31 protein-coding genes are annotated in these 44,206 nt (G+C 71.9%); 16 read left to right on the top strand and 15 right to left on the bottom strand.

The annotated features are described in order from the left end of the window. Positions 1-207: 207 nt before the first annotated feature. Positions 208-663 (bottom strand): ATP-binding protein, encoded by a 456-nt coding sequence (locus ACFVXG_RS37865; protein WP_387934461.1) that lies wholly within the window; start codon positions 661-663, stop codon positions 208-210. A 119-nt stretch (positions 664-782) separates the two neighbouring features. Here ACFVXG_RS37865 and ACFVXG_RS37860 point away from each other — a divergent pair, with 119 nt between their 5' ends. Both ACFVXG_RS37860 and ACFVXG_RS37855 read left to right on the top strand, forming a co-directional pair. Further along, on the top strand, positions 783-1,664 hold the full coding sequence (locus tag ACFVXG_RS37860; protein ID WP_387934459.1) for a Scr1 family TA system antitoxin-like transcriptional regulator: 882 nt from the start codon (positions 783-785) through the stop codon (positions 1,662-1,664). After that, positions 1,661-1,849, top strand: a complete 189-nt coding sequence (locus ACFVXG_RS37855) for a DUF397 domain-containing protein (protein WP_387934457.1) — start codon at positions 1,661-1,663, stop codon at positions 1,847-1,849. The genes ACFVXG_RS37860 and ACFVXG_RS37855 overlap by 4 nt, the downstream gene beginning before the upstream one ends. A gap of 72 nt (positions 1,850-1,921) precedes the next feature. On the opposite strand, the gene ACFVXG_RS37850 is transcribed toward ACFVXG_RS37855, so the two are convergent. After that, the gene (locus ACFVXG_RS37850; RefSeq protein WP_387934455.1) at positions 1,922-3,130 is read right to left on the bottom strand and encodes a serine hydrolase domain-containing protein; all 1,209 of its coding nucleotides are present in this window, start codon (positions 3,128-3,130) and stop codon (positions 1,922-1,924) included. A gap of 217 nt (positions 3,131-3,347) precedes the next feature. Between ACFVXG_RS37850 and ACFVXG_RS37845 the strand changes: the two genes are divergently transcribed. Further along, a complete protein-coding gene (locus tag ACFVXG_RS37845) occupies positions 3,348-4,061 on the top strand; it encodes a MarR family transcriptional regulator (protein WP_387934453.1) in 714 nt (237 codons plus the stop codon). Between the two features lie 74 nt (positions 4,062-4,135). After that, complete coding sequence (locus ACFVXG_RS37840; protein ID WP_387934451.1) at positions 4,136-4,597, top strand: MarR family winged helix-turn-helix transcriptional regulator; 462 nt, start codon at positions 4,136-4,138, stop codon at positions 4,595-4,597. Between the two features lie 162 nt (positions 4,598-4,759). Here the strand turns inward: ACFVXG_RS37840 and ACFVXG_RS37835 are convergent, their stop codons facing one another. Next, on the bottom strand, positions 4,760-5,101 hold the full coding sequence (locus ACFVXG_RS37835; RefSeq protein WP_387934450.1) for a DUF5713 family protein: 342 nt from the start codon (positions 5,099-5,101) through the stop codon (positions 4,760-4,762). 382 nt (positions 5,102-5,483) lie between these two features. Between ACFVXG_RS37835 and ACFVXG_RS37830 the strand changes: the two genes are divergently transcribed. From ACFVXG_RS37830 to ACFVXG_RS37815, 4 genes are all read left to right on the top strand, one after another. After that, entirely contained in the window at positions 5,484-6,659 is a 1,176-nt protein-coding gene (locus tag ACFVXG_RS37830) for a molybdopterin-dependent oxidoreductase (RefSeq protein WP_387934448.1), read from the top strand. Beyond that, the gene (locus tag ACFVXG_RS37825) at positions 6,659-7,108 is read left to right on the top strand and encodes a hypothetical protein (RefSeq protein ID WP_387934446.1); all 450 of its coding nucleotides are present in this window, start codon (positions 6,659-6,661) and stop codon (positions 7,106-7,108) included. The genes ACFVXG_RS37830 and ACFVXG_RS37825 overlap by 1 nt, the downstream gene beginning before the upstream one ends. A gap of 145 nt (positions 7,109-7,253) precedes the next feature. Continuing rightward, positions 7,254-8,054 (top strand): aldolase, encoded by an 801-nt coding sequence (locus ACFVXG_RS37820; RefSeq protein ID WP_387934445.1) that lies wholly within the window; start codon positions 7,254-7,256, stop codon positions 8,052-8,054. 1 nt (position 8,055) lies between these two features. After that, on the top strand, positions 8,056-8,943 hold the full coding sequence (locus ACFVXG_RS37815) for a dihydrodipicolinate synthase family protein (protein ID WP_387934443.1): 888 nt from the start codon (positions 8,056-8,058) through the stop codon (positions 8,941-8,943). A 25-nt stretch (positions 8,944-8,968) separates the two neighbouring features. Here the strand turns inward: ACFVXG_RS37815 and ACFVXG_RS37810 are convergent, their stop codons facing one another. Further along, positions 8,969-9,544 carry a helix-turn-helix domain-containing protein gene (locus ACFVXG_RS37810; protein ID WP_387934441.1) on the bottom strand — a complete coding sequence of 192 codons (576 nt, stop codon included), beginning with the start codon at positions 9,542-9,544 and terminating at the stop codon, positions 8,969-8,971. A gap of 113 nt (positions 9,545-9,657) precedes the next feature. Between ACFVXG_RS37810 and pip the strand changes: the two genes are divergently transcribed. Beyond that, entirely contained in the window at positions 9,658-10,617 is a 960-nt protein-coding gene (gene pip / locus ACFVXG_RS37805) for a prolyl aminopeptidase (RefSeq protein ID WP_387934439.1), read from the top strand. A 95-nt stretch (positions 10,618-10,712) separates the two neighbouring features. On the opposite strand, the gene ACFVXG_RS37800 is transcribed toward pip, so the two are convergent. Beyond that, on the bottom strand, positions 10,713-13,394 hold the full coding sequence (locus tag ACFVXG_RS37800) for a glycosyl hydrolase (protein WP_387934522.1): 2,682 nt from the start codon (positions 13,392-13,394) through the stop codon (positions 10,713-10,715). Positions 13,395-13,738: 344 nt separating this feature from the next. Here ACFVXG_RS37800 and ACFVXG_RS37795 point away from each other — a divergent pair, with 344 nt between their 5' ends. Both ACFVXG_RS37795 and ACFVXG_RS37790 read left to right on the top strand, forming a co-directional pair. Beyond that, entirely contained in the window at positions 13,739-16,258 is a 2,520-nt protein-coding gene (locus ACFVXG_RS37795) for a hypothetical protein (protein WP_387934437.1), read from the top strand. A 130-nt stretch (positions 16,259-16,388) separates the two neighbouring features. Continuing rightward, a complete protein-coding gene (locus tag ACFVXG_RS37790) occupies positions 16,389-16,754 on the top strand; it encodes a hypothetical protein (protein WP_387934435.1) in 366 nt (121 codons plus the stop codon). A gap of 95 nt (positions 16,755-16,849) precedes the next feature. Here ACFVXG_RS37790 and ACFVXG_RS37785 read toward each other — a convergent pair whose 3' ends face one another. The 4 genes from ACFVXG_RS37785 to ACFVXG_RS37770 all read right to left on the bottom strand — a co-directional run bounded on the left by ACFVXG_RS37785 (position 16,850) and on the right by ACFVXG_RS37770 (position 22,256). Further along, positions 16,850-19,621 carry an Ig-like domain repeat protein gene (locus tag ACFVXG_RS37785; protein ID WP_387934433.1) on the bottom strand — a complete coding sequence of 924 codons (2,772 nt, stop codon included), beginning with the start codon at positions 19,619-19,621 and terminating at the stop codon, positions 16,850-16,852. A 151-nt stretch (positions 19,622-19,772) separates the two neighbouring features. Beyond that, the gene (locus tag ACFVXG_RS37780) at positions 19,773-19,994 is read right to left on the bottom strand and encodes a hypothetical protein (protein WP_387934431.1); all 222 of its coding nucleotides are present in this window, start codon (positions 19,992-19,994) and stop codon (positions 19,773-19,775) included. A gap of 166 nt (positions 19,995-20,160) precedes the next feature. Beyond that, a complete protein-coding gene (locus ACFVXG_RS37775; protein WP_387934430.1) occupies positions 20,161-21,531 on the bottom strand; it encodes an alkaline phosphatase family protein in 1,371 nt (456 codons plus the stop codon). Continuing rightward, positions 21,531-22,256, bottom strand: a complete 726-nt coding sequence (locus ACFVXG_RS37770) for a hypothetical protein (RefSeq protein ID WP_387934428.1) — start codon at positions 22,254-22,256, stop codon at positions 21,531-21,533. Before ACFVXG_RS37770 ends, ACFVXG_RS37775 begins: the two co-directional genes overlap by 1 nt. Before the next feature lie 131 nt (positions 22,257-22,387). On the opposite strand from ACFVXG_RS37770, the gene ACFVXG_RS37765 reads away from it, so the two are divergent. Both ACFVXG_RS37765 and ACFVXG_RS37760 read left to right on the top strand, forming a co-directional pair. After that, positions 22,388-23,146 carry a TetR/AcrR family transcriptional regulator gene (locus tag ACFVXG_RS37765; RefSeq protein ID WP_387934426.1) on the top strand — a complete coding sequence of 253 codons (759 nt, stop codon included), beginning with the start codon at positions 22,388-22,390 and terminating at the stop codon, positions 23,144-23,146. Between the two features lie 104 nt (positions 23,147-23,250). Beyond that, positions 23,251-25,065, top strand: a complete 1,815-nt coding sequence (locus tag ACFVXG_RS37760) for an amidohydrolase (protein WP_387934424.1) — start codon at positions 23,251-23,253, stop codon at positions 25,063-25,065. 60 nt (positions 25,066-25,125) lie between these two features. Here ACFVXG_RS37760 and ACFVXG_RS37755 read toward each other — a convergent pair whose 3' ends face one another. Then, positions 25,126-26,127 (bottom strand): TauD/TfdA family dioxygenase, encoded by a 1,002-nt coding sequence (locus ACFVXG_RS37755; protein WP_387934422.1) that lies wholly within the window; start codon positions 26,125-26,127, stop codon positions 25,126-25,128. 41 nt (positions 26,128-26,168) lie between these two features. After that, positions 26,169-27,212: a hypothetical protein gene (locus ACFVXG_RS37750; RefSeq protein ID WP_387934420.1), complete on the bottom strand. Its 1,044-nt coding sequence runs from the start codon at positions 27,210-27,212 to the stop codon at positions 26,169-26,171. Positions 27,213-27,590: 378 nt separating this feature from the next. Between ACFVXG_RS37750 and ACFVXG_RS37745 the strand changes: the two genes are divergently transcribed. Beyond that, complete coding sequence (locus ACFVXG_RS37745; protein WP_387934419.1) at positions 27,591-28,064, top strand: NmrA family NAD(P)-binding protein; 474 nt, start codon at positions 27,591-27,593, stop codon at positions 28,062-28,064. 133 nt (positions 28,065-28,197) lie between these two features. On the opposite strand, the gene ACFVXG_RS37740 is transcribed toward ACFVXG_RS37745, so the two are convergent. Next, a complete protein-coding gene (locus ACFVXG_RS37740) occupies positions 28,198-35,754 on the bottom strand; it encodes a LamG-like jellyroll fold domain-containing protein (RefSeq protein WP_387934520.1) in 7,557 nt (2,518 codons plus the stop codon). A 651-nt stretch (positions 35,755-36,405) separates the two neighbouring features. After that, the gene (locus ACFVXG_RS37735; RefSeq protein WP_387934417.1) at positions 36,406-37,257 is read right to left on the bottom strand and encodes a LysR family transcriptional regulator; all 852 of its coding nucleotides are present in this window, start codon (positions 37,255-37,257) and stop codon (positions 36,406-36,408) included. A 95-nt stretch (positions 37,258-37,352) separates the two neighbouring features. Between ACFVXG_RS37735 and ACFVXG_RS37730 the strand changes: the two genes are divergently transcribed. Together ACFVXG_RS37730 and ACFVXG_RS37725 are read left to right on the top strand one after the other, a co-directional pair. Next, the gene (locus ACFVXG_RS37730; RefSeq protein ID WP_387934415.1) at positions 37,353-38,084 is read left to right on the top strand and encodes an SDR family oxidoreductase; all 732 of its coding nucleotides are present in this window, start codon (positions 37,353-37,355) and stop codon (positions 38,082-38,084) included. A 261-nt stretch (positions 38,085-38,345) separates the two neighbouring features. Further along, on the top strand, positions 38,346-38,762 hold the full coding sequence (locus ACFVXG_RS37725; protein WP_387934413.1) for a molybdopterin-binding protein: 417 nt from the start codon (positions 38,346-38,348) through the stop codon (positions 38,760-38,762). 153 nt (positions 38,763-38,915) lie between these two features. Here the strand turns inward: ACFVXG_RS37725 and ACFVXG_RS37720 are convergent, their stop codons facing one another. Together ACFVXG_RS37720 and ACFVXG_RS37715 are read right to left on the bottom strand one after the other, a co-directional pair. Next, complete coding sequence (locus ACFVXG_RS37720; RefSeq protein ID WP_387934411.1) at positions 38,916-43,085, bottom strand: molybdopterin-dependent oxidoreductase; 4,170 nt, start codon at positions 43,083-43,085, stop codon at positions 38,916-38,918. A gap of 194 nt (positions 43,086-43,279) precedes the next feature. Next, the coding region (locus ACFVXG_RS37715; protein ID WP_387934409.1) for a GTP-binding protein at positions 43,280-44,206 on the bottom strand (927 nt) is incomplete at its 5' end.

Raw genomic sequence — 44,206 nt, 5'->3', positions numbered from 1 at the left:
GGGGGGGGGGGGTTGTTGGGGTATGGGGGGGGGGCCCACTCCCCACTCCTGGGGTTTTCGGGGGTGGGTGTGGAAGTGGGGTGCGGGGTGGGGTGGTTGTGGTCGGGCCTGGGTGCGGTGAGGGGGTAGGCCCAGGCGAGGAGGGCGAGGAGGAGCGCGAAGGGGAGGAGCGTGCAGAGCGCGGCCTGCCCGTCGCTATGGCGGGGTTCAGGCGGCATCGGTGAGGTCGAGCTCGGCCCAGACGGTCTTGGCGTTGGGGTGGCGGGGGATGGTGCCCCAGCGGTCGCTGAAGGCGTCGACGAGGATCAGGCCCCGGCCCGACTGGGAGTGCGGCGTGGGGGCGCCGGTGGGGAGGGCGGGGAGCTTGTCGCCCCTGGGGTCGCTGATCTCGATGCGCAGGGTGGTGCCCCGGCGCGCGGTGGTGGTGAGGGAGAGGTGCAGCTCGAACCCGCGCCCCGGAACGCGTCCGTGCAGAACGGCGTTGGTGGCGAGCTCCGCGATGATCAGCAGCGCGGAGTGGAAGGGGTCGGTGTGCGTGGAGTTCAGCCCCCAGCACGTGAGTTGACGCCTCGCGATGCGCCGGCACCGCCCGACACCCTTGGGGGTGGCGGGGAGGAGGGTGGTGTGGGGGCGGGGTCTGTCGAGGGGGATTTCGGTCGTCATGGGAGAAAGCGTGGCGGGGCGGACGTACGCTGACCATGGGTCTGGCGGGCACAGAGAGTACTTGTGCAGGTGCGGACAGCTTATGTTGGTGCGGCTCAATCACAGGCGGGGTGGTCGCAATGAGTGCGGCGCGGAACAGCGAGACGGGCGACGAGATTCGAACGGAACTCCCGGAAGACCTGTCGGAGGTCTCGGACTTCTTCCGAGCGATCGGGAAGCAGATCAAACTTCTCCGGGAACGAGCCGGGTTGACCCAGAAGGAGCTGGCACAGCGCGTCGGCTACGGAGAAGAGCTGATCCGCTCGGTGGAGCGGGGAGTGCGAACGCCTCAACCGGAGCTCCTCGTCGCCTTGGACAGGGAACTGAATGCTGGCGGCCTGTTGGCCATCCAGCGGGACGACGTGATGAAGGCTCGAGCTAAAGCCCGCGTGCGACACCCTGCCTGGTTCCGGGGCTATGCGGGCTTGGAGCCCGTGGCTGTAGAGATTCACGAGTTCAGCACGTTGCTGATCCCCGGCCTACTGCAGACCGAGGCGCACGCGCGAGCACTTTTCGGAATGCGTCAGCCGCTTCTCACCGAGGAGGTGATCGAGGAGCGTGTGGCCGTGCGACTCGAACGTCAGGAGATCTTGACTCGCTGGCCGCGGGCGATCTTCAGCTGGGTCATCGAGGAGAGCGTCCTCCAACGCCCGTTGGGCGGCTGGGAAGTTCACGAAGAACAACTGCGGCGCCTGCTGGAAGTCGGACGCATGCGCGGTATGGCGATCCACATCATGCCCACTGCCAGGGTCGATCACCCGGCCTTGGGCGGGCCCTTCACGCTCATCACTCCCAAGGGACGTCCGCAGAACGGCTACATCGAAGCCCAGCAGAGTAGTCGATTGATCACGGGCCAAGAGGAAGTCCGTATCATGAACGCACGATACGGCGCTCTCAGGGGGCAGTCGCTCGACGTGAGGGAGTCCTTGGCCTTGATCGAGAAAATGCTGGGAGAACGATGAACGCGAAGCTCGCCTGGATCAAGAGCAGCTACAGCAGCAACGAAGGCGGCCAGTGCATCGAGGTCGCCGAGGCCCCCGACGCCGTCCGTGTCCGCGACTCCAAGGACAAGAGCGGCCCCCAACTCGCCTTCGAGCCGGCCGCATGGGAGGCGTTCCTCGCCTTCGCCGCCACCAGCGAGGTCTGACACACCCCGGCCCCGGCGCCCCTGCGGCGCCCCGGGCCGGTGCCGTACATCACCACTCTGTACGGGTCTCCCCTACTTCCCCTTCGCCTCGCCGCAGAACTCGGCCTCCAGCTCCTTCGTGAAGACCGAGATCGGCCCCCACTCCTCACCGTTCGCCCAGTCGCCGTTGACCTGGGTCGACATCATGTGCCGGCCATCGCGACTCCCGAACGTGTAGGACCACGAGCCGTTGATCGCCCCGCCCATCCCCCACACCTCGCCGCACGACAAACCGACGGACGCAACTCCCAACCCGTAGTGGGAGTTCGGGATCCACCCCGCGCCCGTGCTCGGGTCCTTCATGGTGAACATCTCCGCCATCTGCGCGGGCGGCAGCAGGCGCCCGCCCAGCAGCGCCTGGAAGAAGGTGCTCAGGTCCCCCACCGTGGAGATCATGTCCCCCGAGCCGTACCCCCAGCTCGGGCTGAGCTCGGTGACGTCGTAGATGGGCAGCTTCGGGTCGTTGAACGTGCCGAGCTTCGAGTAGAACCGCCCGTGCGGGCCCCGGATGCCGGTGTCGTCGGAGGCCGGCTCGTAGGTGCTCTTGAGGTGCAGCGGCTTGGCGAAGCGGTCGGCGATCTCCTGCGCGAGGCTGTGGCCGGTGACCTGTTCGATGATCATGCCGGCCAGCACGTAGTTGGTGTCGGAGTACTCCCAGCTGGTGCCGGGCGCGAACCGGGGCTTCACGCTGATCCCGAGCTCGACCAACTCCTGCGGGGTGAAGTGGTCGAACCGGTGCTGGAGGAAGGCCTCGCCCTGGAAGTCGTGCTGGGCCACGTCGGACATGGCGATGTTGGCGACCCCGCTGGTGTGGTTGAGCAGTTGGCGGATGGTGATGGCCGACCCGTCGTAGCCGTTGCTGTCGACGACCCCGGGCAGCCACCGCTCGACGCTGTCGTCGATGCTCAGCCGCCCTTCGGCCTCCAGCTGGAGCAGCGCGGTGGCCACGAAGGTCTTGGTGGTGCTGCCGATCCGGAACCGGTCCTGCGGGCGCAACTTCTGACCCGTGCTCAGATCGGCGGTGCCGGACTGCCCCCACCAAGTGGAGCCGTTGTCGCGCACCTCGGCCGTCACCCCCGGCAGGCCGGCGCCGGTGACCGCTTGGTCGAGCGCGGCCTGCAAGCCCTGGTGGCTGCCGTGGCCACCGTGCTCGCGGTCGGCGGCGAGGGCGGCCGGGGCGGTGGCGGAGAGCAGGGCAGCGGCCACAACAGCGGCGAGGGCGGTGCGAGTAGTGGTGTTCATGGTCTGTGTCCCCCTGGTCGGTCGGGCTTTCGTCGTCGGTGAGAAACGTACGGCCGAGTTCGGGGATCCCTCAATATCTGATTGCCTGAACCGCGCCATCACCGCAGGTCAGTGACGGTCAATCATTGCAATGACGATGCCGACGAATGCAAACACGGTTGCAACCGTCGCCCGCACCCGGATACTCGTCCCGAGTGCCCGAGGAGAGGAACCACCCGTGCCAGGAGCCAGGCTGAGCCCGCAGGACCGTCTCGCGATCGCCACCGGTCTCGCCGAGGGGCTCGACTACGCCGCGATCGCCCGGCTGATCGCCCGCCCCACCTCCACGGTGACCCGGGAGATCGCCCGCAACGGCGGGCCCGGCCGCTACCGCGCGGAGACCGCCCAGCGCGCCACCGCCCGCCGGGCCCGACGACGGCCGGGCCTCGCCCGCCCGGCCGGCGGCGCCGTAACCGTCCCGGACGGGCGCGACCCGGCGGCCATCGCCGACTTCGCGAACCGGCTGGCCGACCTGCTGGTGCACCTCGGCCTGCCCCGCATGGCGGCCCGGGTGCTCAGCTGCCTCTACGTCACCGACAGCGGGAGTCTCAGCTCGGCCGAACTGGTGCAGCGGCTCACCGTCAGCCCGGCCTCGGTCTCCAAGGCCGTCGGCTACCTGGAGGAGCAGAGCCTGATCCAGCGCGAGCGGGACGGACGGAACGGCCGCCGCGAGCAGTACACCATCAACGGTGACGTCTGGTACCGCTCGCTGCTGGCCAGCGCCCAACGCAACGCCCTGCTGGCCGAGTTCGCCCGCAGCGGCGCCGACCTGCTCGGCGCCGCCAGCCCGGCCGGGCAACGCCTCGACACGGCTGCGGACTTCCTCGCGGAGATCGGCGCCGACCTGATCCGCGCGGTGGAGCTGCGCCGCTCCACCGCCGGGATGTCCTGAGCCGCCGACCTCTCTCGCGGCGGCAGCGCCACAGCCTTGACCTCAACCGCGCTTGAGCTTCTAGCCTGGCGATCATGACGACCGCAAACACCCCGCTGACCAACACCGCCACGCCCGCCCAGCGACCCATCGCCCTGGTCGCCTGGGGCGCCACCGAGGCGATTCTGCGGCACTCGCAAGCCGCCCTGGCCCGCATCGACGTGACCCAGCCCCAGTGGTGGGCGCTCAACAACATCGTCCGCGCCGAACACGGCCTCACCAGGGAGGAGATCCGCGCCGTGGCCGTGCCCTACGGCATGGGCTCCCAGGTGATAGTCGACGCCGCCGACGCCCTCGTACACCGGGGCTGGCTCAGCATCGGCGCGAACGGCCGACTGACCCTCACCGAGCCGGGCCGCGAGCGCCTGGCAACGGCGAAGGACCACATGGCCCGGGTGCGCACGGAGTTCCTCGGCGACATCACGGAGGAGGAGTACGCGACTGCGGTCTCCGTACTGCAGCGCGTCACCGACAACCTCGCCCCGAGGCCGTTGTGAAGGCTGGTCACAGACTGCACTGGTGTGGCCCCGCACATGTTCATGAAGGGGTGTTGATCAGGGCGTCGAGACTCAAGACCGCCTGACCTGCAGCACAGTTCACCGGCGGCGCGGGTCATTCTCCAGAGTGACCGGGGCCACCCCGTGGCCAGGTCGGTGCGTTCACCAGTCCCTCGCGGCCACCAACTCCTCGACATCGGCGTCCTCAAACCCGTACGCCGACGCCACGAACCCGAAGTCCTCGCAGATCTCCTCCCGCGCGACGGTCTCGATCTCGCTTCCAGCTGCCTCGAACTCCGCCTCCAGCGCGTTGAACTCCTCCGTGGCCACTTCGGTCAGCGCGTAGAGCGCCGCCAGGTCCGACGGCTGTTCGGCCTCGATCCGCGCGCACAGCCTCAGCAGGATCTCCTTCCCCCTGGTGACGACCTGATCGGGGAAGTAATCGTCCTCGAACAGCCCCTTCAGAAATGGATACCCTGCCACCTGCTGGTTTGTGACCGACATGGCGATCACACCTCCCTTCCGAGGATCCGACGTCCCCAGCCTGGACCACAGCACTGACAATGGACGGGCCCGGGATCGGGGTCGGCGTGATGTGTGAGCGGGACAGGAAGAGAGAGCGAGGCGGAGGAGAGCCCCGCCACGAACCCGCCTGACACCCAACGCCCCATTTCCGCGGAGCAGCACCAGGAATGGGAAGTCGGTGTGGCCGACTTCCCACTCCTCCATCACCAATTCCCTCCGGAACAGCTCGGCGACCGTAGGCCCTCGCCGATCCGGCGAGGGCCCACGGGCCTCGGCAGCGAGCCCGTCACCCACCCGCCGTTCGCAATCCGTAAGGACGCCGCAGCGCCTCATGACGGGCCCGGCGCGCTTCGATGGACGGGTGGATTCCAAGCCTCCCGGTGCCCTGCGCCGTCTCGACCGCCCGCTCCCTCCCCCGCCCGCGTTCCTGCGGCGCGGCCCGTTCCGCGAGGGCGCGTTCACCTCGCCGCTGCACGAGCCGCGCACCGCCGTCGTGCTCGGCCGGTGGCTGGGGGCGGCCCTGCTGATCTGCTTCCTGACCGGCCTGACCAGCCATTTCCTCCAGGAGCCGCCGCACTGGCTGGCGGCCCGGCTGCCCTCCCGCCCGGTGAACGGCTACCGGTTCACCCAGGGGCTGCACGTGATCAGCGGCATCGCCGCCATCCCGCTGACCGGCGCGAAGCTGTGGACGGTCTACCCCCGGCTGTTCGCCTGGCCGCCGGCCCGCACCGTGCTCCACGCCCTGGAGCGGCTGAGCATCGCGATCCTGGTGGCGGCCCTGCTGCTGGAGCTGTTCACCGGGCTGCTGAACACCCTCCAGTGGTACCCCTGGCCGTTCCCGTTCCGCCAGACCCACTTCTGGCTGGGCTGGCTGGCGACCGGCGGTCTGCTGCTCCACCTGGCCGTCAAGGCGCCGCTGATCGCCCGGCACTGGCGCCGTCCGCAGGCTCCGGTGGCCGGGCGCCGGGGCTTCCTCCTCACGGTGGGGGCGGCCGTCGGCGCGGTGACGCTCACCACCGCCGGGCAGACGGTGCCCTGGCTGCGGTCGCTGGACCTGCTGGCCCCGCGCCGCCCGGGCTTCGGCCCGAGCGGTCTGCCGGTCAACCGTACGGCCTCCCAGGCCGGGACGGTCACCGTGCCCGCCGACTGGCGGCTGGTGGTCGACGGCCCCCGGCCGTTCCGGCTCGACCTGGCCGAGCTGCGTGAACTGCCGCAGTACGAGGCCGTGTTGCCGATCGCCTGCGTGGAGGGCTGGAGCGTGAGCGCCCGGTGGGGCGGGGTCCGGGTCGCCGACCTGCTGGCCCGGGCCGGGGCGCCGGCGGGCTCGGCCGTACGGATCACCTCGCTGGAGGCCGAGGGGCCGTACCGGGTGACGGAGCTGCCCGCCTCGTACGCCGCCGACCCGCTCACCCTGCTGGCGCTGCGGGTGGACGGCGAGGAGCTCAGCCCGGACCACGGCTTCCCGGCGCGGATCATCGCGCCGAACCGGCCCGGCGTGCTCCAGACCAAGTGGGTCGCGCGGATCGAGGTGCTGTGATGGTGACGTGGCTGCGCGGCACCACGCTGGTGGCAGGGCTGGCGCTGACCGGCGTCGGCCTGTACGGGCTGCTCGACGACTCCTTCATCACCGAGCCGGCGGGAGTGCTGTGGTGGGCCGTCGGCGCCCTGACCGTCCATGACAGCCTGTGGCTGCCGCTGGCCTGCCTGGCGGGCGCCGCCCTGGCCGCAGTCGGCCGGGCGCGGCAGGCAGCACGGCGGCCGGTGCTGCGCGGCTGGCTGATCGTCGCCGCGGCGCTGACCACCGTCGGGCTGCCCGCCGTCCTCCGGGCGGGCCGGGACTCCGGCAACCCGACGCTGCTGCCGCTGCCGTACCTGCGCAACTGGCTGCTCCTGCTGGCCGTTACCGCGATGTGTGCGGCCCTGATCGCGTTCGCCCGACGGTGGCGCCGGGCCCGCCCCGGACGACGGGCCCGGTCCGGCGGCTGAGCCCGCCCACGGCCTCCTCATGGACGAAGGACACGTCGTGTCCTAGAGTGAACGATGTGTCAACCCGGGCGCGGTGCAGCCGAATCCAAGCCACCGCGCCCGGGCACCACCGCGTCACCTCACGTCACCGAGGAGAACCACGGCCATGACCGACACCTTCGAGGCCGGCAAGTCCGAGCTGGTGGAACTCGCCCACCACCGGATGCGCACCGCGATACCCGACAACGACTGGACGGTGCGGCAGAAACTCGCCCTCACCTGCCGCATCCTGTTCGACGCCGGCCACGACTCCGGCCTCGCCGGGCAGATCACCGCCCGCGCCGAACGCCCCGGCACCTACTACACCCAGCGGCTGGGCCTCGGCTTCGACGAGATCACCGAGGACAACCTCCTCCTCGTCGACGAGGACCTCACCGTCCTGGAGGGCGACGGGATGGCCAACCCGGCCAACCGCTTCCACAGTTGGGTGTACCGGGCCCGACCCGACGTCAACTGCATCATCCACACCCACCCGCTGCACATCTCCGCGCTGTCCATGCTGGAGACCCCGCTCGTCGTCTCCCACATGGACATGTGCCCGCTGTACGACGACTGCGCGTTCCTGGAGACTTGGCCCGGCATCCCGGTCGGCAACGAGGAGGGCGAGATCATCTCCGCCGCCCTCGGCGACAAGCGCGCCCTGCTGCTCGCCCACCACGGCCAACTCGTCGCCACCGGCACGGTCGAGGAGGCCTGCACCCTCGCCCTGCTCTTCGAGCGGGCCGCCAAGCTCCAGCTGCTGGCGAGCGCGGCCGGGAAGATCCAGGAGATCCCCGGCCTGCTCGCCCAGGAGGCCCACGACTGGATCTCCACCCCCAAGCGCGGCCAGGCGAACTTCGCCTACTACGCCCGCCGCGCCCTGCGCGCCGGCCACGGCGACGCGCTCAGCCCCCGGAAGGAGTCCTGACATGGCGACCACCCTCGAAGGGATCATCGGCTACCCGGTGACCCCGTTCTCCCGCGCCGACGGCAGCCCCGACCTCGACCGACTCACCGCGCTCGTCGACCGCCTGGTCACCAGCGGCTGCCACGCCGTCGCCCCGCTCGGCTCCACCGGCGAGAGCGCCTACCTCGACGACCAGGAGTGGTACGCCGTCGCCGAGGCCTCCGTGGCCGCCGTCGCCGGCCGCGTCCCGACCGTCGTCGGCATCGCCGACCTCACCACCCGCAGCGCCGTCCGCCGCGCCCGGTTCGCCGAACAGGCCGGCGCCGACGTGGTGATGCTCCTGCCGCTGTCCTACTGGAAGTTGGACGAGCAGGAGATCACCCGGCACTACACCGCCGTCGCCGACGCGATCGGCATCCCGATCATGATCTACAACAACCCCGGGACGGCCGGGGTCGACCTCCCGCCGGAGCTCATCCACCGGCTGGTCCGGGAGGTCGACAACATCACCATGGTCAAGGAGAGCAGCGGCGACCTCCAGCGGATGCACCGCCTCACCCAACTCTCCGACGGCGCCCTGCCGTTCTACAACGGCTCCAACCCTCTCGCGCTGGCGGCCTTCGCGGCCGGCGCCAGCGGCTGGTGCACGGCCGCGCCCTGCCTGATCCCCGAACTCCCCCTGGAGCTGTACCGGGCGGTGCGCACCGGGGACCTGGACGCGGCCCGCGAGGTGTTCTACCGCCAGCTGCCCGTCCTGCAGTTCCTGATGCGCGGCGGACTGCCGCCGACGGTCAAGGCGGGTCTGTCCCTGCTCGGCCTGGACGTCGGCGAGCCCCGCCCGCCCCTGCGGCCCCTGGACGACGAGCAGCGCGCCGAGCTGGCGCAGTTGCTGGCGGACGCCACCGGCTGACCCGGCCTCCGCGCGAGGCCCGGACTCAGGGCAGGCTCGGGACCCGGTCCGCGGTGCCGGCCTCATCGTCGTGGATCACCACGAGGATGTGGGCCGGCTCCGGGCCGGTGCTCCGACACCGGTGCGGCACCGAGGAGTTGAAGTACACGCTGTCGCCGGGGCCGAGCTCGACCGTCCGCTCGGGGAACTCCAGCTCCACCGTGCCCGCGTGCACGAAGAAGAACTCCTCCCCCGCGTGCGACTTGAACGGCGACCCGGCGGCATCCGTCGGCGGGTACATCACGAACGGCACCATCCGCTTGCCGCTGAGCCCGGTCGCGATGCCCTCGTAATGCGGCGCACCGGGCCCCGCCCCACCCGCGATCGGCGTGCGCTCCCCCGCGCGGACCACCGTCACCAACTCCGGCTCGACCTCGTCCGAGAACAGCCGCCCCACATCGACCTTGAGCGCGTGCGCCAACTTGAGCGCGGTCGAGATCGACGGGTCGCTCAGGCCCCGCTCGACCTTCGACAGATAGCTCTTCGTCACCCCGACCTGCTCCGCCAACGCATCCAGGCTCAGCCGGTTCTGCTGCCTCAGCACCCGCAACCTGCTGCCCATGCGCCACCCCTCACCTGCGGATCCGTCCACCCCATCATCCCACCAGCGGCTCCGGCCGCGATCGGCAGCAGCACCTTCCGCCCGTCGCGGCCGCCCGCGTACGATCGACGGTCATGGTTGACCTCTATCCTCCGACCCACCCGTACGACACCGGATTCCTCGACACCGGAGACGGCAACCGCATCTACTACGAGCAGCTCGGCAACCCCGGCGGCAAGCCCGCGCTGAGCGTCCACGGCGGCCCGGGGGCAGGCACGCCGCAACGGCCGACCCGGGCCTGGGACCCCGAGCGCTACCGCGTCATCCGCTTCGACCAGCGCAACTGCGGCCGCAGCACCCCGCACGCCGCCGACCCGGCGGCGGACATGAGCCTGAACACCACGCAGCACCTGATCGACGACATCGAGCGGCTGCGCGAACACCTTGGCGTCGAACGGTGGTTGCTGAACGGCGCGTCCTGGGGCTCGACCCTCGTCCTGGCCTACGCGCAGCAGCATCCCGAGCGGGTCAGTGAGATCCTCATCCAGGCCGTGACGACGGCCCGACGAGCCGAGATCGACTGGCTCTACCGCGGTGCCGGGCAGTTCCACCCGGAGGCCTGGGACCGGTTCCGCGACGGCGTCCCCGAGGACGAGCGGGACGGCGACCTGCTCGCGGCGTACGCGCGGCTGATGGAGCACCCCGACCGCGCCGTCCGGGCGAGGGCCGCCGCCGACTGGCTCGCCTGGGAGGACGCGGTCATCTCGGGCGAGCCCAACGGGTCGCCCGGCATGTACAGCGACCGCGAGGTGGACGCGCAGATCGCCTTCGTCCGGATCTGCGCCCACTTCTTCAGCAACGGCGCCTGGCTGGAGGAGGGCCGACTGCTGCGCGACGCCCACCTACTGGCGGGGATCCCGGGAACGCTCGTCCACGGCCGGCACGACATGGGCTGCCCGGTCCAGACGGCCTGGGAGCTCGCGAAGGCGTGGCCGGGCGCGCGACTCCACATCATCGAGGACTCCGGGCACGCGGGCAGCGAGGCGATGGGCCGGGTGAGCCGAACCGCCATCGAGGGGTTCAAGAACCGCTGAGTTCGAGAACCGCTGATCCCCGCCCCGCCCCCACCGTCGTCCGCGCACCGGCGGTGTCGTTCGGTGGGAGTGGGGCGAGGGGACAGCCGGAGGGGTCAGTCCTCCGTCTCGTCGTAGCGGCCGTGGCCGAGGCGGTGCAGGTCGAAGGACCAGATACCGCGGCCGAAGGTGGCGGCGTAGAGCTTGCCGTCGGGGCCGATCTTGAGCTGCTGCACCGAGGTGGTGGGCAGGTTGCGGCCGAGGACCCTGAAGTCGGTGGTGCCGGGCGCGCGGTAGAAGGCGGCCAGGTCGGTGCCGAGGGCGAGGCCGCCGTTGGGCAGCAGCTTGATCGAGGTGGCGGGGACGTCGGGGAGGTTGGCCGAGACGTCGGTCCAGGTGGTGCCGCCGTCGCGGGTCTCGAAGAGGTGGCCGATCCCGGCGCCCGGGCCCTCGGTCCAGCTGCGGGAGAAGCCGCTGAACGCGACGAAGACGTGCTGGGCGTCCTTCTCGTCGACGGCGAAGGAGGAGACGTACCGGTTGGGCAGGGCGCCGTCGACGGGCAGGTTCAGCTGGTGCCAGCCGGTGCCGTCAGTGTTGCCGACGGCGATGCCGCGGCTGAAGCCCTGGTTGTTGCAGGGGCCGCACCAGCCCGCGTAGACCGTGCCGTTGACGGTGGCGACCGCGGTGGCGACATGGCCGGCGCCCAGGTCGTAGGCGCTGGTCCACTCGCTGCCGCTGCGGATCGCGTAGCCCTTGTGCTGCACCCAGACGTGCTGGCCGCCGGCGATCCAGGTGTTGGCGTCCTTCGGGTCCGCGGTCATCGGGGCAATGAAGCGGGCGGCGTTGGCGGCCTTGTCGGGCGGGGCGACCTCGTAGGAGGTGGCCTTGCTCGGGTCCTTCGTCCAACTGCCGTCGTTGACCGCGCAGTTCTGGGTGACCCACATGTCCAGGTAGACGTACTCCTGGGCGATGTTGCAGCCGTTGGCCGGGTCGACCAGGGTGTCGCCGCCGTCGCCGCCGAAGTTGGAGCCCATCACCTTGTCGTGGGCCCGAAGGATCGACTCGCCGTTGTCCTGGAGGCCGCCGCTGACGATGACACCGCGCCCGGACTTGTCGGCGAGGTCCTTGCCGACGCCGACCGAGTAGTACTGCAGGGTGTCGATCGTGCCGTCGTTGAGGGACTTCCAGTCCTTGGCGTGGCCGCCCGCGTCCAGCTGGCCGTTGACCGGACGGGTGTAGATGCCCCCGTCGTTGCCGACGTAGACGCTGGCCTTGCCCTGGTAGCTGCCGATGGCCACGGCGTGCTGGTCGGAGTGGGTGGTCGGCGAGCAGTCGCCGGTCTGCTTGGTGGGGTCGATGCTCCAGCACGGGAACGGGTTGTTCCAGTACGGCGCGATGGTGGCCCACTTGGCGCCGCCGTCGGTGGTCTCGAAGACCTCCTCCAGGCCCGCCCAGACGTGGTCCGGGTTGGCCGGGTCGACCTGGAGGAACTGGTTGTACCAGGACTGGATGCCGGGCTGGTAGCCCGCGTCCTGGAGGGCGGAGCCGGAGCCCTTGAGCTTGTCCTTGTCCGCGACCAGGGTCCACGGGCCGGACGGCGAGCCGGACTTGGAGACGTAGATGCCCTTGAGCCCGGTGTCCGGGTTGTGCGCGGCGACGTCCGGCGACTGGTCGATCGCGTAGTAGCGCGAGCCGTCCGCCGAGCGCGCGAAGGTCACGTTGCCGACGTTCGCGGCGTCCGTCGGCAGGTCGCCCAGCGAGGCGACGCGCTGCCAACTCCCGTCCGCGGCCTTGCTGTAGAAGCCGTTGTAGGTGTCCCCGCCGCGCCAGCCGACCGCCAGGACCACCTTGGACGGGTCCTTGGGGTCGATCGCGATGTCGTTGGCGATGTTCTTGTACGGCGCGCTCGGGTCGGCCGCCTTCGAACCGCCGGGCAGGTAGTCCGGGTTGGGCGCGAACTCCAGCGTCCACGGCCCGGAGAGCGTGGTCGTGGAATGGCTCCAGACACCCCGGTTGGTGGCCGCCCACACCTTGTCCCCGGCGAAGCGCAGCTGGTGGATCGTGGTGGACTCCAGCTCGGCGCCGCCGACCCGGTTGCCGGGCTGGAACTTGCCGTGCTTCGGGTCGGACAGCACGTACACGCCGGTGCCGACGTACGAGGTCGCGCCGGTGTTGGACTCGCCGGTGGCGTACCAGAGCCGCCCGCCCCCGTCGAGGTTCAGGGTGCCCGTGGACAGCGTGGGCAGCTTGTCGGCGATGGCCTCCCAGTGGCCGCCGCCGGTGCGCGAGCGGTAGACGCCGCCGTTGGCGCCGCCCGCGTACACGTAGCCGTCGCCGTCGGCCGCGATGCCGGTGATCCGGCCGGTGACGAAGCCGGCGCCGCCGCTGGAGTTGGAGTTGACGTCGCGGTAGCGCGGGTCGTCGCCGTTGTACGGCTTGTTCGTCACGTGGTCCCAGGACCCGCCGGTGTGCGGCAGCGACTGCAGCTGCGCCCAGGCGGCGCCGTAGGCCCCGGGGGCGACCACGCCGGGGGCGGTGCGGGCCTCGGTGTACTGGGCGGTGCCCTCGGCGGAGTTCTCCGCCTCGTCGCTGCCGCCGTCGCCGCCGTCCCGGCCGGCCTCGGCCTTGGCGGAGAAGGTGTGTCCGGCCGCCGCCTTGCCGCTGACCTGCTGGGCGTGCTGCCGGCCGGCCTCGGCCAGGCGCTGCACCGGGTTCGGCTGGGCTCCGGGCTGTGCGACGGGTGCGGCCATGGCCTGAGTGGTGGTCAGGCCGAGCGCGGTGAGCGTGACGGCGCTCATGAGCAGCCGTCGTCGTTGCCTGTTCGGCACGGTGCGTCCTCCCCTGGGCGGCCGGGGCGCACGGTCGCACGCCCGGCGGATCAGTGCGAAGCCTGGTCGGTGCCGTGGCACCGCGTGAAGGGGGTCTGTGTAACGAATGATTAAAACCAATTCTGTGAAATCAGTTAAAAACAACGGAACACTTCGCGGTCAGAACTGGGCCTCCAGCGACCGGGGTTGACGCTCAGACATCGTTCGCATCCGATGCCTAACGCATCTGCAAATACTCTTCCACAACCCTTCCTCAAAATGATCAAAGACGGCAGGTTGGGGCCGCACTTCCGCGTCATCCGTGAGGAGCCCCGATGAGTTCAGCCCGGCGCCGCGCAACCCGCGTAGCCCTGAGCACGGCCCTGCCCGCCCTGCTGCTGTTCACCGCGATACCCGGCCACGCCGCACCGGCCGACCCCACCCCCGGCACCGCCGTCACCGACGGATCCGCCCTGCCGCCCTTCGGCCCCGAGGCAACCGGCGACGGGGACGGCGGCGACGGCGGCGGCGGTGAGACCGCCGACATCCTGGCCGCCGACGCCGCGTACAACGCCGTCCGCACCGCCCCCGGCACGACGGTCAGTTCGGACGCCTTCGCCGCCGGCCGCAAGAGCGCCAACGGCATGCCCACCAGCGGCGGCCGCTGGAGCGAGCTGTCCGGCGCGCCGTACAACACCGCGGACCACTCGTACCAGATCGGCCCGCACATGGCCGGCCACGGCGTCGCCTCGGGCCGGATCACCTCGCTGGCCGTGGACGGCCCGTACCTGTACGCCGGAGCCGCCGGCGGCGGCGTCTGGCGCTCGACCGACCAGGGCGCCCACTGGAGCCCGGTCTTCGACCAGCAGGACACCCTCTCCATCGGCGCGGTCGCGGTCAATCCGGCCGACCACTCGCTGTGGGTCGGCACCGGCGAGGCGAACAGCAACGCCGACGGCATCGCGGGCGGCGGCGTCTACCGCTCCACCGACCACGGCCAGACCTTCCAGCCGGTCGGCAACCGGGTCGCCAACAGCATGGTGTTCCGGATCTCCTTCGCCGAGAACAACCAGGTCTACGTCGCCACCAACCAGGGCCTGCTGAAGCACCCGTCGAAGCAGATCCGCAGCCCCTGGCAGACGGTGCTCAAGCCGGACCCCAACCCGACCGGCTCGCCCTACCGCACCTCCTTCGTCACCGACGTCCACGTGCGGCCCGGCAGCCACGGCCAGACGGTCGTCGCCGCTCTCGGCTGGCGCGGCGGCACCACGCCCGCCGACCTCCAGTACAACGGCTTCTACGTCTCCAACGACGCGGGCTCGACCTGGACCAAGGCCACCCCCGGCGGCGACCTGGACCCCGGCCGCTTCGGCCGCACCACCTTCGACTGGACCCCGGACGGCGGCAAGCTGTACGCCGTCGTCGAGGACCCGACCAACGTCAGCCTGGGCGGCGTCTACTCCGCCGACTCCGGTGACGTCGACGGGAAGTGGACCAAGCTCGCCGACGCCGCCAAGCTCAAGGCCTCCGGCGGCCGGGCCGGCACCCCGGGCGCGCAGGCCTGGTACGACCAGTACGTCACCGTCGACCCGGCCGACCCGAACCACGTCTACCTCGGCCTGGAGGACATCTACGAGACCTCCGACGCCGGGAAGACCTGGGACACCATCGGGCCGTACTGGAACTACGACCTGCCCTGCTACGACGACGACCCGGCCAAGAACACCTGCCCGAACACCACCCACCCCGACCAGCACGCCGCCGTCGTCGCCCCCGACGGCACCGCGTACTTCGGCAACGACGGTGGGGTGTGGTCCCGCCCGGCCGCGCTGCGCAAGGTCGTCCAGTGGACCGACCGCAACGCCACCCTGCGCACCCTGCAGTACTTCTACGGCGGCCTCGGCGCCTCCCCCGACGGCAAGGGCGACATCGCCTGGGGCGGCCTCCAGGACAACGGCTACTCCGTCCTCACCCCGGGCAGCGACCACATGGCCGAGCCCAAGGGCGGTGACGGCTTCGACGTCGTCGTCGACCCGAAGAACGGCAACCGGGTGGTCGCCGAGTACACCAACCTGGCGATGGCCAAGTCCGATGACGGCGGCCACAGCTGGTACTACGCGACGCCCAACTGCGCGCAGAACAAGACCAGCCCGTGCGAGACCGACGGCCGCTTCAACGCGCCGTTCTCCGCCGACCCCGGCAACGCCGACCACTGGGTCGCCGGCGGCCGCTACGTCTGGGACAACCAGGGCAAGGGCTGGGACACCACCTGCTGGCAGCAGGTCTGCGACTGGAAGCCCGTCCGCGACCTCGGCGCGGGCAACGCCTCCACCGCGGTCGCCGTCTCCGGCGCCACCACCTACGTCGGCTGGTGCGGCACCGGCAACGGCTGCAACCCGGGCGCGGCCACGCCGTTCACCTCCGGCATCGACACCAACTACGGCGGCAGCTGGCACCGGATCAGCGCGCCCGAGCTGCCGAACCGTTTCGTCACCGGTCTGACCGTCGACCCGGCCGACGCGGGCCACGTCTACGCGGTCTACGGCTCCTACAGCCGCCACTGGATCGACGGCGCCGGCGTCGGCCACGTCTTCGAGTCCCGCGACGGCGGGGCGCACTGGACGGACATCAGCGGCGACCTGCCGGACGCCCCGTTCAGCGTGGTGAAGCTCTGGAAGGGCCAGGTCGTCGTCGGCGGCGACGTCGGCGTGTTCACGGCCGACGGCTCCGGCTGCTGGCGCCGCCTCGGCGCCGGCCTGCCGAACGCCTCCGTCTCCGACCTGACCGTCTCCCCCGACGGCAGCTACCTGATGGCCGCCACCCACGGCCGAGGCCTCTGGAAGATCACCGGCTGACGGTCCCTCCCCCGTGCGGCCCCACCGGCCACCCCGGCCGGTGGGGCCGCACGCGCACCTGCGGAACCGGGCGGGCGCCGTCGACGTCCCATGGCCGCACCGTCCACCAGAACCGGGAGACCTCACGCCCATGCACCGACCCAGAGCCGTGGCTGTCGCCGTCCTCGTCCTCGCCGCGCTCGGCACCGTCTCGGCCTGCACCGCGGACAAGGGCGGCACCGACCGGCCCTCCAGCCCGCCCCCAGCCACCACCGCCGTCACGACACCGCCTTCGCCGACGACCCCGACGACCCCGGGCAGCACCACGCCGTCCGCCGCACCGACGGCCCCGGTCACCCCCGCACCGCCTCGCACCACCCCGGCCGCCACCCGCCCCGCGACTCCCCCGCCCGCGGCCACCACCCCGTCGCCCGCCCCGACCCGGTCCGTCGACGTGGAGAACCCCACCGACCTCGACCACGGCGCTCCCGGCGCGCCCACCCGCCCGGCGCACTGACCCGGCGACCGGCCCGCTCGGGATTCCGCAGCTGAGCCTGATACGACTTGAGGGGCCCGGCCGCGGCGCCGGGCCCCTCAAGTCGGCCTACCGGATCAGAGGTTGGCGCACTGGCCGGTGCGTGAGCCGCTGACGGTGTTGGCGTTGCCGCCGTTGGTCGGGGGCGGGGTGTTGCCGGTGCAGTGGAGGGAGCCGCCGATGGTGTTGCCCTCGATCTCGGCCTGGGTGTCCTCGGGGAACGGGCCGGTGCCGGTGGTGCCGTCGACCTGGACCGAGCCGCCGATCCGGTTGGCGATCAGCTCGGCGCCCGCATGGTTGTCGCCGAGGTGGACGGAACCGTTGACCCGGTTGCCGGTGCAGCCGTCGTCCCCGGGGTCGCCGACGACGACGAACCCGCTCGCGCCGTCGACCTCCAGCGTGCCCGTGGTGGTGGTGCCGCACATGCCGAAGAGCGTGCCGTTCTCGGAGTGCACGCTGCCGAAGACCGTGGAGTTGCCGATGAACAGGGCCCCGCCGGCCGCGCCGTGGACCGTCCCGTGCACGGTGGCCCCGATGACGCAGGTGCTGGGCGCGGTCGCCTCCACGCCGCCGTGGACGTCACCGGTGATCACATTGGCGCAGGTCACCAGCTCGGTGACGGTCTCCGGCCCGGGTGCCAAGAAGTTTCCGTCGCCGCTGTACTGGGCGGTGATGGTGTGGCTGCCGGGCAGCAGGTTCGCGAAGGCGAGCTGGGCCTGGGCGCAGTGGGCGCCGCCGCCGGGGGCGAGGGTGCCGGTGCCCAGCAGGGTGGTGCCGTCCTTGAAGGTCACCGTGCCGGAGGGCGGCAGGGCCGGGTCGGTGCTCGGCGGCGCCGCACAGACGGTGTCGGTGAAGGTGACGGGGTTGCCGAAGGCCGCCTGGCCGCCGTCCGAGGAGGTGAGCGTGGTGGCGACGGAGGCCTGATTGACGGTCTGGGTCAGGCTCATCGCGGTGTCGCCCTGGAAGGTGATGTCACCGCTGTACACGGCCTTGACGGTGTGGTCGCCGACTCCGAGCGAGGCGATGGCGTCCGAGGTGGCCTTCCCGGTCGTGGTGTCGACGGGCACCGGGTTGCCGAGCTGGGTGCCGTCGACCGTGAAGGTGACCGTTCCGCCGTCGGGGGTCGGCACGACGGTGGCGGTGAACGTCACCGGCTGCCCGTACACGGACGGGTCGGCGGAGGAGGTGAGCGTCGAGCTGGTCGCCGTCTTCGGGATGCTGAAGAAGATCGTGTCCGTCGGCTGGTTCGTGGTCGAGGCGGGGCCGTTGAGGTTGCCGATGAACGAGCCGTAGAAGGTGGTGCCGACCGCCTTGAGCTGCTGGTAGTCGCCGAACAGCCGCTCGTTGGGGTTCCCCGTGTTACCCACCTGGGTGTTGTAGGACTGCAGCGGGGAGTCGGTGAAGGTGGCGCCGTGGTCGAAGCTCCGCGCGAGGTGCGCGGTGAACGTCGGGAAGCCCTTGGCGTTGTTGCCGTCGGAGGTCAGGTAGAGGACGCCGATGGTGCCGTCGCTGAGTACCGCGACCGACGGCAGCGCCGCGTTCGTCGAGGCGGAGACGTTCACCTCGGGACCGACGGTGAGGTTGTTCGCCCCGTTGTCGGTGAGCCGCCGCAGCCGGATCTGATTGGTGAGGGAGACGTCGACGCCGTAGGCGACGTACACGTCGCCGCTGGTCGGGTCGACGGCCGCGTGGTGGACACCGCCGATCAGCGCGTTGACCCCGCCGAACTTGAAGCCCTGGTTGCCCTGGTCGCTGCTGACCGAGGCGACGGTGATGCCGTCCGAGGGGGTGCCCGGGGCGTTGCCCAGGTCCCAGGTCCGGCCGCCGTCGGTGGACCGGTTGATCCTGATGGTGACGGGCTGGGGCTGGCTGACCGTGTTGCTGCCGCCCTGCTGGTACAGGGCGTAGACGGCGCCGTTGCGCGGGTCGCCGGCCAGCCGGAGCCCGCCGTTGATGCCGTCGTTCAGGGCCCCCGAGCCGACCCCCTGGTCATTGGCCGTCGGGAAGTTCACCGGGCTGGCGTTGTTGCGGGAGACGTTCACCCGGTCGTGCGGGCTGATCGTGCTGCCGGCGGCGTTGAAGTCCTGGTAGCCGACGTAGACGTTGTCCTGGCTCGGGGTGCCGGTGTCGGGGTTGACGATCAGCCAGGGCTGGTCGTTGTTGGTGTGGGTGTCCGTGGTGAGCTGGGTGGTGGTGGGCGTGGGGTTGTTCCACGTCCACGACGACGCCTTGGCGGGGTCGGTGGTCGAGCCGGTGACGATCACGGCGGCCTGGTTGGTGCAGGTGAGGAAGGTGCCGTAGAGCGTGCCGTTGCGGCCGTAGTCGATGGTCTGGTCGCACGGGCCGCCAGAGGTGCCGGAGACACCCGGGGGGACCGGGATGGTCGTCTCGTCGGTCCAGGTGTTGCCGCCGTCGGTGGAGTAGAGCAGGTCGGCGTTGTTGTTCCACCGGTTGCCCGGGCGGGGCCCGAAGCGGGTGATGGCGATCTGCTGGGTGTTGGCCGGGTTGATCGCGATCGACGGCTCGCCGAAGGTCGTGCCGCTGTTGGCCTTGGCGTCCGCGTCGATGATGAACAGGCCCGGCACGCGGTGCTGCGGCCGGACCAGCCGGGGCGTCTCCGGTCCCGGGCGCTCCGTCCGGTCGGGCGGCTGGTCGGTGGCGCCGCCGGGGCTCCCGGAGGCGGTCGTGCCGGCCGGCGGCGCGGCGCGCTCGTCGGCCCGGGCCTGAACGGACAGCAGCAGCGGTCCGGTGGCCAGCGAGAGCGCGAGGGCGGCGCCGAGCGGGCGCCTGAGGGAACGTCTGAGGAGGCCGCCGGGTGGGATCGGTCTCCGGCGGTGTGCGGGTGCCACAGGTCAACCCTTTCGATCACGTGACAGGATGGTCACATAGTGTGATCAAAGGGTGGAGTCCATCACCTGGCGCTCCCGACATGAACACGATCGCACGCCGAACTACCACCAACGGCCGAGCACCCCCCGGCCCGGCGCCGCCCCGCTGCGATCAGCCCGCCGAGGCCCCGGCGAGGTCCAGCAGGCCTTCCTTCGCCTGGCGCACCAGGTCGCGGAACTGGTCCTCGCTCATCCGGATCTGCTGACCGAAGTCGTCCGTGATCCTCACCCGCTGGTCCGCGGGCGCCTCCTGGTCCAGGAACACCTGGGGGCACCCGCAGTTGCAGTTCCCGCAGAACGTCGCGAAGGGCTGCTGCGATTCCTCGCCGGCCATCCGTCCCACCTCATTTCCGCCCGTGGCGCACGGTATCTCCGGGCTGGCGATGCCCGCGCCGGGCGATCGCCAAACAGGCTGGCAGGACGGACAGTTGTGCGCGGCGCGGCAAGCGCCCCCCGGGGTACGGGGGGCGCCTCGTCGTCGGGCCGGTTCGGCGGGAAGATCACGCCCCGGAGGGCGGGCCGGAGGACGCAGCGGCGGTCGCGCCGGGCGGGATGAGCCGCCGGGCGACGAGGTCCGCGAAGACCTCCTGGAGGTGGGAGACGTCATCGGCCGCCGGGTTGACGGCTGCCGCGGCCGGTGCGGTGACGCCCGCGAGGACGTCGTCGGTGCGCGGGGCGGTGAGGGTGAGCGCGGGCCCGAGGTCGCCGGCCGCGGCGTCGCGGGCGGTGAGGGCAGGCAGCGACCAGCGCCGCTCGAGGGTGCGCAGGATGCTGGTGTGGTCCAGCGGCGCCGCGGCATCGGGAGAGCGGAAGACGGTGCCGGGGGCGATCAGCGGGGAGACGAGCACGGTCGGCACCCGTACGCCGAAGCGCTTGAAGTCGAAGCCGTGTTCGCCGATGGTGCCGTCGCCGGGCGCAGTGCTGGTGGCGGGGGGCGGGACGTGGTCGTAGCAGCCGCCGTGTTCGTCGTAGGTGATGACGAACAGGGTCTGGCCCCAGGCCGGTCCGTCGCGCAGGGCCCGGTAGACGTCCTGGATCAGCTGCTCGCCCAACGCGACGTCGCAGATGGGGTGTTCGCTGTTCCCGGTGGGTCCCCAACTGGGTTCGAGGAAGGTGAAGGAGGGCAGGGTCCCGGCCGCAGCCGCCGCCTGGAAGTCGGTGAAGACGCCGAAGTGGTCGGCGGAGGCACCGTGGATGTCGGGGAAGTTCCCGGAGACCAACGGTGCGTCCTGGTAGCCGAAGGCCCGCCAGGACACGTTGGCCGTGGTGAGCCGCCCGAAGATGCTGGGGCAGGTGAAGCTGTGGGTGTGGTCGTCCAGGTGCCCCTGACTGGTCGCCGCGCAGGAGAACGCCCGGTTCGGCAGGGTCTCGGTGGGCACGGAGGCGTACCAGTGGTCGCACACCGCGTAGCCGCGGGCGAGGGCGGAGAGCACCGGCAGCGTGTCCGGGGTGAAGCAGCTCATGATGTCGCCCGGGACGGTGCCGGGGAGGACGGTGTGGTTCGGCCGGGGAGGCTGGTCCAGGATGCCGGCGAAGTTCGTCACGAACCCCTGCATCCCGGCCGCCGGCGGCGTCGGCGGGTCGAGCGTGCCGAAGAGCTGCTCATTGGTCGGGCCGTACCCCTCCCCCGGGTTCGCGCCCGGCATGAAGTAGGGGTGGGGGTCCGTCGCCTGGATGCGGCGGACCGTGACCAGTTTGCCGTTCTGGTCCGGGTTGCTCTCCTGCCCGGTCAGGCCTTCGTACGCCTGGCCGGCGGGTGAGACGTTGCCCTGATCCGTGTACAGGAACCCCAGCATGTGGTCGAAGGAACGGTTCTCCAGCATCAGCATCACCAGGTGCTCGACCCTCTGGAGTCCGTCGCCGCCGGGCATCAGCTTCTCCGTTTACTGGGCAGCCACTGGTCGCGCGGGATGCGGCGCCGTTCACGACGGCTGCCGACGTGCGCCCGGCTGTGGTAGGCGGCGGTGAGCGCGGCGGTCTTCTGGGTCCAGCCGGTGCCCGCCGAGACGTCGAAGACGCCGATGTAGCCGCCGGTGAGGAGTTCGAGCGGCTGCTTGATGGCGTTGCCGTAGTCGAACTGGGTGCCGTTCGCCGTGCGGCTCGGCTGGAACCACGCCGGGTAGACGAAGTCGCTGACCTTGGTGCCGGCGATGTCGTACGCGAAGCTGTCGTCCTCGCACGCGTCGCACACCTCCATGGCGTACAACACCCCTTTGTTGGCGGTCGGTTGGTTGAAGATCACCTGGTTGATCTCCGGGTCGCCGATCATCTCCAGCAGCTCGTGGCTGGCCGTCACGGTCCAGTTCTCGCCGTACTGCTTGTCGGTGCCGGCGAAGACCTTGCCGATCGGCAGGAAGTTCGCCGTCAGGTCGTGGTACCCGAGAGCGCCGGCCTGGTCGGAGTTGTCCAGGACGACCAGCCACCAGGCCTTGTCGGAGAGTGCGCTCGACGCGACGAACGACAGGTCCGCGTCGATCCCCCACGCCGGGGCGAAGTCCCGGTGGACCTGGGTCTGCAGGGCGGGGACCACAGCGCTCACCTCGTTGTCGGTGAGCACGGTGCTCTCGTTGGTCACTTCGATCTTGATGGTGGACATTGCTCCTCCCGATGCCGACACGCGCTGTATGCGTAGGTGATACGTATGTGTCGTAAATGTCGCTTGTATACTTACAGCCTCTGCCGCGCACCGGCGGACGTCAAGACCCCAGGGCAGCCCGGGAGGCACACGTGGAAACCGACTCGACCCCCGACCCCGAGGACGGCCCCGACCCGGGCCCTGCCCTCGGCCGGACCGCACCGAAGCCGCCCGCCCGGGGTCGACTCAGCAGGCCGCGGGTGGTGCGTGCAGCGGTCGCGCTGGTCGACCGCGAGGGCCTGGCCGCGCTCACCATGCGCAGCCTCGCCGTCGACCTGGAGGTGGAGCCGATGGCGCTCTACCGCTACGCCGACGGCAAGCAGGCGCTGCTCGACGGCATGGTGGAGGCCTTCTACGCGGAGGTGAACGAGCGGATCCAGGCGGTCTTCACCGGGCTGCCCCAGCCCGTCGACGGGGCGACCGGCGACTGGCGGGCCCGACTGCACCACGTCGCCCGCGCCTTCCACCAGGTCGCCGACGCCCACCCCGCGGTGTTCCCGCTGGTGGCCACCCGCCCGCTCAGCGTCCCGCTGGCCCGCCGCCCGGCCTCCATGCTCCAGCTCAACGAGCTCGTCCTGACCCTGCTGCACCAGGCGGGCCTCGACGACCGCGCCACCCTGCGGCTCTACCGCACCGTGGTCGGCTGGGCGATCGGCTACCTCCTGGTGGACAAGCGACAGGTGATCGACAACCCCGACGACCCCGAGCCCCTGCTCCGCCTCGGCCTGCACCGCCTCCCCGCCGCCCAGTACCCCCTGCTGCGTACCCTCGCCCCGCTGCTGATCGATCACGACACGGAAACCGAGTTCGCCACCGGTCTGGACGCCCTCCTGGACCGACTCGGCCACTGAGCCCGGCTCAAGGTGCACGGTTCGCGGCGCACGTTCATGTTCATGCCCCGATAGCCATGGGTAGGCAACGGTGCACGGAGCGTAGGCAGCAGAAGGGAACCGGAATGAGCGGTCAGCCGGGCGTGACGACGGACACCGACGGTGTCCAGGCCGGGGCGCGGTACGACGAGGCCGATGTGATCTTCCACGGCGGTGAGATCGTGACGGTCGCGGCCGACGCCCGGGAGTCCGATCCCGGCCCCGAGGCGGTGGCCGTGAAGGACGGTGTCATCGTCCACGTCGGCGGCCACCAGGAGGCCGTCGACCGCTGGCAGGGGCCCCGGACGCAGTTGCGCGACCTCGGCGGTCGCGCGCTGCTGCCCGGGTTCATCGACGCCCACGGGCACCTCGGCGGCATCGGCTTGCAGGCCACCCTCGCCAACCTGCTGGCCGCCCCCGACGGGGACGTCACCGACATCGACTCGCTCCTGGCGAAGCTGCGCGAATGGGCGAGGACCCCGGTGGGCGCGTTCTCCAAGTGGATCATCGGGTTCGGCTACGACGACGCCATGCTCACCGAAGGCCGCCACCCCACCCGCGACGACCTCGACAAGGTGTCCACCACCCGGCCGGTGCTGGCCATCCACCAGTCCTTCCACCTCGGGGCGGTGAACAGCCGCGGACTGCGGGAGTTGGGCTACACCAGGGACACGCCGGACCCGGAGGGCGGCGTGATCCGCCGCCGGACGGACGTCGACGTCCCGCCGCCCGGCGAGCCCGACGGCGTGCTGGAGGAGACGGCCTTCAGTCCGGCCTCCGAAAAGGCGACCAAGGGCCTGCCGTTGACCGCACTGGCCGCTCTCTTCAGCAAGGGCGTGGCGTCGGCCGCGAGCTTCGGCTTCACCACCGTCCAGGAGGGCGGGGCCACGCTGGAGAACCTCCAGGCCCTGCGGGACGCCGCGGCCCTCGTGCCGTTCAAGATCGACGTGGTCGCCTACGCCCGGGCCGACGAGGCGACGGCGTCACCGGAGGAGGACCCGGTCCGGGCGAGCCGGGAGTACCACCGGGGCGTGCGGGCGGCCGGGGTGAAGATGTACCTGGACGGATCCCCGCAGGGCCGGACGGCCTGGCTCACCAAGGCCTACAAGGAACGGCCGGACAACACCCCCGAGGGCTACCGCGGTTACCCCGCCATCGAGGACCCCAAGATCGTCCTCGACCAGGTGCGCACCGCCTACGCCAGGGGCTGGCAGGTGCTGGCGCACGTCAACGGGGACGCCGCGATCGACCAGTTCATCGAAGCGGTCCGGACCGCCGCCGCCGAGGTCGAGGTCGAGCCCGCCGAGGCAGACCGGCGGACGGTGGCGATCCACGCCCAGACCGCCCGCGAGGACCAGATCGAGGCCTTCGACCGCCTGGGCGTCATCCCGTCCTTCTTCTCCATGCACACCTACTACTGGGGCGACTGGTACCGCAAGACCGTGCTGGGGCCGGAGCGGGCCGCGACCATCTCGCCGGCCCGCTGGGCCGTGGACCGGCAGATGATCTACACCTCGCACCACGACGCCCCGGTGGCCCTGCCCAACTCGATCGCCATCCTCTCCAGCCAGGTCACCCGCCGCACCCGCACCGACGAGGTCGTGATCGGGCCCGAGCAGTGCGTGTCGGCCCTGGACGCGGTCAAGTCCATCACCATCAACGCCGCCCACCAGTACTTCGAGCAGGACCACAAGGGCAGCATCGAGGTCGGCAAGCTCGCCGACCTGGTCATCCTCTCCGCGAACCCGCTGACGGTTCCGCCGGAGGAGATCAAGGACATCACGGTCGCCGAGACCATCAAGCGGGGAACCGTCATCCACCCCGTCGGGGCCACCGGCAGCGACGACCTCGAGGCCGGGCTCGCGGTCCCGACCGACTACCAGTGGCACGGCTGTTGCTGACGTCGCGTTCCGGGCTACGGCCGCCCCGGGCCTCCGGGCCCGGGGCGGTCGTTCGGCCGGTCAGCGCGCGAGGACGTGGCCGTCCTCGGGGCGGTGGTCACGGGAGCGGCGCAAGTCGGCGGTGACGTAGGTGCGTTGCAGCCAGCGGTCCGCTCCGTCGTAGCGGGGCCGGAAGGCGGTGCGGCCGTGGACGGTGACGCGGTTGTCGATGACGACCAGGTCGCCGGGTGCCAGGCGCAGGGTGCGGGCGGTCGCCTCGCAGGCGCGGCCGAACTCGGCCAGCGCGGCGGTGGCCCGCGGGGTGAGCGGGGTGGTGACGAGTTGGGCCATCCGGATGTCGGGGTCCTCGACCGCGCCGGACAGCACCGGTCGGGGTTCGGCATCGGCCGGGCCGGCGGCGTCGGGGCCGAAGGAGGGCGGCGGTGTGGTGAGGAACTCCGGTGCGAACAGGGCCTGACGGCTTCCCTCGGTGAGCAGCGGCAGTGCCTGACGGAGGCCGGCGACGCGCATACCGGCGGTCCGGTCGTGGTCGGCGCGCAGGCACAGGAAGACCACGTAGTCGGGCGGGTGGGGGTGGAAGCCGTTCTCGGTGTGGAAGGACAGCGGCACCGATCCGGCGTTCCCGTGGAAGGTCTCCTGACCGGGCACGGGCACGACGTCCTGGACGAGCGCGCCGGACTTCTCGGCCAGGTAGGCGAGCGGTTCGCCGAGTCCGCAGGCCACCATGGTGAGCAGCGCGGCGGGGACGGCGGCCCGGCGTTGGACCGACCCGAGTACGGCCGGTGTCGGGGGCAGGGCCGCCCGGTCGATGGGCAGGCCGCCGATCACCAAGGTGCCGTGCGGGCCGGAGTCGCGTCGGAACCGGCGCACCACCCGGCGCAGCGGCAGCGGGAGTTCGTCCCAGGCCTCCCGGGCCCGGGCCACCCACTTGGGGCTGTCGACCTGGTCGTGCCCGTCGGCGCACAGCGTGCGGGCCAGGCGCTCGCACTCGCCGGCATCGGCCGGGTCCAGGGTCCAGTCGGCAGCGGCGACGGCGGTGCTGTTGTGCGGGGTGCCGGGCATTCGGGGCTCCTGCCGGGAGTACGAACGGAGGGCGGCCGAGCTCAGCTGTGGCGCAGATCGGCCACGGCGTCGGCGATGTAGTGGTCCCCGAAGCGGATCAGGGAGGCGTACTGGGCCGCGCGGCGGTGGCGCATGAGCCGTAGTTCGGCGACGGCGTTGTCGGGGCCTTCGGGTCGCTGGGCGATGGAACGACGCAGGTGCACCATCGAGTACGCGAGGGTGATGTGCCGTTCGGCGTCCACGATGTCGGCTTCCAGGAGGGCGCCCCGCGCCTCGGCCAACTCGGGGGCGCGGGCCGCCAGTTGCTCGAAGGAGTCGGGCAGCGCCGAGAGCAGGTCCTTCATCGCCGCCCGGAACAGCTTGTACCCGCGGTGCTGGCGCCCGCTGAGCGGGATGTCCGTCGACGGGGGCGCCATGGTCTGGCGGATCGCCGCCATGTAGTAGTCGGCCGGGATCGTACTGGCGTGGTTCATGGCCGCCGGGAAGCCGCGCACGTACACCGTCGCATCCGCCAGCCGCCCCAGCGCGGCATCGACGTCGCCGTGCCGAAGTCGGCGGGTGGCGTCGGCCACGGCGACCGCGGCGCAGACGTTGAACAGGACGTGGACCTGGTGCCCGATGAGCCACCGGGCACTCCACGCGCTCTCCAAGGACGCCCCTGTACCGGACTCGGGGACGGCAACCGGCGGGACGGCGTCGGGGTCGGCGCCCGGCGCCGCGCCGGTGAGGTCGAGCACCGACTGCCGCATGCCCGCCAGCTCCAGCGCCAGGTCGGCACCCGACAGCGGAGCCTCACACAGATCCTCCAGGCCTCGGTGGATCACCAAGGCGCCGTGCAGGGCGGCCTGCTGATCCGACAACTCCACCTCGCGGACCCGGAAGTACGACTGACTGGTCGACTCCGCCGGAACGTCCTCACCGGCGAGGGCCGGAGCGATGGCCGCCAGCGCGGCCACCAACTCGCCTGCCGCCGCGGCGGCTTGCCGCAGCCAGGCGGTCCGCTCAACGGGTCGGGCGTGGGTCGCCACCCCGGCCAGCACCTGCGCGGCCCGCCGCGCTTCGTCAGCGACCCTCGGGCCCAGCACCGGGACGGGCCGCCCACCTCGGGGTTCACGGAAGACAGCGACAGCAGGATGACCGGCAACCGGTGATAAGCCCATGGTTGAAGACCTTTGCCAGGAACACGCCACCCGAAACCCCGATCCGACGGCGACTGTCCGGATGAAGCGGGAGTTCAAGGTCGAGGCCACCGTCGGCAAGCCGCAGGTCGTCCACCGCGAAGGCATCCGCCGGAAGGTCGAGGGGATCGAGTACACCCACAAGTAGCACACCGGCGGTACCGACCGGTTCGCGCGCGTCCAGATCTCGATCGAGCCGATCGGGCCGCTCGGGTCCGGCGCCCGTGCCTGCCACAAGGACTCTCAGTCCGTGCCGGACTCCTGGAACTCCACCACGGCCGCGCCGTGTTCGTGAGCCCACCGGGTGAGCACGGCGATCGGCTCCACAAGTGTCCGGCCCAAGTCCGTCAGCACGTACTCGACCTTCCCGCCCTCGGCGCGCCGCTCGACCAGGCCGGCTCCGCCCGCTACCCGCTGGTCGCCCTGGACGACATCGCCTGGTTCGCCCGCCACATGTTCGACCACTGGCAGTCCTGGGGCGCCCGCGACCTCGCAGTGATCGGCGACAGCCTCACCGGCGAGGAGATCGCCGCCGCCTTCGCCCGGGTCACCGGCACCCCCAGCCGCTACGCGCCGATGCCGTACGACGAACTGCGCGCCGCCGTCCCCGGGTTCAGCCACGACTACGCGGCGATGTTCCGGTTCTTCGCCGACCGCGACCTCTACGCCCGGGACCGGGACATCGCCCTCCTGCGCCGCCTGCACCCCGGATTGCTGACCTTCGAGGACTGGCTGCACCGCACCGGCTGGACGGGGTGACCACCCGTCACGTCACGTCCGAGCACGGGCACGCGTGACCGGGGCCGACGCGCCGGGCCCTGGTGCGGGGTACTCCCGCACCAGGGCCCGGGGCTCAGGCGATTCCCAGGGCCCGATTCCCAGGGCCCGGGGCTCAGGCCTCCACGCCGTAGTACTGGGCGAGGAAGCCGATCACGTCGTCGGCATGCGGGAGCAGCTCCGGCAGTTCCCGGGCCAGCGTGGTGCGGATGGCCTCGGCCAGTTCGGGCAGGCCGGTGGCGGCGGACTTCACGTACGGTTCGAGGCGGCGGACGAGTTCGTAGTTGCTCTCCACGTCCAGCTGCCGCATCGCCTTCTCCAGCGGGGGCGCGTCGGCCGGCGGGATGTCGGGCAGCACCCGGCTGACGAAGGTGACCCGGTGCAGGACCCGCCAGCACGGCGGCTTGCGGTCCGACTGGCGGGCCTGGCGCAGCGCCGCCGCGTTGGGGTCGTGCCCGTTCTCCAGCCACAGGGGGTCGACGACCTTGTGGAAGAAGCTGTCGAAGTGCTCGCTGTCCTCCCCGAGGTAGAAGCTGAGGAAGCGGTAGGCGTCGACCTTGCCGGGCACCTTGACGGGCTGTCCGTCGCGGTCGAAGACCGGCTTGCGGTCGCCGTCGTAGCTCTGCAGGTTGCTGCTGGGCGCGACCTCGACCTCCAGTCCGAAGGAGCGGGTGGCCTCCTTGCCGCGGGCCCGGGTGGTGGTCATCCCGCCGCCCACGGAGGCGTCGAGCTGGGCGCCGATGCCGATGCCGGCGATCTGGAAGGAGGTGCCGATCGAGGTGCCGACCGAGCCGGAGAGCGAGTACGAGCCGGCCGTGGTCTCGCTGACCACGTCGGTGGTCTCGGTGGTCTCGGCGAAGAAGCCCCCGGCGGCCGTCCACACGTAGGTGTTGACCAGGTCGCGGCGGGAGAAGCCCTGCCCGGTCGCACTGTCGGTGGCGTCCCGGCCGCGGGCCGGCGAGGCGTCCGCGCCGATCGCGCCGCCGAGCACCCGGCCGGCCCGCTGGGCGAGCGGGTCGGGGGCGTGGGTCTCGGTGGAGACGCTGTCGTAGTAGCTGTGCAGGCGCTGCTGGTCGCGCTGGATGCGGCGCTTGAGCGCGTACGCCTCGCGGGGCTTGAAGTAGCTGTACTCGCCCCGGTCGCGGGCCCCCTGGTAGTCGGGGTCGGCGACCTTGCCGCGGGCGTCGAAGCCGACGGTGCCGTCCAAGGTGCCCTGCTTGGTGTAGCGCGGGTTGATCGGGAAGGGGATGACGTTCCAGTCCTTGGGGATGTCCGGGTTGGGCTGGATGCGGTAGGCCACCAGCGCGCCGCTGTGCGCCAGGCGCAGCGCGAAGACGTCCGCGGTCTGCGACTGGACGACGGCGAAGCCGGTGTTGGCCGGGACGTACCGCCGCCCGGCGGTGGGGTTGAGCACCCGGCCCGGGTCCTCCCAGTGGCCGGTGAGCGAGACCTTGGTGGTCCGGGCGGTGTTCTCGCCCTGGGAGACGGAGGTGTCCTCGGCCCAGCTGTTGGAGAACTCCAGGTTGCCCCGCACGCTCGCGGAGACCCCGCCCTTGGCGATGGACTTGGCGATGCCGAAGCCCAGCGGGGCGGTGATCATCCAGACGTCGACGTCCACCTCGTTGGAGAGCGCGAAGCCGAAGGCGGCGTCCACGCTGCGCTCCTTGGCGGAGGACAGCGAGCGGACGACCTGTTCGGCCTCGGTGAGCTTGACCGTGGCGGCGCCCTCGAAGGTGTCGCTGCCCGGGTCGGTCAGGCCCGCGGTGAGGTTCTCCGAGGGGATCGGTGGGGCGCCCTCGACGTAGCCGATCAGCTGCGGGTCGAACTGGACCTGGCTGACCCACTCGCTGACCAGCTCGCCGACCTTGTAGCCGGTGATGAGGTGCCAGCGGCCGTCCTGGAGGTAGCTGTAGGCGCGCTTGAGGACGCCGAACGCCTCGCCGCGCGAGCCGTACTGCATGTCGGCGTACTCGGCGACCGCCGGGGCGGCCGAGACGCTCTGGTGGAACGGGTTGCGCAGGCCGGCCAGGGCGGAGCGGACCTGGGCGGCGTCGTTGGAGACCGGGGCGGTGGAGAGCACGGTGCGCGGCCGGGTGGCCTCCGGGCCGAGCTCCAGGTGGTTGCCGCGCAGGCCCTCGTCGCGGACCTGGGCGCTGCCGGCCTCGGTGGAGTCCCGGTCGAACGGCCAGTAGGCGACCAGGTCCTCCTTCTCGCCCTTGAGCCGGGTGAACAGGTTGTCCAGCAGCTGCTCGTGGGTACGGGCGGTGCGCCAGATCCGCACCTCCTCCAGCACGCCGTCGAAGGCCTCGACGGGCTTGCCGCCCTTGAGCGCCGCGCCCAGGGTCAGCTGCGGGTCGCCGGCGGCGGCGAAGGCGGCGGTGTCGGGCAGGCCCGGGGTGCCGACCGGGTCGCAGGCCACGGCGACGCCGTTGCGGTACAGCCGGAAGACACTGCCGCGCGGGTCGGGGTTGCGGACCCAGCGGGCGCCGCGCAGCCGAGCGGGGTGGGAGCCGGTGGTGTCGGCCGCCGTGCTGCCCGCGTTCTCCTCGAAGCGCCAGTGCGCGACCAGGCCGCGGTCGCGGGCGGTGACGGCGGTGCCGAGCCGGGCGGCGTCCCGGGCAGCGCCCCAGATCCGGACCTCGGCGAGCACCCCGGCCAGCTGCTGGACGGTGACGCCCTCGCGGGCCCGGCCGAGCTCCAGCGGCGCGTCGTTGCCGCGCGGACCAGGCCCCTCGTAGCGGCCGGCGCCGATCTCCCGGCCGTCCAGGTGGAAGCGGATGTCCTGCCACTCGCGCACGGCGAGCGACTCCACCAGCTCGACGCTCTGGGTGACCGGCTTGCCGTCGGCGCCGGTGGCGGTGATCTGCTTGGTGCCCTTCTGCTCCTGCATCGAGCGGCCGCCCTTGCGGACCACGGCGATGCGGTGGAACTGCCCGGCCCGCACGCCCTCGGTGGAGGTGAAGCGCACGGCCCGGCCGTCGGGCTCCTCGAAGGCGAACTCCAGCCGCCCGTCCGGGAGGACGGCCAGCCGGTACGGCACGCTGCCGCCGACGCCGTCGGCGGTGCGGCCCTTGGAGAGCAGGCCCTGGGTCTCGCCGAGGCGGTCGACGCGGGCGAACACCTCCAGGGTCAGGTCGTCGGCGATGTCCAGCGCGTCGTCGTCCGGGACCTCGAGGTAGGCGTCGCCGGTCAACTCGACCGCCCAGGACTGCTGGTAGGCCAGGGCGAGGTGGCTCCACTCCCGCAGCGGAAAGGTCTCCCGGCTGACCACCCGGCGGTCGCCGACGTGCGCGACGGCCCGGTAGCCGCCGTCGGCGATCGGAGCGCGCGCCGGGACGGGGGTGGGCATGCCGCGCAGTTCGGCGTGCCGGTTGTTCCCGGAGCGGTCGCTCAGCACGGCCGTGGTGCCGGGAGCGGGCGCCGAGTACGTCCAGTAGCCGAGCAGCCCCGTCTCGTTGCCGCTCAGCCGCCGCCCCTGGTCGGCCCGCAGCTCGTCGCCGCCACGCGCCTTGGACCAGAGCCGGACCTCGTCCAGCCGGACGGAGGCGAACTCTCGGGGCCAGCAGGCCACCGTGCCCAAGGAGAACCGGCCCTGCCCGCGGTACGGCGCGTCGGCGGTGCGCCGGGCGATCTCCTGGCCGTCCAGGTAGACCACCTGCTGGCGGGTCTCGCGCTGGAAGACGCAGGCCCAGTGGTGCCACTTGGTGTCGCCGAACACCTGGGTGGTGTCCAGGTCGTCGCCGTAGAAGGCGAAGGTGAAGCGGCCGTTGGAGCGGAAGCCGATGTGCAGGCTCTCGCCGGCCCGCCCCTGGTCGCCGCTGTGGCCGAGCACGTAGTGCGACCGGCTGTCGATCATGGTGCGCTGGGCCCAGAACTCCACCGTGAAGTCGCCGTCGCCGAAGCCGAACGCGCCGGGCACCACGGCGGCGTCGTCCACGCCATCGAAGACCAGCCCGGAGGTCGCCTGGGTGCCGAGCAGGCCCAGGCCGTACGGGGTGTCGCCGGCGTTGGCGTGCAGCAGGCGCACCGGGCCCTCGACCCGCTCCGGGTTGACCCAGGCTTCCAGGGTGAGGTCCCCCGACGTCGCCGCCCGGGGCAGCTGCCCGGCAGGCAGGGCCAGGAAGCGGCCCTTGCCGTCGAAGGCGTAGGCCCGGCCCGGCATGTCGGCCCGCCAGCGCCCGCCGTGGCCACGCACCAGGCCGCCCGCACTGCCCAGCGGCAGTTCGGCCAGGCCCCCGGGGTCGACGGTGATCAGCCGGGAGCCCTCCGCGAGGTTGCTGCCGGGCTGCGAGGACTCGGACCAGCGGTGGTCGTAGCGCACCCGCTGCACGCTCATCCCGGGCTTCAGCAGGGTCTGGTCCGCGCCGGCGCCCAGGCGTAGCGACTTCGAACCGGCGGGGTGGCTGCCCTCGAAGCGGAAGCCATGGCCGCCGACGGTCACGAAGCCGGGGCCGGCCAGCGGGGCGAGGGTGCCCTCGGTGAACTGCACCACGTCGCCGTCGATCCGCAGCACCGTGCCGATCGTGACGGGCTGCTCGGCCGCGCCGTTGACCACGGCGGCGAAGTCCTCGGCCCGGCGGGGCAGGTGCGACCACTTCTCGGTCTGCCCGCCGTGCCGGACGGTGAGGGTGACCTGCGTCGGGCCGTCCCCGGCCTCGACGCTGATCCCGGTCCCGGTGAGGTCGGTACCCGCGTCCCGGGCCGTGAAGGAGACCGTCCGTCCGCCGGCGGTCAGCTGCCGGGAGGAGCGCAGCACCTGGGTGTCGTAGTAGGCGGCGAAGAACTGGCCGTTGGAGCCCCGGAAGTAGAGCACGACGTTGCCGGTGGCGCTGTCCAGCAGGAACGGGCGGTCGGCGGCGCGAGCGAAGCCCAGCAGCGCGCCGGAGCCGCTCAGCCCGGTGCGGTCCACGGCGAGCTGCGGCACCGGCAGGGCGATGTCGTCGGAGCCGCGCACACCGCCGGTGAGCCGGCCCAGCTCCTCCTGCTTGGCGGCGAGGCCGGCCTGCTGGGCGGCCAGGTCGCGGCGCAGCTGGGCGAGCCGGTCCTGCTTGATGCCGAGCAGCTCCAGGCGCTGGGTGAGCTCGGAGATCTGCCGGTTCAGCCGGTCGGTGTTGGGGCTGGACTTCAGCGAGTTGTCGATCCGCTCCAGGATCAGGATGCTCTCGCCGGAGGCGTTCGCCGCCGAGTACTCGTACTGGACGACGCGGTCGCCCTGGCTGTCCCGGGCGGCGATCGGCTTGCGGCTGCCCCGGACGACCAGGCTGTAGCCGTTCCAGCTGTCGAGCGCGAACTGGGTGAAGTCGTTGTCGGCCTCGCGGCGGTACTGGATGAGACGGGCGTCGTTCCCGGTCTCGCGGCCCGCCACGTTCAGGTCGAGGCCGGAGTTGGCGTTCCTGACGAAGTAGCAGGTGAGGCCGTTGAGCGTGGTGCCGGCCGGCTCGAAGGTCCAGATCGTCGACGCGGCCTGCCGGTTGGCGGTGCGCACCACCGGGGCTTCGCCGTCCTTGCTGTCGCCGTTCACCGCGAGGTACTGGTCCTTGCCGTCCTTCTGCAGCTTGAACCGCAGCCGGTAGCGCCAGTAGGTGGGATCGTTCTCCAGCGCGGTGCGCGCCTCGGCGCGTTGGCGCTCGACGTCGGGGATCTCGGCGGTCTCCAGCTGGAGTCGGGTGATCTCGGCCTCGGTGCCGGCGACGTCCCGGGCCAGCTTCGCCACCTGGGCGTCCACCTCCCCGGCCGCGTCCACCGTCCCGCTGGACTCCGGCGCGGCCAGCACCGGCAGCGCCAGCTCCTCCGGGACCTGGGCCAGCCGGCCGTCCCGGCCCACGCCGAGGTCCACGGTGGCGACGAACGCCTCCTCGGTGGCCCGGCCGGTCACCGGGTCGGGCCCGCCGGTGGTGCAGGCGAGCAGCACCCTGGCCTGGCGCTTGACCGGCTTGGACGCCTGGTCGTAGCCGGCCGGCGCGGCCTCCTGCTGGTGGTGCAGCAGCGCGGACAGGCCGGAGACCACCCGGCGCCCGGCGAACGCGAAGGAGCTGCGGCTCACCCCGGAGTCCTCCCCGACCGGGGCCTCCGAAGTGACCCAGGCGGGGCCGCCGCTCAGCGCGGCGTTCCGGGCGTGGTCGGTCTGGTCGTGCAGGGTGCTGCCGGTGCCCTCGTCGAAGCGGTAGTAGACGGCCAGCCCGGGTTCGTTGCCGATCAGCCGGCGGCCGCGGTCGGCGGCGATCTCGGCGCCGCCGCGCGGGCGGAGCCAGATCCGGACCTCGTCGAGCTCGCCGCGCCCGTACGAGCGGATGCCGCGCCCCAGGGTGAGTCCGCCGAGACCGGCGTAGGGCATGTCCGTGGTGCGCCGGCCGAGTTCGACACCGTCGCGGTAGACGATCTGCTCGCGGGTGTCCCGGACGAAGACGCAGGCCCAGTGGTGCCAGTCGGTGTCCGCGGTGCGCTGCGCGATGTTCAGGTCGTCGCCGTAGAAGGCGAAGGTGAAGGTGTCGTCGCCCCGGAAGCCGATGTGCAGGGTGCGCAGCCGGACGCCCTTGGAGGCGCCGTGGCCGATCAGGAAGTCCTCGCGTCCGCCGGTGGCGGTGCGCCTGGCCCAGAACTCCACGGTGAAGTCGGAGTCGGCCAGGTCGAGGGCGCTGGTCGGCAGTTCGGCCAGGTCGTCGACGCCGTCGAAGCGCAGGGCCGTACCCGCCCGGCCGTTCTCGCTCGCCGCGGGGACCAGCGGGCGGCCGGTGAACGGGCAGGTGCCGGGTGCGCTCTCGTAGACGGCGTCCCGGTGGCGCGGGTCGGGGCTGGTCCAGGCCTGGGTGCCCTGGGTGTTGAACAGGCCGTCCCGGCCGCGCTCGACGCTGAAGCCGTCGATCCGGCCGGTGGCGTCGTTGTGCGCGAAGATCTGCCAGCGCTCCCGGCCGTGCACGGCGGTGGGCACCAGCAGGGCGGTGAACCGGCCCTCGGAGAGGTTGCGGACGAAGGACAGCTCCTGGGTCGGTTCGACGAACGGCCGGCCCTCCATGTCCTGGGTGCCGAGGCTGTCCTTGGCGGAGTCCGGGCGGCCCTTGTGCCGGCTGCGCCGGTAGCGGACCTCCAGCACCGGCTTCAACTCACCGCCGGCCAGCACGAACCGGTCGCACAGCAGGGTGGCGTCGACCGCCGGGACCTTGGCCTGACCGCCCGCGGCCAGGTAGTCGGTGCGCGCCGGGTCGCCCGAGGAGCGGGCACCGTCGGCGAGCCGGAACACCGCGTCCGGGTGGTCGGCGCGCACCGACTGGCGCAGCACGTACAGGTGGGTGCCGTCGGAGAGGACGTGGAAGGGGGCGGCGGCGCCGAGCCGCGCCGTGCTGGACAGGAACCGGTCCAGCTCCTGCTCGTCCAACCGCTCCGCCGCGTCCGCCTCGACCCGCCCGCCGCGCTTGACGACGGGCATCCGCACCGTGCCCGCCACCGCGTAGCCGACCCGCGCCACCTCGACGGGGAAGCGCAGCGGCAACGGGTCCTCCGACCAGTAGGCCGCGTCCGCCTCCCCCTTCGCCTCGTCGTGCTGCGACAGGTCCAGGACGCTGTAGACGATGCGCCGTTGGTCGTCCATCGCGAAGGCGACCGTACTGCCCTGGTGCCGCACGGTCGTGGTGTGCACAAAGGCCCGGTCGCTGTAGACCTTCGCCAGGTGCTGCATCTCCGTCAAGCCGCCACCTCATGCCGGGTGGCCGCAGGACTACCCACGGCCACGTGATCAACACGGAACGTGCCCACGCTTTCACCGGATGTGACTGCCCATCAAGATACTTTCGCGCCACGGCACATGGCCGATCGCGCCATCCCCGGGGCGGCCCGGGCGTTCTGTGCGGCCCGGTCAGCTCGTGTACATCTGGACGGTCTTGACGATCACCAGGATCACCGCGAGGACCAGGTAGCCGCGCAGGGTGAGCAGGCCCGCCTTGCACAGGGCGGAGAACTGCGGTCGGGGCAGGGTGTCCAGGGCGGGGGTGCGCCAGCGGGTCCGGTCAGCCCATGATGACCAGCAGGGCCCTGATGCGTTGCCCCAACGAACCGCCGGTAGGGAGGGTTGTTACCGCATACCGGAGGCGTACGAGAGCACGCGGGAGCAGGGGTGACTACGGCCCGGACCACTGCAGTCCTTGTTCTCGCCCCCTCCCGGCCGGGGGCGCACCGAGTGTGCGCCGCATCGACACGGCAAGGAGCGTCCCGGCGCACGGAAGCGACCGGTACTCAACCTTGACCCGTACGGACGACGACGGCGGCGGTGGACAGCCGGCGCCCCGGCCGAAAGCCCTGATGGCGCCCGGCCCGGATGGTTCTGACGGAACTACGGGAGGCCCGTCGCCGTGCGGACGAGGTCGGCGACGGCCCTGGACCGGCTGTGCGGTGGCCAGGCGATCACCGTGGTGACCTTCGGCGCGTCCAGCACGGGCACCGCGGCGAGGTCACCGTGCAGCTGGGACCGGCATGACTCCGGTGAGACCGCGCAGGCCCGGCCGAGTGCGACGAGCTGCAACAACTGGGCGTGGTCACGGACTTGGGGGCCGGGGCCGGGCGGATAGCTGCCGTCGGGGCCGGGCCAGCGCGGCAGGGGCAGGCCCGGCAGCCCGGTGAGGTCGGCCAGGTGCAGATGGGCCCGGAGGGCGAGCGGATGCCCGGCCGGCAGGACCGCCACCTGGCCCTCCGTGCCGAGCTCCTCGGTGTGCAGCCCGGCCGTCGAGTCGAACGGCCGGTGCAGCAGCGCCACATCGGCCCGGCCCTCGCGCAGGAACCGCCCCTGCTCGGCCGGGCCGCACAGGATGACCTCCACGGGGACCGCGCCCGGTTCGGCGGCGTACGCGTCGAGCAGTCTGGCCAGCAGTGCGCTGGACGCGTTGGCCTTGGTAACCAGGACCAGGCCGGGACCGCCGGTCGCGGGGAGGGCGGCGCGGCGGGTCCGGCGCTCGGCGGCGTCGACCGCCTCCAGCGCCGCCCGGCCCTCGACCAGCAGCACCGAGCCGGCCTCGGTCAATGTGACGGTGCGGCTGGTCCGGTCCAGCAGCGCGGCCCCGAGCCGGCGTTCCAGCTGCTGGATGGCCCGTGACAGCGGCGGCTGTGCGATGCCCAGGCGCTGCGCGGCGCGCCCGAAGTGCAGCTCCTCAGCGACAGCGACGAAATACCGCAGTTCCCGCGTCTCCATGCGGCCACGCTACCCCTGATCGATACCCGCACGGTATCGGTGCCCACCCGATCGGTCTTGGACCTCCGCCGGGGACCGGGCGCAGCATGGTTCCCATGAGCGAACGAACGATTGCGCTGGTCACCGGCGCGAACAAGGGAATCGGCTACGAGATCGCCGCGGGCCTGGGCGCCCTCGGCTGGAGCGTCGGCGTCGGCGCCCGCGACGACCGGCGCCGCCTGGCCGCGGTGGAGAAACTGCGCGCGGCCGGCGTCGACGCGTTCGGCGTCCCGCTGGACGTGACCGACGACGCGAGCGTGACCGCCGCCGTACAGCTGATCGAGGACCGGGCCGGGCGCCTCGACGTGCTCGTCAACAACGCCGCCATCACCGGCGGCATGCCGCAGGAGCCCACCCGGGTCGACCCCGCCACCATCCGAACGGTCGTGGAGACCAACGTGATCGGCGTCATCCGCGTCACCAACGCGATGCTGCCGCTGCTGCGCCGCTCCGCCTCACCGCGGATCGTCAACATGTCCAGCAGTGTCGGCTCCCTCACCCGGCAGTCGGCGACCGGCGGCGAGCAGTCGATCGGTCCGGTGGCCGTGGCGTACGCGCCGTCGAAGACCTTCCTGAACGCCGTCACCCTCCAGTACGTCCGGGAACTGAGCGGCACGAACATCCTGATCAACGTCGGCTGCCCGGGCTACGTCGCGACCGACCTCAACGGCTTCCGCGGCGTACGCACCCCCGAACAGGGCGCGGCGATCGCCGTCAAACTCGCCACCCTGCCCGACGACGGCCCGACCGGCCAGTTCTTCGAGGACGCCGGCCCGGTGCCCTGGTGACGGCAGCGGCTCCGGACGGCCACTCCCCCGTTCGGCCTATCAGATGAAATTGCGCGCGGCAGCGCCGAAAGCTCCAAAAAGGGAATCCCGAGGTCCCGAATATTCGTGATATTCGGACGACACGGAATTGCGACGCCTCGACGCCCTTTTCCCTCGCGAATGCGAGGGGCTTTCCGCGGTGCGTGATCAGCGCGGCTAGCGTGGCTGGTGGCGGCCCGAAAGCCGCGGTTTCCACGACCGACCTGAGTGAGGCGTACGTCCATGAGCCTGAGCATCCGCAACCAGATCCCCGGCACCGTCACCTCCGTCACGGCCGGCGAGGCCATGTCCACGGTGAAGGTCCGCCTGGCGGGCGGTCAGGACATCACCGCCGCGATCACCACCGACGCGGTCAAGGACCTCGGCATCGCCGAGGGCGCGGCCGTCAAGGCGCTCGTGAAGTCCACCGAGGTCTCCCTCGCGACCGGCCCGGTCGAGGGCATCTCGATCCGCAACCAGCTCGCGGGCACCGTCACCGACGTCGCGACCGGCGGGGCCATGGGCTCCGTCAAGGTCACCGTCGAGGGCGGCGAGCTGACCGCCGCCATCACCAAGGACGCCGTCGAGGCCCTCGGCCTCGCGGCCGGCTCCTCCGTCGTCGCGCTGATCAAGTCGACCGAGGTCTCGCTCTCGCTCTGATCCGCGCCTCTCGACGGCCGCGGGCCCCGCACCCGGGACGGTGCGGGGCCCTCGGCCGCCTCCTCGGCGCATCAACGCGTCGGCGCGTCGGGGCGTCGGGGCGTCGGGGAGTCGGGGAGTCGGCGCGTCAGGGCGACTGCTCCGGGGCGCGGATCAGTAGACGTCGCGGACGTACCGCTTGTCGCTCCCGAGTTGCCGGACGTACGCGGCGGCGGCCTCCTCGCCCAGGCCGCCGTGGGTGGCGACGATCTCCCGCAGGGCCCGGTCGACGTCCTTGGCCATCCGGCCGGCGTCGCCGCAGACGTAGAAGTGGGCGCCGTCCTGGAGCCAGCGCCACAGGCGCGGGCCGTGTTCGCGCATCCGGTCCTGGACGTAGGTCTTGTTGCGCTGGTCGCGCGAGAACGCGACGTCCAGGCGGTCCAGGTGACCGGACGCCAGGTGCGCCTCCAGCTCCTCGCGGTAGTAGAAGTCGGTGGCTTCGCGCTGCTCGCCGAAGAACAGCCAGTTGGGGCCGGTGTGGCCGCGGGCCTGACGGTCCTCCAGGAAACCGATGAACGGCGCGACGCCGGTTCCCGGGCCCACCATGATCATCGGCGTGGCCGAGGCGGCGGGCGGGCGGAAGTGCGGGGAACGCTGGACGAACACCTGCACGGGGCCGTCGTCGGCGCAGTCCGCGAGGTAGCTGGAGCAGACGCCCTTGCGATCGCGGCCGAGGTCGTTGGTGTAGCGGACGACGGACACCGTGAGGCGGACTTCGCCCGGGTGCGCCAACGGGCTGGAGGAGATCGAGTACAGCCGCGGCTGGAGCCGCTTGAGCACGCCCGTCCATTCCGCGGCGGAGGCCCGGACGGGGAAGGCGCCGATGACGTCCGCGGCCTGCCGGCTCCAGCTCCACTTCGCGAGTTCGCCCGTGTTCCCGGGCCGCAGCAACCGTCTGAGGTCGCGGTCTCCGCTCCGCTCGGTGACGAACCTGAGCAGGTCCGGGGTGAGACGGGCGATGTCGAGGCGGGTCCGCAGGGCCTCGCCCAGCGGGATGTCCCCGGCCCCGGGCAGGGAGACGGTCTCATCGGGGTCGAGACCGGTGAGGGCCAGCCACTCGGCGACGAGTGCGGCCCCGTTCGCGGGCCAGACGCCGAGCGCGTCGCCGGCCTCGTAGGCGAGTTCGCCGCCGCGGGTGTCGAAGGCGAACTGCCGTACCTCCTTCTGCGATCCGGGCAGACTCAGCACCCGGTTGCCGATCAGGAGGGTCGCGAAGGGGGCGGACTTCGAATACGTGACGGGTACGGCCGGTCCGGCGGAGGGGACCGCGTTCGGCGCCGCGGCGGCCCTGGCGAGCGCGGCGGTGACCTCGGTGAGCCACTGCGCGGCGGGCTCGTCGTCATCGGGTTCGCAGTCGGTGCGCGGGTGCAGGCGGGTGGCCCCGAGTTCGGCGAGGCGTTCGTCCAGCCGGCGGCCGTGGCCGCAGAAGTCGTCGTAGCTGGAGTCGCCGAACGCCAGGACGGAGTACCGCAGGCCCTCCAGCCGCGGGGCGTCCGGGGCGCTGAGGCCCTGCCAGAAGTGGGCGCCGTTGTCCGGGGCGTCGCCGTCGCCGAAGGTGCTGGTGATGATCAACAGGTCGGTGTCGGAGGTGAGTTGCTCGGGGGTGGCGTCGGCCATGACGAACAGGGTGGGGGTGTGGCCGGCCTCGGCGAGTCCGGCGGTGGCGGTGACGGCGTACTCCTCGGCGTTGCCGGTCTGCGAGGCCCACAGGACGAGCAGGGTCCGGGCCGGGGCGGCGGTGACGCTGGGAGAGACAGGTCCGGTCGTCCCGGGGGCGGGCGCGGCGGGGGCGGCGGTCCGCGAGAACATGCCGGCCAGCACACCGTTGACCCACAGCGCCGTCCCCGGGTCGAAGGGGGCGTCCGCAGGCAGCACCGGGACCCCGTCGGGCGGGGTGTGGGCGACGCCGGAGAGGTATCCGGACAGGTAGCGGCGCTCCGGCTCGGCGAGGGCCGGCGGGGTGAGGTCGGCGATTCCGAACAGCGCGGCGGCGGCGGAGACGGCGGCCGACGGACCGCCGGTCACGGCCGGGGGTGCCGGGTCGGCACCGGCCGGGGCAAGAGCAGCGGCGGCCTCAGGCACGGGTGCGGCCTCCTCGGCTGTCGGAGCGGGAACCACGCGCATCGAGACGGCGCAGGCCTTGAGTTCGGGCTGGAAGGAGATCGGGTCGACGGCGTCATTGGTGACGGCGTTGACGGAGAGGTACTCGCCGAAGAGGTCGTTCCAGTGGAACGGCGCGAAGCAGTTCCCGGGACGGACGCGGTCGGTGACGACGGCGGGCAGCACGGCGCGGCCGCGACGGGAGGCGAGCTCGATGCGGTCGCCGTCCCGGGCGTCCATCGCGACGGCGTCCTCGGGGTGGATCTCGACGAACGGACCGGGGTTGAGCTTGTTCAGCTTGGCGACCTTGCCGGTCTTGGTGAGGGTGTGCCACTGGTGCTGCAGTCGACCCGTGTTGAGGACGAACGGGTAGTCGTCGTCGGGGAGTTCGGCGGCCGGCAGGTGCGGGCGGGCGAAGAACCGGGCGCGTCCGTTCGGCGTCGGGAAGTTGAGCCGCGGCCGGGTGCCGTCCTCCCGCTCCAGGAGGTCCTGGCTGGTCCCGTCGTTGAGGTAGCGGATGGGGTTGCGGTCGGGCCCGCCCGGTGCGGCGGGCCACTGCACCGGCGTCCCCCGCAACCGTTCGTAGCTGACGCCGCGGAGGTCCCAGCCGGTCCCCGGGTTCCAGGCCTGCTTGAGCTCCTCGAAGACCTCCTCGGAGTCCGCGTAGGTGAAGGCGTCGGCGAAGCCCATCGCGCAGGCGACGCGGGCGATGAGCTGCCAGTCCGGGGTGGCCTGGCCGGGCGGGGTGACCACGCCGGGTACCAGGGTGAGGTTGCGCTCGGAGTTGATCATCACGCCGTCGGACTCCGCCCACAGCGTGCCGGGCAGGACCACGTCCGCGTACGCGTTGGTCTCGGTGTCGGCGAAGACGTCCTGGGTGATGACGAGGTCGGCGGCCTCCAGGCCGGCGATGACCGTCCTGCGGTTGGCCACCGAGGCGACCGGGTTGGTGCAGATGATCCAGCAGGCCTTGATGTCGCCGGCGGCCATCCGCTCGAACATCTCCACCGTGCCGCGCCCGACCTCGGTGCGCAGCGCGCCGGACTCGATGCCCCAGAGGTCCTCGATGAAGGCGCGGTCGGCGTCGACGAGGACGGAGCGCTGGCCCGGCAGGCCCGGTCCCATGTAGCCCATCTCGCGGCCGCCCATGGCGTTGGGCTGGCCGGTCAGCGAGAGCGGGCCGGCCCCCGGCCGGCAGATCGCGCCGGTGGCCAGGTGCAGGTTGACCAGGGCGTTGGTGTTCCAGGTGCCGTGGGTGGACTGGTTGAGGCCCATGGTCCAGCAGCTCATCCAGTCGCCGGCCTCGCCGATCCACCGGGCGGCCTGCCGGATGTCCTCCTCCGGGATGCCGGTGATCCCGGCGACCGCGGCCGGGGCGTAGTCGGCGAGGAAGTCCGGCATGCCGTCCCACCCGTCGGTGTGCTCGGCGATGAACTCCTCGTCGGTGTGGCCGTTCTGGACCAGCAGGTGCAGCAGACCGTTGAGCAGGGCGAGGTCGGTGCCGGGCTTGATCTGCAGGAACAGGTCGGCCTTGTCGGCGGTGGCGTTGCGGCGCGGGTCGACGACGATGAGCTTCGCCCCGCTGGACTTGATCCGGTCCGTCATCCGCAGGAACAGGATCGGGTGGCAGTCCGCCATGTTGGCACCGATGACGAGGAACGCGTTCGCGCGGTCGAAGTCCGCGTACGAGCCGGGCGGGGCGTCCGCACCGAGCGAGAGCTTGTAGCCGCTGCCCGCACTGGCCATGCACAGACGGGAGTTGGACTCGATCCCGTTGGTCCGGACGAACCCCTTGGCCAGCTTGTTCGCCAGGTACTGGGCCTCCAGGCTCAGCTGCCCGGAAACGTAGAACGACAGCGCGTCCGGGCCGTGCTCGTCCAGGATCGCCCGCAGCCGGCCGGCCACCGCCGCGACCGCCGCGTCCACGTCGGCGGGCACCGCCGCCTCGCCGCGGGCAGCGCGCACCAGGGCCGTCTCCAGGCGCCCGGGGGCGGCGAGCAGGTCGGCGTGCGTCGCGCCCTTGGTGCACAGCCGGCCGCCGTTGGCGGGGTGGTCCTTGTCGCCCGACACCTTCACGACGGTCCGGCGGCCGCCCGCGTCCCGCCTCAGGTCCAGCACGATCCCGCAGCCGACCCCGCAGTACGAGCAGACCGTTCGTGCCCGGCTCCCGTCCGTCCCTGCCACCGTTGCCCCCTCACCCGCGCGAGTGCCGGGGCCCGTCCATCGCGTCCGCCGGCAGCCGGGTACCGCACTCCGGCAGGGGCTCACCGTAGGAACCGGGTGTTGCGGCCGACGGCGGAGATCGCTTCGGCGCTGTTACGGGCCCCGCACCGCGCGCGGTCCGGGCTGTGAGGAAGGACCGCCGTGGCCCCCTATGGTTACGCGTGGGAGTGGTCGTGCTCCTGCTGGAGCTCGTACTCGTCCCACCCGGGGAACGGGTCCTCGAACGCCGTCCAGACGCGGGGCCCGGCCGCGTGCTCGGCGTCGTCCAGCAGGCAGCGGGTGAGCGCGGCGCGCAGCTCGTCCTTACGCAGGCCGGTGCCGATGAAGACCAGCTCCTGGCCGCTGTGCACCTGCTCATCGCCGAGACCGGTCAGCGCCGTGGCATCGGCCAGACCGGCCGGGTACGTGGGCGGGCTCATGATCGGGCGCATGCCGGAGGGCTCGAACCGGGCGACCGAGCCCGCCTGGGACCACAGACCGGTGACGGCCGACCGGGAGGCCAGCCAGAAGAAGCCCTTCGAGCGCAGTACGGTGCCGAACTCCCCCGCGTCGAGGCGCTCGCTCACCAGCTCCCAGAGCCGGCCGGGGTGGAAGGGCCGTTCGGCGCGGAAGACCAGGCTGGTGATGCCGTACTCCTCGGTCTCCGGCACGTGGTCGCCGTTGAGCTCGGCGACCCAGCCGGGGGCCTCCTGGGCCTTGGCCAGGTCGAAGAGGCCGGTGCCCAGGAGCTCGGCGGGCGGGACGCGCCCGCCGGTCGCACGGACGATCCGGGCCGCGGGGTTGAGCCGGCCGAGCGTGGCGGCGAGCCGGTCGGCCTCCTCGGCCGTGACCAGGTCGGTCTTGTTCAGGACCAGCACGTCGGCGAACTCGACCTGGTCCATCAGCAGGTCGCTGACGGTGCGTTCGTCGTCCTCGTACTGGTCGAGGCCGCGGGCGGTCAGCTCGTCGCCGCCGCGCAGTTCGGGCAGGAAGTTCGCGGCGTCCACGACGGTGACCATGGTGTCCAGACGGGCCACGTCGCCCAGGGTGGCGCCGTCGTCGCGGGCGAAGGCGAAGGTGGCCGCGACGGGCATCGGCTCGGA

This window comes from Kitasatospora sp. NPDC058162 (assembly GCF_042884005.1).
Taxonomy (GTDB): Bacteria; Actinomycetota; Actinomycetes; order Streptomycetales; family Streptomycetaceae; genus Kitasatospora.
Note: the sequence above shows the minus strand (reverse complement) of the source record. Positions and strands in the feature narration are given on the sequence as shown.

What these genes read in the sequence shown, in the direction of transcription:
- ACFVXG_RS37865 (WP_387934461.1), bottom strand. Translation starts at nt 663, where the DNA reads ATGACGACCGAAATCCCCCTCGACAGACCCCGCCCCCACACCACCCTC.
- ACFVXG_RS37860 (WP_387934459.1), top strand. Translation starts at nt 783, where the DNA reads ATGAGTGCGGCGCGGAACAGCGAGACGGGCGACGAGATTCGAACGGAA.
- ACFVXG_RS37855 (WP_387934457.1), top strand. Translation starts at nt 1,661, where the DNA reads ATGAACGCGAAGCTCGCCTGGATCAAGAGCAGCTACAGCAGCAACGAA.
- ACFVXG_RS37850 (WP_387934455.1), bottom strand. Translation starts at nt 3,130, where the DNA reads ATGAACACCACTACTCGCACCGCCCTCGCCGCTGTTGTGGCCGCTGCC.
- ACFVXG_RS37840 (WP_387934451.1), top strand. Translation starts at nt 4,136, where the DNA reads ATGACGACCGCAAACACCCCGCTGACCAACACCGCCACGCCCGCCCAG.
- ACFVXG_RS37835 (WP_387934450.1), bottom strand. Translation starts at nt 5,101, where the DNA reads ATGTCGGTCACAAACCAGCAGGTGGCAGGGTATCCATTTCTGAAGGGG.
- ACFVXG_RS37825 (WP_387934446.1), top strand. Translation starts at nt 6,659, where the DNA reads ATGGTGACGTGGCTGCGCGGCACCACGCTGGTGGCAGGGCTGGCGCTG.
- ACFVXG_RS37820 (WP_387934445.1), top strand. Translation starts at nt 7,254, where the DNA reads ATGACCGACACCTTCGAGGCCGGCAAGTCCGAGCTGGTGGAACTCGCC.
- ACFVXG_RS37815 (WP_387934443.1), top strand. Translation starts at nt 8,056, where the DNA reads ATGGCGACCACCCTCGAAGGGATCATCGGCTACCCGGTGACCCCGTTC.
- ACFVXG_RS37810 (WP_387934441.1), bottom strand. Translation starts at nt 9,544, where the DNA reads ATGGGCAGCAGGTTGCGGGTGCTGAGGCAGCAGAACCGGCTGAGCCTG.
- pip (WP_387934439.1), top strand. Translation starts at nt 9,658, where the DNA reads ATGGTTGACCTCTATCCTCCGACCCACCCGTACGACACCGGATTCCTC.
- ACFVXG_RS37800 (WP_387934522.1), bottom strand. Translation starts at nt 13,394, where the DNA reads ATGAGCGCCGTCACGCTCACCGCGCTCGGCCTGACCACCACTCAGGCC.
- ACFVXG_RS37795 (WP_387934437.1), top strand. Translation starts at nt 13,739, where the DNA reads ATGAGTTCAGCCCGGCGCCGCGCAACCCGCGTAGCCCTGAGCACGGCC.
- ACFVXG_RS37790 (WP_387934435.1), top strand. Translation starts at nt 16,389, where the DNA reads ATGCACCGACCCAGAGCCGTGGCTGTCGCCGTCCTCGTCCTCGCCGCG.
- ACFVXG_RS37780 (WP_387934431.1), bottom strand. Translation starts at nt 19,994, where the DNA reads ATGGCCGGCGAGGAATCGCAGCAGCCCTTCGCGACGTTCTGCGGGAAC.
- ACFVXG_RS37775 (WP_387934430.1), bottom strand. Translation starts at nt 21,531, where the DNA reads ATGCCCGGCGGCGACGGACTCCAGAGGGTCGAGCACCTGGTGATGCTG.
- ACFVXG_RS37770 (WP_387934428.1), bottom strand. Translation starts at nt 22,256, where the DNA reads ATGTCCACCATCAAGATCGAAGTGACCAACGAGAGCACCGTGCTCACC.
- ACFVXG_RS37760 (WP_387934424.1), top strand. Translation starts at nt 23,251, where the DNA reads ATGAGCGGTCAGCCGGGCGTGACGACGGACACCGACGGTGTCCAGGCC.
- ACFVXG_RS37755 (WP_387934422.1), bottom strand. Translation starts at nt 26,127, where the DNA reads ATGCCCGGCACCCCGCACAACAGCACCGCCGTCGCCGCTGCCGACTGG.
- ACFVXG_RS37740 (WP_387934520.1), bottom strand. Translation starts at nt 35,754, where the DNA reads ATGCAGCACCTGGCGAAGGTCTACAGCGACCGGGCCTTTGTGCACACC.
- ACFVXG_RS37735 (WP_387934417.1), bottom strand. Translation starts at nt 37,257, where the DNA reads ATGGAGACGCGGGAACTGCGGTATTTCGTCGCTGTCGCTGAGGAGCTG.
- ACFVXG_RS37730 (WP_387934415.1), top strand. Translation starts at nt 37,353, where the DNA reads ATGAGCGAACGAACGATTGCGCTGGTCACCGGCGCGAACAAGGGAATC.
- ACFVXG_RS37725 (WP_387934413.1), top strand. Translation starts at nt 38,346, where the DNA reads ATGAGCCTGAGCATCCGCAACCAGATCCCCGGCACCGTCACCTCCGTC.